This window comes from Gordonia namibiensis NBRC 108229 (assembly GCF_000298235.1).
In the GTDB taxonomy this organism is placed as follows: Bacteria; Actinomycetota; Actinomycetes; order Mycobacteriales; family Mycobacteriaceae; genus Gordonia; species Gordonia namibiensis.
In genome coordinates this window covers 57672-115342 of record NZ_BAHE01000006.1, presented here as the reverse complement: position 1 = coordinate 115342, position 57671 = coordinate 57672, and the positions used below count along the sequence as shown (strand labels likewise).

Sequence of the window (57671 nt, the reverse complement as noted above, 5' to 3'; positions counted from 1 at the left end):
CTCATCCGAGGAGATCTGCGGGTCACCGGGGTCGCGTTGTCGGCGCTCGAAGGGGCCGTCGAACAGGGAGCGGGAGTTCTGGATTCGGCGCTGCAACAGCGTCGGATCAGCGTCGAACGTCTTGAGGAGGCGTACCGGCGCCGGTACCGCTGTGTCGGAGCGGCGGAGATGGCTCCGATGATCGAGTTGCTGGAGTCGGGTGCACGGTCGGCGGCGGAGCGTCTCGCGGTGTCGATCCTCGACGACGCGGGGATCGGCGGCTGGGTCGCCAACCATCCCAGCTGCGGGTACGAGATCGATCTCGCGTTCATCGCGCAGATGGTGGCGGTGGAACTCGACGGCTTCGCCTTCCATCGGGACGCCGACACGTTCCAGCACGACCGCACCCGACGGAACGCACTGATCGCGGCCGGCTGGACGGTCCTCAACTTCACCTGGACCGACCTGACGGAACGGGCCGGCTACGTCGTATCGACGATCCGTCAGGCGATCAGCGCCGCGGCTTGAGACCAGATGTCGCGAAACGTAGTGCAGCCCGACACGATCCGCGACATCTACGAGAAGCGTCGACGCAGCTCGCGGCGATCGGGCTTACCCGGCCCACGCAGCGGCAGCTCTTCGATCTCGAGAACCTCACGTGGCGCCGCGTACCGGCCGAGACGTTCCGCGACGGATCCGCGAATCCGGTTGGCGTCGGGTGATTCTCCGCGTCGTGCGACGACGACCGCGACGACCTTTTCGCCGAGACGGTCGTCGGGAATTCCGACGACGACGCATTCGGCGACCGCCGGGTCCTCGACGATCACCGCCTCCACCACCTGCGGTACGACGGTGAGTCCGCCTGTGGAGATGGCCTCGTCGGCACGCCCGACGATCGACAGGACGCCGTCGTCGAGGCGGCCGAGGTCATCGGTGCGGAACCAACCGGCCTCGGCGAAGGCGGGATGGTCGGGAAGGTTGCGGTACCCGTGCGCCACCATCGGGCCGCCGAGGACGACGCGTCCCACACCGTCGGGCGACGGTTCGGCGATGTGGATGGAGACACCGTCGAGCGGGATGCCGTCGTAGACACAACCGCCCGCGGTCTCGCTCATCCCGTAGGTGCGGACGATGGGGAGCCCCTCGTCGACGGCCCGGCGCAGCAGGGGAGCGGGGGTCGCCGCACCGCCGACGAGTAGTCCGTCTGCGGCTCGCAATGCGGTGGTCGCGCGCGGTGAGTCGAGGACCTTGATCAGCTGCGTCGGTACGAGGGACGTGTAGCGCCGGGGCCCGTCCAGCCGGTCGAGCGCGTCGGCGAACTCGTCGGCGTCGAAGCCGGCGGCCAGATCGAGGACGGTGGGGGTGTGCCCGGACGCGAAGGCCCGCAACAGGACCTGAAGGCCGGCGATGTGATGCGGGGCGAGGGCCAGGAGCCAGTTACCGGGTCCGCCGAGGCGGTCCGCGGTGGCCTGCGCCGATACGGCCAGCGTCGTGGGGGTGTGCTGCGCCCCTTTGGGGACCCCGGTCGACCCCGACGTGGAGACCACGAGCGAGACATCGTCGGCGATCGGCTCACCCACCGACAGCGCGTCGCTCAGAAGCGCTGTCTCACGGGCGTCCTCGGGGGTGGGGACGATCGCGACCGAACCGTCGAGCACGGCGAGCAGCTCGTCGCGTCGGTCCACGACCTCCGGTCGAGCGGGAAGGGACAGGGCGCGCAGAGTTCTCAGGACTCGTCCCGATTCGCGTCGTTCGGGTCGGGGCCGTCGAACGGCCAGCCCGACGATTCCAGGTGACGACGCACGCGGGCGATGTCGTCCTCGTGCGGCAGCTCACGGGTGACCTTGGTGATGGCCACGGCCGCGTCGATCTGAGAGATCGGCTCGGGAGGCGGCGGCGACTGTCGGATCAGCCGCGACGACACCTCCTGCACCTCGTCCTCGCTGAGCTGACGGCGCAGGAGGGCGACGAGTGGGATGTAGTCGCCCTGCGGCACGCCGTCGGGATATCCGGTGCGCAGCCATTCGATGATGCGGTAGAGCAACTGTGGGCGGTCCACTCCTCACCCCCTTTCTTCGACGGGACGCAGGTGCGTCCGGCGTGGTGCGGACACGCTGATGCGTACCCACTCAGCGTGATTGTAGGTTTCGATGTGCTGCTGTCGGTCCTCGGTGTCGGCGCAGCGCTGTGTCAGGGGCGGCTGGGCAGCAGTGGCCAGCCGACCGCGGCGAGACGTCCGGCGACCTGGTTGACCTCCTCCGCCGTCGGGGGTGCGCTGGTGACCCGCTTGATGGCGTCGTGGATCTGCTGTTCGCTCACCGGTTCCCGGGGGCCGTACTCCTTGACCAGTTGCATCGCGACGGCGGTGACCTGCTCGTCGGTCAGCACGCGCGTGAGAAGCGCCATCAGGGGCGGGAAGTCGGTGCGCGAGACACCTCGGGGATAGCCCTTGCGAATCCAGTTGATCACGGATTCGAAGAGCGGGGTTTCACTGCTCATGGCTGATCGCGTCTCCGGCTCTTGCCTATCTGGGACAGCTGTGTACCCGGGTGGGGGTCACTTGTAACCAAACGGGAAGAGCTTGATGCCGGTGTGGAAGTAGAGGGTCTGCCGGGTGATCCACAGGATCGCGGTGATGATGACCAGTGCGACGACGGCGAAGATCGCGTAGCTCAGCACGCGCATCGCCGGGTTGCCCTTGACGACCGAACCCTCGACGACCTCGTCGGACCCCTGCTCGTGCACCCGGAGACCGACCGCGAAGAGTGCGGGAAGCCCGGCGCCGAAGATCAGGCCGACGACCAGCACCTTGGCGATCGCCTCGACGATGTCCATCTCAGCTGGATCCTCTCGTGGTCGTGTTGTGGTCGGCTCGTGACGATCAGACGGACCGTGCGGTGTCCGGGGTGGCCCCGGCATCGGTCGGCAGCACCGAGCCGGTGGTGTCGTCCCAGTCGGCGTTGACGTTGCCGGCGTCGATCTTGTTCTGCTGGGCGCGCCGGTACATGTAGGCAGACGCCGCGACGAGGAGGCCGAAGATCGCCACTGCGCCTGCGACGTTGCCGAGTAGGTGGGCGATGTAGAAGGACGCCGCGCCGACGAGTCCGGCGGCGGGAAGAGTGGTGAGCCACGCCACGGCCATCCGGCCGGCGACACCCCAGCGGACCTGTGCGCCGCGCCTGCCGACCCCGGAGCCGAGGATCGAACCGGTGGCGACCTGCGTGGTGGACAGTGCCATCCCGGCTGCGCTGGAGGTCAGGATGATCGCCGCGGACGAGGCCTCGGCGGCCATGCCCTGCGGGGAGCTGATCTCCACCAAGCCTTTTCCGAGGGTGCGGATGATGCGCCAGCCGCCCAGATAGGTGCCGACCGCGATCGCGGCGGCACAGCTCGCGACGATCCACAGGGGGAGTCCGTGGCTGACGGTCGAGGCGTCGAGATGTCCGGTGACGATCAGGGCCATCGCGATGACGCCCATGGTCTTCTGTGCGTCGCCGGTGCCGTGGGCGAGCGAGACCAGTGAGGCGCTGGCGATCTGGCCGTATCGGAAGCCCTGTTCCTTGCGGCTCTCGGCGAGGTGACGGGTGATCGTGAACACGAGCCAGGTTCCGCATGCGGCGACGACGCAGGCGATCACCGGGGCGAGGAGTGCCGGCACGATGATCTTGCCGAACACTCCGTGCCAGTTCACTCCGGAGAGTCCGATGGCGGCGATCCCGGAACCGATGAGCCCACCGAACAAGGCGTGTGAGGAACTCGACGGCAGGCCGAAGAGCCAGGTGAAGAGGTTCCAGAGGATGCCGCCGATGAGTCCGGCGAAGATGATCAGCAGCGCGGTCGTCGGGGTGATACCTGCGACGATCTCGCCGGCGTCGGCGCCGGAGGTCTGCTGGATGTTGAGGACTTCTTTGGTGATGGTGGCGGCGACCTCGACCGAGAGGAAGGCGCCTACGAGGTTGAGGATGGCGGAGAGCCCGACCGCAACTTTCGGTTTCAGAGCGCCGGTGGCGATCGACGTTGCCATGGCGTTGCCGGTGTCGTGGAAGCCGTTGGTGAAATCGAAGCCGAGGGCCGTGATCACCAACAGCACCAGGATCAGCATTTCGCCGCTCATGGTTTTCATGATGAGGGCTGGGCTTCGAATTTCCTAAACGTCTCGGCACGGTTTCGTGGGATTTGCTCGTCTGTTCGGCGTGTCGCACACGTTTTCGCAGTTCAGCGCCGGTGTGTCGTCCGTCGCTTTCTGGGGCGATCGAACGCTCGGCCGACCATGGTGAAACCGACGGTCGCTGTGGAAGAATCCGACGCCATGACATCGATGAAGCTGGGCATGCCGATCAACTACGCGGGCGACTTCCGCGAGACCATCAACAACCTCGCCGACTTCGAGGCTGCGGGTGTCGAGCGGATCGCGGTGCCGGAGGCCTACAGCTTCGACGCGGTCTCGCAGCTCGGCTTCATCGCCGCGAAGACCGAGAAGATGGAACTGCAGACCGCGATCCTGCCCATGTACTCGCGCACCCCCACCAACCTCGCGATGACCGCCGCCGGTCTGGACTACATCAGCGGCGGCCGTGCGGTGCTCGGCATCGGGGCTTCGGGACCGCAGGTCATCGAGGGCTTCCACGGCGTCAAGTACGACTACCCGCTGGGCCGCGCCCGTGAGCACGCGGAGATCTGCCGCATGGTCTGGCGCCGCGAGAAGCTGAACTACCAGGGCAAGCACTACACCCTCCCGCTCGACGAGGAGCACGGCGGTTCGGGACTCGGCAAGTCCCTGAAGATCATCAACCACCCGGTCCGCGACAACATCCCGCTACTGCTGGCCGCCATCGGCCCCAAGAACATCGAGCTCGCCGCGGAGATGTTCGACGAGCTGCAGCCGATCCTGTTCCACCCGGAGCAGATCGACGCCGCCTTCGGGGAGTCCCTGGCCGCCGGTAAGGCCAAGCGCGACCCGTCGCTGGGCGAGTTGGGCATCGTGGTGCAGGCCACCGCGCGGGTCTCCGACGACGCCGAGCAGATCAGCAACGCCAAGGAACTCGTCCGGCACCACGCCGCGCTCTACATCGGCGGCATGGGTGCCCGCGGCAAGAACTTCTACAACCAGCTCGCCATCCGGTACGGATACGTCGAGGAGGCGAAGCTCATCCAGGACCTCTACCTCGACGGCAAGAAGGTCGAGGCCGCCGCGGCGGTTCCCGAGGACCTCGTGAATGCCATGTCGCTGATCGGTTCCAAGTCGGAGGTCGCCGAGCGCGTCGCCGCGTTCCGTGCGGCGGGCGTCACCTGCATCTTGGCCTCGCCCACCGCGCCGACGCACTCCGAGCGGGTGGCCGAGGTCGAGGCGCTGCGCGACATCTTCAACGGCTGATCGCCTCTCCCGCGAGGGATCTCAGTCAACCCGGTACGGCGGCCTTTCCGAGGCCGCCGTTCCGGTATGGGTAGACCGCACCCCGGCGACAGGGGTGACGGGTGTGCGGGTATCCGCAGAGTCTCCTGTGGGTGTCTCCAATTCTGTTGCGCGCCGGGCTGATACGTCCACATCGTAGGCGCGGTCGTCACAAACCTTGCGTGTGAGCGCGGTTGGCGTCGCATATCGCGATCGGGTGCATCCGCAGATGGTGAATCAGTCGAACGAGCGAGCTTTTTCTGCTCGACGCCAACCTGGTGCGAAAAGAGGGTGCCCCTATTCTCGAGGCGAATGCGAATCGCCGGGGGCGGCGCATTCCGCACCGCGTGGTGGAATCGCTCTCGAGTCCGGTACCCGTTCCGGTCGACCATTGAGACGTCGAGTAGGTCGGTGTCCTCCGAGTGGATGACAGATTTTTGCCCGAATTTCGAATCAGTTCGCGACGAATCCGAGAAAGTGAATTCGGGGGAGCGGTGAATTCCCTTCCCGTTGCTCACCTGATTGCCGACCGGAGGATTCGCGGGCATTCACGGGGCGCCCATTCGATACCGGTGCCCCCGAGTTGTGGGGCTCCGACCCGTCCCATAGTCTCTTGGTATCCGCGCGGCGCTGAACGGTATTCGCGCAGCACACGTCGGTGTGACCGCCGTCATAGGGGCGGTCGTACGCTCGGACGATTCCACCGGTGGCAGTGATCGGCAACGATGTCCCGGGGTCAGCGGCTGCTGGAGAAAACGGTGCCGACGGAATCCGATGTGCCGCGTGGATGCGGCGGGTTCTGGCGTACAGGTGACAGCAGTCGGACGTGACGAGGACGGCGCATGGTGAGTGGTGAGGCAGGGCGTTGAATTCCACCGTGTTGAATTCCGGCACGTCTGATCCGCCGGCGCAGAATTCGGTGCGGGCAGGATTTCATCCCGGAGAATCCGTTCATGTCGCACCTTTCTCGCGACACGTATCCCGTTCCGGGAATTTGGGATCCGCTGATTCGTTGTCGCGGATTCGTGGGTGTGGAGATTCGGTGGCGGAGGCGCACCGACGGTCGGGGGGATCAGACGGTCGGCGTGCCCCATGAGCTCGTGGTCCCACGGACCGGGTGAGCGCCTGGCGGGTCGACCATGAGTCACCCGACCCCGCCCCCCGGGACTCCCGCTGCCGGAATCGCTCGACGATTCCGGCTCAACGCCGCGCAGCGCGCCCTGTGGTTCACCCAGCAGGCAGCGCCCGAGGTGCCGATCAACATCGCGCAATACGTCGAGATCGACGGGCCGATCGACGTCGAACTCTTCCTCCGGGTGACGAGCGAGGTGGTGCGTCGGGCCCAGTTCACGCAGATCCGTTTCGAGGACACCGACGACGGACTGGTCGGCGTCTACGATCCCTCGCTGCATTACTGGGCCGACGTAATCGATCTCCGGGATCGCCCTGACCCCCACGCGGCCGCCGAGGCGATCATGCGCGAGGACTGCGCCCGCCCACTGGATCCGCGCGTCGACCGCACCGCGCGCGGCTGCCTCTTCCGTCTCGGTGACGAGAAGTTCTACGTCTACAACCGCGGACATCACATGCTCTCCGACGGTGTCGGCGGCAAGGACCGCATGGTCGAGGCCCTCGCCGCGTACCACGCGGCGGTCACCGGCGGCGAGCTCCCGCCCGCCAAACCGGTGGACCTGGATCTGCCCGCACGCGCCGACGACGAATACCGCGCATCGCGACGATTCGAGACAGATCGGGCTCACTGGCGACAGGCCATGGCCGGGGTGGGGATTCCCGCGTCCCTCGCACACCGGCGCGGCGAACCGGAAGCCGTCTCGCGGCGGGTCGTCGCACCGGTCGACACCGGGACGATGGACCTTCTGCGGCGCGCGGCCGAGCAGCGTTCGACGATCCTGCCGAACGTCATCGTCGCCGCGTTCTCGGCCTACCTGGCCCGGGCCGCCGCAGACGGTGACGAGGTGATCTTCCAGTTCCCGGTCGCCGCCCGGACCACCGCAGCGCTTCGCTCGACCCCCATGCCGGTCGCGAATGTCGTTCCCCTGCGCACCGGCGTGGCGGGAGGGGCGTCGGTCACCGAGGCGCTGGCCACCACGCAGGCGGCGCTTCTCGGCGCGCTGCGACACCAGCGCTACCGCGGCGAGGACATCTGGGCCGACGTCGCCGCCGACGAGACCAGCGGGCGAGTGCGTCGGACGGCGGCACAGGAACGTTCGGGTCCGATGCTCAATCTGATGCTCTTCCAACGGGAATTCCCCTGCGGCGAGGCGCGCGGCACCTTCCACGTCGTGACGGTCGGTCCCGCCGAGGACCTGTCGGTCAACATCTTCCCGGTCGCCGGCGAGGAGCGGGACTCGGTGCTCATGGTCGGGGTCGAGGCCAACCCGAAACGATACGACGACGCCGAGGTCGCCGAGCATCATCGACAGTTCCTCGCGATGCTGCGAACGTTCGCCGACGCGCTGCTACACGCTCCGGACACCCGCATCGACGATCTCCCATTGGCGAATCCGGTTGCCGTGGTCAACGGCCCGGCCGTGACGTCCCGTCCGCAGACGGTCCCCGAGGCGCTCGCGTCCGCGGTTGCGCGCCATGCACATTCGCCGGTCATCGACGGGCCGCGTGTCCCTGAACTCTCGTTCGGGCAATTGCACCGGCGCGCCCTCGACCTCGCCGCGCGACTCCGTACCGCCGGTGCGGTTCCCGGCACGACGGTGGCCGTTTCGCTCCCACCGGGCGCAGACCTGCTCACCGCGTGGTGGACGGTCGCGGTGAGCGGGGCGGCCATCCTGCTGCTCGACCCGCACGCTCCGAGAGACGGCTTCTCGGAACTGATGCAGACCACGCGTCCCGTCCTCGTCATCACCGGGTCCGAGGGAGCGGTCGCGTCGATTCCCGGTCCGCGTGTTCTGACCCTCGCCGAACTGGACCACCTGGAGGCGTCCGCGGTGCCGGTGCCCCGTCCCGCACCGGGTGACATCGCCTGCCATCTCGCGATCACCGACAACGGCTCCGGCCCGGGCACACTCGCGGTGCCCCAGCGTGCGTTCGCCGCTCTGCTCACGAACGGCGTGTTCGACTCCGCGGCAACCGGTCTCGAGTACGGCCGGTTGTTCTTCGGTGCGCCCGCGGCATCCTCGGCGGCCCATCTGGAGATCATCGCCGCGGCCGCGCACGGCCTCCGACTCGTGGTGCCCGGCCCCGACACCGCAGCCGTCACGCATGTGATCGCCACACCGGGAGATGTACCCGGACTCGGAGCGCAGGGGCCGATGACCTCGCTGCTGGTCGTCGGCGGGGACATCGCACCGGCGGCGCTGGTCCGTCTCGCCTTCGGTCGCGAGGTGTCCGCGCCGTACTGTCCGCGCGGTGCGTTCGGCCCGGTGACGTCGAGCCGCCGGATCGGCCGCGACGCAGCCGTCGATCACCGACTGCCCAGTGGCGCTCCGCGTCCGGCCACCGGGATCGCGATCCTCGACCGGCTGCTACGGCCGGTCCCGGTGGGGGTCACGGGTGACGTCTACGTCAGCGGCCCGCAGGTGGCGACGTCCATCGCCGGCGACGCGGTCCGTACCGCATCGGCCTTCGTGGCGTGTCCCTGGGAGCCGGGCGTCACCATGCTCCACACCGGGGATCGCGGCCATTTCGACCCGGGCACGGGCATGTTGGTCGTCGACCACCACGCCGAGGATGTCGTCACTCTCGACGGTGTCCGCATCGATCTCGCGGCGCTCGACCGGGCGGCAGGGCAGGTTCCCGGGGTTGGGTACGCGGTGTCGGTGGTGGCCGAGAACGCCCTCGACATCGGCATCGTGTGCGACGCCGCCGATCCGGACCGCTCACGGGTTCGGGCCGCGGTCCGCCGGCGCGTCGACGAGGAGGTGCCGGCCTCGACCCGGCCCCGCCGCGTCGTGATCCTCGCCGAGCTGCCCACGGACCCGACCGGAAACCTCGACCGGCGGGCGGCGGCGCGGCTGATCGCCGCGACACCCGAGGCGGAGACCCGCCACCGGGCGGCGGCCACCCCCACCGAGGTGGCGGTTGCCGAAGCGGTGACCGAGATACTCGGGGTCGGGAATCCGTCGATGGACGACGAGCTCGTCCGATTGGGCGCCACCTCCCTGGGATTCATGCAACTCGCGACCCACCTCGGGAGCACTCTGCGCGTGGTCGTCGACATGCGCGAGCTGGCGACGGTGACGACGCTCGCCGAACTCGCGTCGGTCATCGAGGCCGCCTCCCCGAGACGGATGACGTCCACCGACGGTGCCATCTCCTATCGCCCGACCCGAGCCCAGCAGGAGATCTGGCTCCTGAACCGGGCTGCCCCACGCGCGACCGTCTATCACCTGCCGGTGCGGCTCACACTCGCCGAGGAGATCACCGCCGACGCGGCGCGGGCGGCGCTGATCGACGTGGCCATCCGGCACGAGGCCTTGCGGACCGTCTACCCAGAGGTCGACGGGGGACCCGTCGCGCAGGTACGCGGTACGGTCGAATCAGCTGCTGCCGCGCCAATCACCAGTGCCACCCTGGACACCGCGGGTGTCGATCTCGCGGTGTCCGCTCCGTTCGACCTGCGCACCGAGGTCCCGTGGCGGGCGGTGCTCGACGAGACGCGAGAGGCCGTCGAGCTGGTCCTCGTCGCCCACCACATCGCCGTCGACGAGTGGTCGTTGCACATCGTGCTGGAGGATTTCGCGCATGCGGTGCGCGCACGTGCAGCCGGCGCGGATCCCGTCTGGGAGACCGAGGCGGTCGCCTTCAGTGCGGTCCTGGACGCACGAACCGCCGGATCGTCGGCGACAACTGCTGCGGCGGAGGTCTTCTGGGCCCGGTACTTGAGGGACGCGCCCGAACGTCTCGCCCTGCCCGAACCCGCGGTGAGCGATACGGCGGGCCCTGGGCTCACGGCCGGGCCGGCGGTCCACGAGAGTCGACGGGTCGACCGGGCGATCACCGAAGCCGCGTCCGCGCAGGCTCGCGAGAACAGCACCACCGTCAATACGATTCTGTGCGTGGCACTCTCGGCGGTCCTGGCCGAGTTCACCGACTCCGACGACGTCGTGATGTCGATGCCGGTGTCGGGTCGCTTCACCAGCGAGGAACTCCGCCCGGTCGGAATGTTCGTCGAGACGGTACCGGTGCGCGTGACCGGTGTCCGCGAGGCGGCTGTCGCCCACGCGCTCACGGTCACCGGGCGCGACCTCGCTACCGCTGTCTCGCTGGCGGATTCCGGGCCGACCGGGTTGTCCGACGTCATCTTCGCCTTCCACGCATCCTCACCCGATCTCATCGCGTGGACGGTCTTCGCCGGCGGCGAGACCCTGCGGACCCCCGAGGCCCGAACCCCGCTGGAGTTCACCGTGATCGACGACGGGAACGGGTTGTCGGTCTCTCTGACGGTTGCCGAGCGGCGTGTGGACGTGGCAGCGGCTCGTCGAATCCTCGACAGGTTCGTCGAGGCCGTCGCAGCCTTGGCGGCCGCGGCCCCCGACCAGACCGTCGCCGACTGCTTGTCGCCGGGAACTGCCACCGACCCGGGTACTCGCCGGACCGCCTGCGTCGATCCCATACCGGCGCTCCTGCACCACGCCGACGCGCATCCCGAGGCGCGTGCGGTCATCGACGGCGACGTCACCCTCGACTACCGAACCCTCATCGACCGGGCACGCACACTCGCCACGCGTCTTCAGGCCTCCGGTCTGCGCCCCGGCGACCGCGTGGCCCTGCTCATGGACCGTCGCGCCGACACCGTGGTCGCGATCGTCGCGACCCTCCTGGCCGATGCGGTCTACGTCCCGATCGACCCGGACCTCCCGCAGGCGCGTGTCGACCTGATCCTGGCCGGGACCGCCCCGGCCGCGATCGTCGACAGCCGGCTCGAGGTGTCGGAGGGGCCCGGTCATCAACGCGCGCAGCCGATCCCGGGTGCCGCCTACATCATCCACACCTCCGGCTCCACCGGGTTGCCGAAGGCCGTGGTGGTGACCCGACAGAACGTGGCCGCGCTGATGGCGGCGGGACTCGACCTCATCGACGCCTCCCCGCGAGACGTCTGGGCCTGGGTGCACTCGTACGCCTTCGACTTCTCGGTGTGGGAGATCCTCGGTGCGTTGGCCTCCGGCGGCAGCGTCGTCGTGGTCGACCGGACGACGGTCCGGGACCCGCGGGCACTCGCCGAGACGATCGAGCGGCACGGGATCACGATCCTCTCGCAGACCCCGACCGCGTTCAGCGGGATCGTCGACCTCGCAACCACTCCCGTGCCACCGGCGCTCCCGTCCCTGCGGGCCGTCGTCTTCGGCGGTGAGACCCTCGCACCGAACACTGTGCGCGCATGGGCTGCCGACCACCCGAACACCCGGCTGCTCAACATGTACGGCATCACCGAGACGACCGTGGTGCTGACCGCGGCCGACGTCGACACCGACGACGAACGCAGCATCATCGGTGCTCCGTTCGACGGCGTCGGGTGGATGGTCCTGGACCGGCGCCTGCGACCGGTGCCGACCGGTGCGGCCGGCGAGCTGTACCTCGTCGGAGAACAGGTAGCACTCGGCTACCTCAACGCTCCCGGCCTCACCGCGACAAGGTTCGTCGCCGACCCGTCGGGGAGCGGCCGGCGGATGTACCGCACCGGCGACCGCGTCCGCGAGGTCGCACCCGGCCGCCTCGCCTACCTCGGTCGCAACGACGACCAGGTCCAGATCCGCGGTCACCGGGTCGAACTCGGCGAGGTCGTCTCGACCCTGCGTGCCGTTCCCGGTGTGGGCGACGCACGCGTCCTGGTACGACCGGGTCGCCGGGCGGGCGATGAACAACTGCTGGCTTTCGTGACCGAGGACGGCCTCGCCGACTTCGACGTCCTCGATGACCTCGACGAGGCGGCGATCCTGGCAGCCTGCGCTGCACGTCTGCCGGGGCACGCCGTGCCGGCCCGCGTCGCGATCGTCGACGGCTGGCCGATGACCCGGACCGGAAAGATCGACCGCGACAAACTCTTCGCGACCATCACCGACACCGCCCCGCCGGTCGGGCGGGTCCTCGGCCCGGTCGAGGAGACCGTGGCGTCGGCGATCCGTGCGGTCGTCGGTGAGGACGCCGGTCCTCTCGGCGCTGGCACGAACTTCTTCGCTGCCGGAGGCACCTCGCTCTCGGCGGCACGCCTGGCCGCCACCCTCGCCGGGATGGGCTACCGGGTGGAGGTGGCCGACGTCTTCGAGAATCCGACCGTCGCCGAACTGGCGGCGCGGATCGCCGCTCCGGGAACCTCGCCCGTTCCGTCGCGTGCGTCCCTCCTTGCCGATGATGTCGACATCCCTGCGGATCTGCCGCTCACACCGGAACAGATGGACGTGTGGTTGCGGTGGCGGACCGAGCCCGAGTTCACCGGCTACCTCCTGCCGGTGGCCTGGCCGATCGACGCGAGCCCCGTCGACGTGCGACGCGCGGTTGCCGCGATTGTGGCGCGACACGACGCCCTGTGCACCGTATTCCCTTTGCGAGAAGGGGTCCCGGTGCAACATCGATGGGACGACGCCAGGGTGCTCGACCATCTGGAACGGGAACTCGGACCCGACGCCCGCCCGAGGCCGGACGTGACTTCCGTTCTCGCCTCGATGGCCACGCCGATCGACCTCGCCACCTCGCTTCCGTGGCGCGTACGGATCGTCGAGATCGACGGCACCACCTGGCTTCTCGGGGTGATCCACCACATCGCCGCCGACGGAGAATCCTTCGCGATCCTGGCCGGTGAACTCGACACGGCCCTCGCCGGTGCGACGCTGCCCACGAGCGGAACCGACTATCGGCGGTACTCCATGTGGCGCGCCGAGACGCTCGACGCGAGGCGCGCGGAACTCACCGCGTTCTGGCGGGACGCGTTCAACCAACCGCTCGAACAGCTGCGCCTACCCGAGATGAACCTGCAGGCGGAATCCGTTGCCCCCGCGGGGGAGACGATCGTGCACCGTGTGCAGGGCCGCCTCGATTCGGCCGTCACCGCATCGCTCGACGCGCTGACCGTGGCACGGTCGACGACACCGTTCATCGCCACCCACACCGCGCTGGCCGCGGTCCTGTCGACACAGTCGGGTGTCGGGGTGGTCACCGTCGGCACCGCGCTGTCCGGCCGTCTCGACCCCGGCCTCGTCGGTGTGCCCGGTTTGTTCGCGCGTGCGGTGCCGCTCCACACGCCCATCGACCCGGAACTCTCCTTCGCCGATCTGCTGGCTCGAGTGACCTCGGTGGACCTGGGCGCCTTCGCCCACGCCGACCTGCCCCTCACCGAGATCGCCGACATCGCCGACCCCGGTCGTGCCGGTGCCGGAACCCCGTTGTTCGAGGTGTCCTTCGGCGCGGTGCCGGATGCGATCGTCGAATGGGCGGAAACCGAGTCCCCGCCCGGAGGCGCGGCGTCGGGCGTCCTGGGTATACCGCTCTTCGGCATCGACGTCTCGATGTACCGGCACGACGGTGCACTCCACGTGACGATGTCCTGCACCGACGCGGTCGCCACCGCGGACCGCCTGAATGCGCTGTGCGACCTCGTCGTCGACACCCTGCGACGCGGCGTGCTGGCCCCCGACGAGCCGGTTCTCACCCTGATGAGCCCGGCGGACGAAGAGGTGATCAGCCCGGAGTTCGAACCGGAGACCTTCGACGCGCTGTTCACCTCATACGTCGCCGCAACCTCGTCCGATGTTGCGGTCGTCGATTCCTGCCACCGCGTACCGGGGTTCGGCACCGAGATCTCCGGCCACGACGTCGACCGACTGTCGACCCATCTGGCGCGCGTACTCATCGCACGGGGTGTCGGTGCGGGCGACGTCGTCGTCGAACTGCTCCCGAGGTCGGTGTTCGGGGTGATCGCGACCGCCGCGATCGCCCGCGCGGGTGCGGCTTTCGTCAACATCGACCCCGCCGACCCGGCCGAACGACGGAACCTCGTCCTCGACCGATGCCGACCGGCGCTGGTGCTCTCTCTCGGTGACACCGGCCCGGCTGGCATCGGCACAGGGGGCATCGGCACCGGGGGAATCGATGTCGAGGTGCTCGCTCTCGACGAGGTGTTCGCCGAGCTGCCCGCGGTGGTGCCGCCCTTCGACGACGCGGAACGAGTACGGGCGGTGACGCCGGACGACGTCGCCTACATCACCTTCACCTCCGGGACGACCGGCGTGCCGAAGGGCGTCGCGGTCACTCACTGTGGTCTCGCCGGGTGGGCCCGCGACACCGCCCGACGGTTGGACCTGACCTCCGGCGACCGTGTACTGCACACGTACGCAACCGGTTTCGACGCCCACCTGATGGGTGTTCTGCCGCCGCGGATCGCCGGCGCGACGCTGATCATGTGCCCGCCGGATGTCATCGCGGCCGACGAACTCGCCGACCTCGTCGCAGACGCCGGGGTGACCGTTCTGCTCACCACCCCCTCGGTGCTGGCCACCCTGCGACCCGACGACCTGCCGCACGTCCGGCACGTCGCCGTGGGCGGCGAACCGCTCGGTGCGGGTCTCGTCCGCGAGTGGACCCGCACCGCGACGATCAGCAACGAATACGGTCCGACCGAGGCGACCGTCGCGGTCAGCAGTGCGCGCTACACCGGTCCCACGAGAGGCGCGGTGCACATCGGGCGCCCGCTCGACGGTGTGACCATGCACGTCCTCGACGCGAGGCTGCGTCCTGTTCCGGACCACACCGTGGGGGAGCTCTATCTCTCCGGGAACTGTCTGGCGCGTGGATATCTCGGCGACCCACGCACGACCGCGACCGCCTTCGTCGCCGGTCCGCACGGGGAGCGGATGTACCGCACCGGGGATCTGGTCCACCGGCGCGGCGACGGCACCTTCGTGATCCACGGCCGGACCGACGACCAGGTCAAGATCCGCGGTGTGCGCCTCGAACCCGGCGAGATCGATGCGGCGCTGTCCCGGCTGCCCGGCATCGCCGCCTCCGTCACCGCGGCGCGTGCCACCGCAGCAGGCGAGAAGGTGCTGGTCTCCTGGGTGATCGGCGAGCCCGGTGTCGAGATCCGCACCGACAACCTGGCACCGCAACTGGCACATGTGCTGCCGCGCACCATGATCCCCGGAGTATTCGTCGAGGTCGACGACCTGCCGATCGGACGCAACGGCAAGATCGACGTGACCTCCCTGCCCGCACCGGACTTCGGCGCGACCGGTGTCCGTGGTTCGGCGACGGCCGGCCGCGCCCCGGCGGGGGAGACGGAACTACTCATCGCGTCGGTGTGGGCGGAGGTCCTCGACCGCCCGATCGAGAGCTTCGACGCCGATTCGGACTTCTTCGCCGACGGCGGCACCTCCCTGTCGGCGACACAGGTCACCTCGAGGCTCTCCGCGTCCACCGGTGTCGACGTCGCGGCTCGTCTGCTGTTCGAGGCTCGGACGATGGCCGAACTCGCCCGCCGCGTCGACGACCTGGTCTCACCGACCTCCGGACCCGTCGCGGCCCCGCTGCCGGCGCCGGCGCGACTTCCCGTTCCCGACCCGTTACCACTGGCATATCCGCAGCGGCGCATGTGGATTCACCATCACGTCGACCCGACATCGACCGCATACCACGTTCCCGTGGTGATGCGGATCCGCGGTCGCGTCGACCTCGCCCGACTGCGCAAGGCCGTCGACGAGGTCGTGGGTGCGCACCCCGTGCTCCGCACGGTGTACCCGGATTCGCCGGCCGGACCGATCCAGCGACGGATCGAACACCGAAGCCCTGTGCTGGCACACCATCTCGTGGAGGTCGGCGACGAGGACGTCGAGGCCGTGGTCCGACGGCAGGTGACGGAGTACTTGCGCACACCGTTCGACCTCGAGAACGAGCCCGGATTCCGCGCGGCCGTCTTCGAGGTGGAGACGTCTGACGACGCCACCGACGACACCGACCTCTACCTCGCGGCGGTCCTCCACCACATCGCCATCGACGGTTGGTCCATCCGTGTGCTGCTCGCCGACCTGATGCGCGCCTACGACGGCGAGCGACTGGCGGTGGCCGCCGACGAGGCGTTCACCTACGCCGACTTCACCCAGTGGCAGATCGAACGCCTCGGAGACGCCGCCGATCACGACAGCCTCTTCGCGCACCAGATCCGTTACTGGACAGATACTCTCGCCGATGCGCCGGAACCGCTCCGGTTGCCCGGTCATCGCGACCCCGGCGCCGCGGGCGTCACCGGTCGTATCGGTGCCTCCGTGCCGTCCCCCGCGATCCATCAGACCGCGAAGGCGTTGTCGGCCACGGTCTTCCAGGTCGCGCACGCAGCTCTCTCGGCGACCCTCGGTCAGCTGACCGGACAGTGGGATGTCCTGGTCGGCGTGCCGGTGCACGGACGCTCCGCCCCCGAATGGGAGTCGGTCGTGGGCATGTTCGTCAACACCGTCGCGCTGCGCACCCGACTCCGCCCGGACACCCCGGTTCGCGAAGCGGTGGAACAGGTCCGCGACGTCGCACTCGCAGCGCTGGCGCACAGCGACATCCCCTACGAGGACGTCGTACAGGCGGTCCGGCCCGCGGCCCGGCACGGCGGCGATCCGCTGATCTCGGTGCTGCTCGTGAGCCAGGAGGTCGTCCCGCAGGCCTCCGGCGAGGTCCCTCTGGCAGGCGCAATGGCCTCGCTGGTCACCGAGGCGACATCGACGGTCGACGCGAAGTACGACATCGAGGTGGTCCTCGCCGAGAGCGACGACGAACTGCATGTCACCCTGGTGCACTCCGCGCAGGTCCCGGACGAGGTGGCCCGGCTGCTGCTCGACGACTACACCACCCTGCTGCTCGGTGTGGGCGACGTCGGGCAGCCGTTCCCGGTCGTGGCCTCGACCGTGGATGCCCCCGAGATCCCCACGCGCGATTCCGGCGAATCCGCCCGGTACGAGCGAGAACTCGCCGATCCGGAGCTCGTCGCGCAGGTTCGCGCGATCATGGCCGAGGTGCTCGAGGTCTCGGTGGACGCGATTGCGGAATCCGCCGACTTCTTCGCTCTCGGCGGCACCTCGCTGTCGGCCACCAGGGTGACCTCGGCCCTGGGCCGCCACCTCGGTGTCCGGGTGCCGACGCGGGTGCTGTTCGAGCACCCGACACCCGCCGGCCTCGCCGTCGCGGTTCCCACGCCGGCCGTCGACGCCGTGCAAGACCTTGCCGATTCTCGTGCGGTCGACGATCCGGACGACCGGGTCACGGAGATCCCACTCGCACCGACGCAGCGCCGCATGTGGGTGGGCGCGCAGATGTTGGGCCAGGTCCCGATCTACTCGGTTCCCGTCGCCGTCGGTGTGCCGCCCGGACTCACGACGGCCGAGGTGACCGCCGCACTGGACGCCCTCGTCGACCGGCACACCGCGCTGCGCACCCGCTACCTGGCCACGCCCGACGGTCCGCGGCAGCGGGTCGTCGACGGATGGCGGCCGCCGGTACGGCACCTCGACTCGACCGCGCTCACCGGCACGGCCATCGCCGATGAGTTCTCGACTCCCTTCGATCTCGCCGGGGAACCGCCCGTGCGGATCTGGCTGCTGACGGAGAACGGCGTCGACACCGCCCCGGTCGCGGTGGTCCTCGTCGCCCACCACATCGCGATGGACGGCGAATCCGCAGCCATCGTCGAACGGGAACTCGCCGGGCTCCTGGCCGGCGAGTCCCTGGACCGGGAACCGGTCGGCTTCGACGTCCTCGCGCGGCGGATGGTCGCCGAGGAGCAGAGCTCACGCGCCGAATTGCACGACTACTGGCGGCAGGCCCTCGATGGTTACCGCGGGGAACTCGACCTCGCCGACCACCGTCCGCCCGACCGCGATCTCCGTACCTCGGTGATCGAGTTCCCGATTGACGAGGCCGTCGCCCGGTCCATCTCGACGGCCGCCCGCCGCGCACAGGCCAGCGACTTCCATCTCCTGCACGCCGCGACCGCACTAGCCCTCGCGGCGCAGGCCGGCGTCGACGACATCGCCGTGGCGACCCCGGCCTCGATGCGCCGCGACGCGGACAGTGCGGGCACGGTCGGCATGCTGATCTCGACGGTGGTCCTTCGTACGCGACTGACCGCCGGGATGACGGTCGGCGGCCTCATCGAGACCGTCCGCGACACGGACCTCGCCGCTCTCGACCACGCGGCCATCGCCTTCGACGACGTCGTCGCACTCGTCGATCCGCCGCGCATCCCCGGACGTCACCCGCTCGTCCAGGTCGCCTTCTCGGTGGTCGACTCCACCGGCGTCGCGCCAGGCCCCGTCACCGCGGACGCACCGCATACCGCGATGGATTCGCACAGCGAGTTCGACGTGCACATCGTCGCGGTCCGGTCCGGGAGCAACTGGCGGCTGCAGCTCCATCACGCGCGGGATCTGTTCGACGAGAGCGTGATCCGCGGACTGGGTGAGCGTCTGGTGGCGGCCGTGGCCGCGGTGACCGGCGACCCCGCACGTCGGATCGCCGCCGTCGAACCCCTCACCGCGGCCGAACGCGAATTCCTCAGCGGCCGTGCGCATGCCGCCGCGCCGACCGGGACCGAACCACTGCTCGCCGACTTGTTCACCGGGACGGTGGCCACGCACGGCGATCGGCCGGCGATCACCGACGGCACGCGATCCCTCACCTACCGCGAACTCGACGCCTGGGTGTCGGAGACGGCACGCGCCCTTCGTGCGCGCGGCCTCGACGCGGGCGACGCGGTTGCGGTGGTCGTCCCGCGCTCCATCGAATCGGTGGTCGCCATCTGGGCGGTGAGCCGCATCGGCGGGGTGTGTGTCCCCGTCGACGTCACCTACCCGGCGGCGCGCATCGAGCACGTGGTCGCCGGAGCACGGGCGACGGCGATCGGTCCGGAGGACATCCCCACGCAACCGGTCGAACCCGTCGCCTCGGAGCCGGTTGCACGTGTCTCACCGGACTCCCTGGCGTATGTCATCACGACATCGGGCACCACGGGCACCCCCAACATCGTCGGCGTCACCCATCGCGGCGTGCATCGTGTCGCCGGGCTCGGCGACGTGGAATCCGGCGACCGGGTGGGGATGGCGATCAGCCCCGGATTCGACGCGACGTTCCACGACCTGCTGCTGCCGCTGGCCACGGGCGCGACGCTCGTCGTCGTCCCGCCGGAGATCGTCGGGGGACGGGACCTCGCCGGCTTCCTCGACCGCACCCGGGTCAGCGTGTTCACCGCGACCCCGTCGGTGATGCGGACCATGCAGCCGGAATCGATCTCCTCGTTGCGACTGGTCTACATCGGCGGCGAGGCGCTGCCGGCCGACCTCGCGTCGGCGTGGGCGGAGTGGGCGCAGGTCCGCAACATCTACGGTCCCACCGAGACGACGGTGACGGTGTCCACCAGCGCCTACCGTCCGGGCGAGCCCGTGCGGCTGGGGCATCCGCGGCCCGGGATCGGGGCCGAGGTCCTCGACACCCGACTGCGGCACGTACCGCCCGGCGTGGTGGGCGAACTCTACGTCAGCGGAACCGGCGTCGCCCGTGGATATCTCGGCGACCGGCCACTGACCGCCGCGACCTTCGTGGCCGGGAGTGACGGGCGTCGACGCTACCGGACGGGCGACCTCGTGCGATGGGATCGCGAAACCGGCGAGCTGATCTATGTGGGCCGCGCGGACCGTCAGATGAAGATCCGCGGACAACGCGTCGAACCCGCCGAGATCGACGCCGTTCTCCTGCGCGCCGGAGCCGATCGCTCGGTGACCGTGCTGCGGCCCGGGCCGGCCGGGCCGGCGCTCGTCTCCTATGTGGTCTCGCCGGTGTCCGTCGACCGCCTCGCCGACGTCTGCCGCGCCCTGCTGCCGCGGCACATGGTGCCCGCCCGGATCGTCGAACTGGCCGAACTGCCGCTGAGTGGCGCGGGCAAGATCGACCAGCGACGACTCCCCGAGCCGACCTGGTCGGAATCGACCCGCGAACCCGAGACCCGCACGGAGACAACCGTTCGCGACGCCTTCCGGACGGTCCTCGGCGAACACGGCGTCGGCATGGACGACGACTTCTTCGCCCTGGGCGGCAACTCCCTGGCCCTGGTACAGCTGCGCGACGAACTCTCCCGACGCACCTCCGTCACCGTGGACGTCGCAGACCTCTTCACCCACCGCACGCCGGCCGAGGTGGCCCGCGTCGTCGACGCCGCGTCCACGGGGGAGGGTACCGGCGTCGACCACCGCGTCGTGCCGCTGTCGCGCACGGATGGCACCGAATCGGGCGTTCCGGAGTCCGGGGCCCCGACGATCTGGTGCGTGCACACCGCCACCGGGATCGTCGAACCGTTCCGGGCCTTCGGCGCGTCACTGGATTCGACTGCCGCATATGGTCTCCAGCTGCCCGAACTCGTCGTCGCCGACCGTGACCTGCCCGCAAGCCTCCCCGAGATCGCGGCCCTGCACGTCGCGGCGGTTCGCAGCCGCCAGCCGTCCGGGCCCTACCGTCTCGTCGGCTGGTCGCTCGGTGGTGTCATCGCGCACGAGATGAGCCGGCAACTCATCGAGGCCGGCGAGCAGGTCGACGTGCTGATGGTGCTCGACTCCCGACCTCCCGGCGACCTGCACGAGGGGGCCGACGAGGAGCTGCTCGGCGAGGATCATCCGCTCCGAGCCGCGGCCGAGCGCCACGACCCGCAGGCACTACGGCGGTTCGAGGATCGCTCCCGGACCCTCGCCGCCGCGGTGCGGTCCTACGAACTTCGTCCGGTGCCCGTGGGTAAGGTCATCTACGTTGCCGCCGAGGACAATCCGGACACCGAGAGCTGGGCACGGGCCGTCCGGCCCGATGCCGGAACACAGACTCCGGCGGTGGAAGTGATCCCCGCCGGAGTGGCACACGCGCAATTGGGCGACCCCGACGTGATGCGTCGGCTGGCCAGGAGAATCGAGGAGGAATGGTGACCGGATCCGAGCGGGACGAGGCATCGACAGGACTGTCGATCCTGTTCGTCTGCACCGGCAACATCTGCCGCTCGCCGATCGGCGAACGCGTGCTGACCGGACTGGCCGACCGCATGCGGGCCGACGGGGCGGATCTCGCCGTCACGTCGAGCAGTGCCGGCACCGGCGCGCTCAACGGTCAGCCGATCCACCCGCACTCCGCCGCGGTTCTCGCCGAACACGGCTACGACGCATCGGGTTTCGAGTCCCGATACCTGCGTCCGCCCATGCTGACGCAGGCCGACCTCGTGCTGTGCATGAGCCGCGAGCACCGTGCGGCCGCCCAGCAAATGGCGCCCGCCCGCTGGAAGCGCGTGTTCACCCTCACCGAGTTCGCCTCCCTCGCGGAGACCGGGACCCCGGCGGAGAACGGCACCCTCGCCGCGATCATGGGCGGGCGGGGACGTATCGATCCCAACTCGCCGCTCCTCGACATCGTCGACCCGATGGGCCGTCCGCGTGAGGACTTCGACCGCGTGTTCGGCGAGATCGAGCCGAAGGTCGAGACCGTGGCGAAGTGGCTGGCGGCACAACACCTCACCGAGACGACAGGGGAGACCCGGTGATCCGCCGTATCGCCGGAAACCGGGCGGTCCAGGTTCTCGCCCTGATCGTGGTGCTCCTCGCCGCGGTCGTCGTCTGGCTCGCGTACTCGGCACTGAAGGTGAAGGGCGACCTCGAGTCGGTCCGATCCGACGCCTCGCAGGCCCGGACCCTGATGCTCGACGGCGATCAGGCCGGCGCCTCGCAGGCCGCCGCTGCGGCCGCCGACAGCGCTCGGGCCGCCTCCGACCGGTCCCACGGCATCGTGTGGTCGGCGGTGGCCGCGATCCCGGGGATCGGATCGCCGTTGAAGTCGGTGCAGCAGATGAGCGACGCCGTCGAGGCGCTGTCCGCCGACGTGCTCCTCCCGGCCGCGGACCTCGCCGGCGTACTGAACCCGGATCAGCTCCGGACCGGGAACACGGTGAATCTCAAGCTGTTACGTGAGGCGCAGCCCGACCTCGCCAAGGTCGCCGAACGCTCGACCGAGGTGGCCGACGAGGTCGCGTCGATCAACCCGAGCTGGCTCGGCGTCGTCGCCGATGCGAGAACCCAACTCGCCGAGCAGGTGGACGCGGCCGAGTCCACCCTGGTCGCCACCGACATCGCCGCCCAGCTGATCCCGCCGATGCTGGGCTCCTCGGGGCCGCGCAACTACTTCATGGCCTTCCAGACACCGTCGGAGTCCCGCGGAACCGGCGGGCTCGTCGGCGGTTTCGGGCTGCTCAACGCGACCGGCGGACGGGTGACGGTTCCCGAACTGGGTGCCAACTCGGAGTTCCGCGACCCGGCGACGCCGAAGATCAACCTGGGCCCCGAGTACGACGCGGTCTACTCGTATTACAAGCCCTACACCGACTTCCGGAACGGGAACCTCAGCGCTCATTTCCCCGATGCGGCGAAGATCTGGCTGGCCAACTGGCGGGCCCAGACCGGCCAGAAGCTCGACGGTGCCATCGCCCTCGACCCGATCGCGCTGAAGTACATCCTCGAGGTCGTCGGACCGGTGACGTTGCCCGGCGGGGAGAAGATCACCGCCGACAACGTCGTATCCATCACGCTGTCGACCTCGTACCAGCGGTTCGCCGACGACAACGAGGCCCGAAAGGCGTACCTGCAGTCCATCTCCCAGGCTGTGGTGAAGAAATTGATCAGCTCGGGCGGGAGCACCCGGGACCTGCTCGAGGCGCTCGGACGCGGCGTCCACGAGCGCCGGATCATGGTCTACAGCACCACGCCCGCCGAACAGGAGATCCTCGAGACCACCAAGCTCGGGCATCAGATCTCCGACACCGACTCGCCGTATCTGCAGGTGGCGATCGGCAATGCGTCGGGCAGCAAGCTCGACTACTACCTCCGTCGCGAGATCGACTACACCTCAGGCGATTGCAGCGGCGACACCCGGCAGAGCACGATCACGGTCACGCTGACCAACACCCTCGACGAGACCGCCGGACTCACCGACTACGTCGCCGGTGGCCTCGGCACCGAACTGGCCGTGGACAAGGGCACGAACCTCGCCAACGTGGAGTTCCTCGCCACCAAGGGTGCGGTGCTCAAGGAGATGACCCTCGGCGACGCCGGTGCCTTCTACGTCGAACAGACCCTGCACGGGCGGCCCTACTACTCGACCCGGGTCGGTATCGCCCCGGGACAGAGCACCACGATCACGTTGAAGATCGACGAGCCGACCGCGGCGACGGGCGAAGCCGAGGTCCCGGTGCAGCCGCTGGTCGACGACCCCACCGTCACGGTCGACGTGCCCGCGTGCGGGCCGCGGGAGTGACCGTGCCCGCGTGCGGGCCGCGTCAGTAGTAGTACGGGAAGTCGTCCCAGCGCGGATCGCGCTTCTCCAGGAACGCATCCCGGCCCTCGACGGCCTCGTCGGTCATGTAGGCCAGGCGGGTCGCCTCACCGGCGAACACCTGCTGACCCATGAGGCCGTCGTCGGTGAGGTTGAAGGCGAACTTCAGCATGCGCTGTGCGGTGGGTGATTTGCCGTTGATCTTGCGGGCCCACTCGATGGCGGTGTTCTCCAGCTCGGCGTGCGGGGCGACGCGATTGACCGCGCCCATGCGGTGCATGGTCTCCGCGTCGTAGGCCTCGCCGAGGAAGAAGATCTCGCGGGCGAACTTCTGTCCGACCTGCTTGGCGAGGTAGGCGCTGCCGTAGCCGGCGTCGAAGGAGCCCACATCGGCGTCGGTCTGCTTGAACCGGGCGTGCTCGGCGGAGGCCAGGGTCAGGTCGCACACCACGTGCAGTGAGTGGCCGCCGCCGGCCGCCCATCCGTTGACCACCGCGATGACCACCTTGGGCATGGTGCGGATGAGTCGCTGGACCTCGAGGATGTGGAGTCGTCCGCCCTCGGCCTTGACCCGGGCCTCGTCGACGGAGTCGGCGCCCGCGGCCACGACGTCGGTGTCGTGACTGGTCGCGTACTGGTACCCGGAACGGCCGCGGATTCGCTGGTCGCCGCCGCTGCAGAAGGCCCACCCGCCGTCCTTGGGGCTCGGGCCGTTGCCGGTCAGGAGGATCGTGCCGACATCGGGGGAGCGGCGGGCGTGGTCGAGCACCCGGTAGAGCTCGTCGACGGTGTGCGGGCGGAAGGCGTTGCGGACCTCCGGTCGGTCGAAGGCCACCCGCACGATGCCGTTCTCGCGACCCTCACCTGCATGCCGGTGGTAGGTGATGTCGGTGAGGTCGGTGAACCCGGGCACCGGGGTCCACTGGGCCGGATCGAACGGCTGGTCGGCGGTCTTGGTGTCGTCGGTCGCGCTCATGCGCTCAGAGTAGTGATCACAGACGGCCGGGCTCACGGCGGTCCGCCGGGTGCGCGGGCGTCCGAAGTGGATCAAAGGTCCTGATGAGTTCGGTTTCCGCGCGAACCGTATACGATGCGGGGTTTTCAGCTAATTCCCAGTTCGCAGTGCTTACATGTACCCATGGACACCTGGGGGTGGATTGTCGTCGGAGTGGCCGGCTGGTGCGTACTCGCCGCGGTGGTCGCGGTGATCGTGGGGCGGGCGGTACGGCTTCGAGACGAGAAGGAGCGCGGGCCGCGCGGAGTCCCCGACTTCGTCCCCGGTACGTCACAGGGGTTCGTGCGCCACGGTGTGTGCGTCGACCTCGATTCGCACCGTCGTTCCGACCGGCACCGTCCGGGTGGCCAGGGGGAGCACCAGTCCGGCTCGTGAATCGGTCTTCTTATACGGTTGACCGGTGAGTGAAGCGAACGACCGTGCTGTAGAGATCGTCGAGGAAGACCCGCACGAGGGTGGTTTCCGGCCCCATGCGGCCATCACCACCGAGCGCGGCGGCCCGCGGTACGGCGAGTTCAGCGAACAGGTCCGTCTGCTGATGGACAACGCGCGCTACGCCTGCCCCGACGACGAGCTCGTCGACGAACTCATCGAGCACCTCAGCGCGGTCAACGAGCGCCTGGCCAAGGTTCGCATCGACGAATGGCATTCGCCTGCCGGTACCCGCGTCGACCTGCCGTCCCGCGGCAACATCACCCTTCCGCCCTACGAGGTCGTCGAGGCCTCCGAAGACGGAGTCGTCGCCGAACTGGTCTTCCGCGACTTCCATCTCGGCGGCAACGCCGCTGCACACGGCGGACATGTCGCCGTCGCCTTCGACGACCTCGGTGGTTACGCCTCGGCCGTGGCGATCCAGCACGTCAGCCGCACCGCCTACCTGAACGTGCAGTACCGCTCGATCACCCCGCTGAACACCCCGCTGCGGGTGCGCGCCTGGGCGGACAGGATCGAGGGCCGCAAGGTCTTCATCAAGGGCACCATGCACGACGGTGACCGGTTGTGCGCCGAGATGGACGCCCTGTTCATCAAGCTCAAGCCCGGCCAGGCCTAGCCGGGCTGTCGAACCCGGTTCGGTCAGCCGGGGAGCCGACGGCTGCGCACCGTCGGCGACGCCGACCTCGACACCCGGAGCACGATGGTGACGGCCTCGTCGTCGGCGACCGGACACAGCTCGTCCATCTCACGACGTAGACCGGCGAGAACGTCGCCGTGGTTGCTCGACAGAGAGCGAGCCGTCGCGTCGTCGAGGGCATAGAGGAACGCAGGGGTCACGGGGTGTACGGCGTAGCCGAGTTGTTCGGCGGCCGCCCACAGTTGTTCGACGACGAGGCCGGCCCGCAGGTAGTCCGCCGGTGTCCGTCCACGCTGGACCAGGAGCAGGATTCCCGACGCCGAGGTGACCCGTGCCGCCGCGTCGGCACCCAGTGCGGCACCACCGCCCCACTCGTCGAGCAGGGACATCACATCGGCGCGGCGGAGCACGTCGAGCATCCCGGCCATGGCCGGCGGCAGGTCGAGGGAGGCGATGTCGATCCCCGCGCCGTCCGCGGGGTCGGCGGTGAGTTCGGCGAACATCTCGCGGTGCAGTTCCGGAGTCAGGAAGCGCACCCGGTCGGAGCGGTCGGCGATCGAGGCGAAGGTCGTGATCCGCATGCGGTCGGTGAGCGGTACGAGCCGGGTGATCTCGGTGTCGGCCACGTCGGCGAGACGGATCAGATCGTCGTCGTCCAGCGGTGATCCGTTTCCCGGTCCACGCCGAGTGCCCCGCGCCAGCAGGGTGCGGAGTTCGCGCTCGTACTCGGGTGCGTGCACGCCCGCACCGAGACCCTTGAGCCGCACCCGTCCGAGGACCGTCCGATCGTCCGCGACTACCTCGAGGTCGTCGAGTACGCCGCGACTCGCCGCGGCCACGCGGGCGTTGTGCAGGGCGGCACCCACCGCGACCGCGGAGGCCCGATGCTCGATGTCGAGCGTCGACGTGCGGGAGCGGTCCAGCACGATGGTCACGGAGTCGTCGTCGGCGATGATCTGCCACGGCTGCTGATTGCCCGCCGACGGGGCACGGCTCGCCGCGTACGTGATCAGCTCGAGGTCGGACATCTCCTCGACCGGAAGCTGGTCTGTCGATTCGTCGGCCGTGCCGGCGTTGTCGTGTGCACGGTCGAGGGGATCGGTGAGGCCGTCGAGCCAGGCGTCGCGATCGAAGCGCACGCGTCCCGACGGCAGCGGCCTGCCCTGGACGAGGCGACGGACCGCGGCGGCGACCGTCGCCCCACCGAGGAGGACGTCGCCGGCCAGCTGAGGCCAGGCGGTGACCGAGTGACCGAGCTCGATCGCCGACGCGGCCATCGGCGCGGTGACCCGAGCCGGCTCGAGCACCTTGACGGCCAGCGGCGTCAGATGCGCGCGGTCGAGCCCCACGAGGTCCTCGATGCGGAGGTCGCCCGCGAGGCCGTGGAACAACGGGCGATCCGGCTCGAGGTCGAAGCGCTCCACGTCGAGGGTCCCGCCGTCGCTCGTCTCCATCAGCACCGGGATGCCCAGCTCGCGGCAACGGTGCCGTACCAGCACCTTCACGTCGAAGGAATCGCATTCCTCGACGACGAGATCGAGTCCATCGAGGAATTCGTCGATGTTCTCCGCGGTGATGCCGTCGGAGAACACCGAAGTCGTCAGATAGGGATCGATTTCAGAAAGCCGACGAGAAGCGACCACGGCTTTGTTCGTCTCAATATCCAGCAATGTCGCCGGAATTCGATTCATATTGGTCAGCTCGAGGTCATCGAAATCGGCCAGGCGTAATTCGCCGGCCAATCCCTCGAGCGTCAGGGTGAGGGCGATGGCGTGACCCACGCTCAATCCGACGACACCGATGCGCAGTTTCGCCGCGGCATCGAGATCCGCGGCGGTCAGCTTATGCCGGTTGCGGTCCAGGCGAAGACGACGAAATGACAGTGGACCGGGGATTTTCACCAGGGATTTTCGCCACGGGAAGTATGCGAAACGGGGTTTTTCGGTCAGGAGTGCCGGGTCGACCGGTGGGAGGATCTCGGCGAGTGCGCGGGTGGTCTGCGCCGTCAGGTCGGTCACGTCGAGCGAGCCGTCGTCGAACAGGGAATCGGGGACTTCGGACTCGGAGTACAGGACGGCGGTGGTGGCCGGCACGGAGGGCATACCTCATCGTGGCCTACTCGACCGAGCGTCGCCAACCGGGTCGACAGGTGCCGAATCCGGGAGGAAACGGCGCTCGTGAGCCTGCATAAAAACGCTCTTGTGGCAACATTACACGCGGGGTCAGGGGAGATCTTGCAACCAATTCCTCCATTTCGGAAGGCGCAATCCTGCGATGAAAACGATGAGAACCGCCGGTGAGGTGGTGCGAACGGGGGTTCTGCGTGGCACCGCCGAGGAAGCAGGGTCGGAGTACACGGTCGTCGCGGCCGCACCCGGCCGTGAGAGCGCATTGTGGGATCGGTATCTGAACGGGGCCGCCGCCGCTTACGAACGGCACGGCTGTGCGGCCGCTCTCGACTACGACGAGGTCGTCTCGGGTGCGGGAACGGCGCTGTTCTTCGCGGTCCTCGACGACACCGACCAGGTCCGGGGTGGCCTACGTGTCCAGCCGAGGTTCGGTGCGGCGGCCCAGTCGCATGCGCTGGTCGAGTGGGCCGGCCAGCCCGGTCAGGTGCAGCTGGTGAACGCCATCGAGTCGCGCCTCGCCGGTGGGATCGTCGAGGTCAAGACCGCCTGGGTGGATGAGCGTTCCCCGATCGCGAGGTCGGTGGCCGGGCAGCTCTCGCGGTTGGGTCTGGTGATCATGGAGATGTCGGGGACCGACCACATGATGGCGACCGCGGCCGATCACGTTCTGCGGCGCTGGCAGTCGGGCGGCGGGCGCGTCGACGAATCCGTGCCGCCGACCCCGTTCCCCGACGAGCGGTACCGCACGCGCCTCATGTGGTGGGATCGTGCCCGCATCCGCGAACACACCACTCTCGAGACGTGGCGACGGATGCGAATGGAAGCCGACATCCTGCAGGCCGCGGGCGCGGCTCAGCTCCTACCCCGCGTCTCCATCTCGACGAAGTCCGGGGGACGCTGGTAGAAGACCTCGTACAGGCTCGCCGACGGAGGCGATGCCGGCGGGTCCTCCGCGGCGTGGGCGCTCAGCGTGCCGTCGTTCCACACGATCGGGTCGATCGTGTCGATGACCGTGGTGTCGCGGCCGCTCTCCTTGGCCCGGTAGACGCACTCGTCGGCGCGGCCGAGTAGGTTGCCGATGACGTCATCGGTCGAGTGGGCGCTGCCGTCCCGCGAGGACACCAGCGGTGCGCAGACACCTCCCACACTGATCGTCACCGGTGCGGTCGCGGCGACGGCGGCACGCAGACGTTCGGCGCTGCGCCAGAGCTCTTCCTTGTCACGGACGACGTGGAAGAGGAGGAACTCCTCGCCGCCGTAACGACAGACCTCGGAACCGACCGGTGCTTGTTCGCGGATGGCTGCCGCGGCGGAGAGCAGCACGCCGTCGCCGGCAAGGTGCCCGTACTCGTCGTTGATCCGCTTGAAGTGGTCGACGTCGAGCAGCAGGATGCCGATCCATCCGGTCGAGGATCGCGCGGCCGACAGCAACTGGGATGCCCGGATGAGGAAACCGCGACGGTTGAGCAGGCCGGTCAGCGGGTCGATCCCGCAGAGGCGGGTCTGCTGGTCGAGAACGGCCTCCATCGATTTCCGGAGAGCCACCACGAGGAAGACCGGCACGACGATGATGCCGAACATCGCGCCGAAACTGATCAGGAAGGTGGGCACGGAGTCCGCGAGGATCGCGAGGACCAGCGCTGCGCAGGCGCTGGCGACCGCCAGGTGGGAGAGGATGAGCCGCGGCGAGGCGGAGATCGCGCCGATCGCCGGGATGACGGCCACGATGGCCAGCACCAGAGCTGCGGTGAGGGGATCGGCGAGGATCAACGATGTGCCGCCGATGCCCGCGATGCCGAATCCGCCGAGGGCAGCGAACTCCGGGTCGGTCAACCGGCGACGCAGGGCGGTGAAGGCGAAGATCAGGGCGATGAACGACCAGATGGCCATCAGGACGATGATCTTGCCCGGCTTGATGGTGTGGGGCGCGAGTAGAGCGATGAGAGGCAGCGGCAGAACGCCACCGGTGCTGATCAGCGTTGCCATGGAGCGCGCGTCGTAGCGTCGCATCACATTCCTGATCAAGGCCATACGCCGGGACCGCTTTCCGTCGCTATGACCGCGCACGCGGTCACGGATACTCCGAACATGGGTTTTACGAATACAAAATCGTAACCGGAACGAACGAATCCTGAGTGGCGTCGCACCCAGGACTTGCAGCCACCTTAGCAGTGGTTTTGTAGCCTTTCTAATTGTTTGCCGAGATCTCGAAAAAAGGGAGGAGTGCCGGCGAACAGCGCCGGCGGATGCCGAGACCCGGAATTCTACGGCCGGGCTGTCGCGCGTGCTCGCCGGCGTGATTGTCGACACCATTCGACGCGGACGAAATCCTCCGACCGAATCCGCGGTTCTTCGAGCGTGATTCGGCGCGCGGGTCGTCGCTCGAACCGAGCGGTCTGCGAGTAGAGTCTCGCCCACGGCGGGACGTGGCGATCATGCCGCGGCCGGGGGGATCGGACGAGATAGATGATGGAGCGTTGAACCGCGACGCAACGGTGATCGCGGTGTCGGTCGACCCCTATCATCGCGCAGTCGTCGCCTACGGGCACCGGTCCGCCGTATCGATCGCCGAGTTGTTCGTCGAGCAGGTCCTGATGCCGATCAGTCCGCGTGCCCGGTTCGAACGCCGGTCGGACCTGCAGTGGCTGATCTCCCTCTCCGCGGACGACGGCGGCCACGATGCGCTCATCGACGCGGCCCGGCGCAAGCTCGGTGCGCACACGGTCAGCGACGGTGACCGCAGCGCCTTCCTCGACGTCTGCATGGGCGTCGCCGTGAGTGCGGATCTCCGCGCCGTCTCCGACGAGACCGACCTGGTACGGCACGCCGACGCCGCTCTGTGCGTCGCCCTCACCCGGCGGGTGCACGTCGAGTTCGCGCACCCCGGCATGGTGCGGCAGATCAGCGCGGAGGTCGACCTCGCGGCCTGGCTCACCCGTTCGGTGGAGCGCGACTTCTCGGTCTTCTACCAGCCGATCGTCGCGATGGCGGACCGTCGGGTGGTCGGCTACGAGTCGCTGCTGCGGTGGCACACCGAATCCGGGGTTCTCGCTCCCGATGCATTCCTCGCAGTCGCCGAGGGTATTTCACTGCTCGCGCCGATCGGACGGCATGCCATCGGGGAGGCCATCCGGGATCTGGCCGGCGACATCTCCGAGATGGCGGGGGAGGAGGCCTTCGTCTCGCTCAACCTCTCGGGACAGCAGCTCTCCGACGAGGGCCTCGTCCGCTACATCGACGGTCTGATCCGTGACCACCACGTCGAGCCGTCTCGGGTGTGGATCGAGGTCCGCGAGGATCAGGTGATCCGGCTCGAGACGTCGGCGGCCCGCACCGTCAACGGCCTGCACGACCTCGGGTGCACGATCTGCGTCGACGACCTCGGCGCCGGTTTCTCGGCCCTTCGTTACGTCCGTGATCTGCCCGTCGATGTCCTGAAGGTCGATCGCACCCTGATCGCCCAGCTGGTTCACAGTCATTCCGATCGTGCTGTGGTGCGGGCGATCTCGGAGATGGCAGCGGCCACCGGGCTGCGGATGGTGGCCGAGGGAATCGAGAGCGACGATGTGCTGGAAGTGCTCACGGAGTTCGGGTTCGACTATGCGCAGGGATTCTTCTTCGGCCGGCCCGAACCGCTGGCCTCCTGGACGGGACAGTAGTCCGTCGAGGCGATGGCACCGTAAGGCCGAGGACGACTCAGGGCCCGGGACGCCGACGGGCCGGCGCGCCGTCGCCGGCGCACCGGCCCGTCGGTGTCGTTCCCGATGATGTTCGGGGAGAGGGTTTCTCGGACTACGAGGCAGTCCCGGTCTCGATCGCCTGCTGGTGTTTGATGCTTTCCACCTCGATACGGCGCGGCTTGGCCTTCTCGGCCACCGGGATGGTCACGGTGAGCACGCCGTTGTCGTAGCGGGCGGAGATGCCGGCACTGTCGATGGAGTCACCGAGGGTGAGCTGGCGTCGATAGGTTCCGGAGAACCGTTCGCTGGCCAGCCACTCGACGCCCTCGTCGGACGGGGCAGATCGCTGGGCGGACAACGTGAGAACGCCGTTGTCGACGCTCACGTCGATCGAGCCCGGGTCGGCGCCCGGTAGGTCGGCGACGAGCATGTAGTGGTCGTCGACCTTGTAGAGGTCCAAGGGCATGAACTTGGGAGTACGCGCGGTTCCGGCAACCGAACCGGTCAGCATGCCCCGGGCCCAGGCATCCATGTCGGAAAACGGATCGAAACGCAGCACAGCAGTTCACCTCCTGTCTAACAAGGCTGCCCGCCACTCGTCCGGCGAGCAGCTCAACGCTGTACTGACACCGAAGATAGCACCGGATTCCGCACTCGTCTAGCACTCTCGGGCAGAGAGTGCTAACGAATTTCCGGGCGGTGTCCGCCGCCTCGGCTCAACCGAGTTCGGTTGCGTCGATGGTGAATCCGGCGTCGCGGAGGCGATCGATGAGGGCGTCGCCCATGGCCGCGGCGGTCGTCAGGACGCCCGTGCGGGCCGGCAGACGGTCGCGGTCGAGCGCGAGTGCCAGGGCGCTCTCGGCAAGCATCACCGCGGTCGCCTTGTATCCGGGGTCGCCCTGCGCGCGCATCTGTGAGCGATAGCGTCGGCCGGTGGTCGTCCGGGTGAACGTCTCGACCACGAAATACCCACTGTTGCGGGACTTCTCGCTGGGGCCGTCGCCCGGTTTCGGAAGGACGCGGTCGAGGAGGCGGCGGGTGGGGCCGAAGCTCATGGCGCCCATGAACGCACCGGTGCCCACGGCCACCGCGCCGGCGGCGAGGGTCGACAAGGCCGGGACCCCGCCCACGTTCATCGTCTCCGCGTAGTGGAAATTCGACCCGTAGGCGTTGTCCAGCAGCGCATTCGACCGCCGGACGATCCGGGTGTTGTGTGCGGCCATGAAGAACGGGGCGAGCGTGCCGCTCAGCGACGGGTCGACCTTCTTGGCGTTGATGATCGACAGGTCGCTCGGTTCGTCGGACAGGCTGACCCGGGGGACCTCACCGGGGCCGCCCGAGAGGGCCTGCGGGTTGAGCATCAGGCGCCGGGCCTGAGAGTTCTTGGCCTCGTCGGCGATGACCCGCATCGAGTCGATGGTGCCGCCGGAGAGGCCGCCGCGCATCGACTTCACCACGAGCGTGGTGTCGGTCATCTCGCCGGCACCGTCCTCGGCGACCTTCTTGTAGAGCGCGTAGGTGGTGATGTCGGAGGGGACGGAGTCGAAGCCGCAGGAGTGGACGATGCGCGAGCCCGAGGCGACCGCGGTGTCGTGTGCCTTGTCGATGGAGTAGCGGACGAAGGGGACCTCGCCGGTGAGGTCGACGTAGTCGGTCCCGGCGGTGGCCGCGGCGACGACGAGCGCCTCGCCGTACTTGAGGTAGGGGCCGACCGTCGTGCAGACGACCTGGGTGCGGGCGACCATCGCGTCGAGCGCAGCGGGCGAGTTGGAGTCGGCCACGATCAGCGGCCAGTCCCGGGCGCGGAGCGGTAGTCGTTCGCGGACCTGGGTCAGCTTGGACTCGTTGCGGCCGGCGAGCGCCACCTTGGTGCCGATCGGGGCGTGGTCGGCGAGGTACCGCGCAGTGATCTCGCCGACGAAGCCGGTGGCGCCGTAGACGACGACGTCGAACTCGCGGCCGTGCGACCCGGCTGCGGACTGGTTGTCGTTGGAGTTTGTCTCGGTGTTCGATTCCCCGCTCATCTCTCCGACTTTACGTGGGACGCGGGTCACATGTGACCGGAGAGTCAGTTACCTCGCGCGGCCACTGCGCCGGGAGGCGGCACGCGCGGCGAACGGTGCCACGAACAGCATGAGGAGCACCCGCAGGATCTGCGCCGCGACGACGTAGGCCACATTGCCGCCCGCGCCGGTGGCCGCCGCGAGGACGGCGTAGATGCCGCCCGGGGTGGTCGCGAGGTAGCAGTCGAACATCGACTCGCCGGTCCAGGCCGACAGCGCGACACCGAGCAGCGCGCACCCGAGGCCGATGGCCAGGATCAGGGCCAGCGCATGCGGCAGGACGCGGCCGATCGCTCGCAGACGCTCCATGGTGAACCCGAGTCCGGCCTGCCACCCGATCAGCGCATAGGCGACGGTGAGCAGGATCGGGGACACCGCGGCGTCGCCGGCGACACCGGTGAGTTCGGCCGCCGTCGAGATCGCGAGGGGGCCGAGCAACCCGGCGGCGGGGAGGCGTAGCAAACGTCCCACGGGGATGCCGACACCCAGGCACACGACGAGCAGTAACAGGCCCCACGCCTGGTCGGTCCACGACGCCGGGACCACCTCGACCGCGCTCTCGCCGGCCCCGAAGACGAGGGAGGCGACGAGCGGGATCGTGACGGTGACGAGAGCGACGCGCAGGTACTGGATGACCGCGACCATCCGTTCGTCCCCGCCGAACTCACGGGTGAGGGCGACCAGCCCGGAGGCGCCGCCGGCCACGAGGGCCAGCGAACCGGTCAGCGGGTCGACGTCACGATGCAATCCGAGGAGGGCGCCGCAGACGACGGAGATCGCGAGGGTCGCGATCCCGATCACCAGCACCGGGAACCACGACGATCCCAGGCCGCTGATCGTCTCCGGGTCGGCCATCGTCCCGATGAAGACGCCGAGCACGCCCTGGGACGAGACGAACGCCCAGCGCGGCACGATGGGGGCGTCGGGGTCGTCGTGGGAGTTGCGTTGCCGGGGTGCACGACCGGCGATCGCGAGCAGGCCGGCGACGACGAGACCGGCGAACAGGGCTGCCGCGTCGACGTCGAAGAGTTCGAGGATCAGCGTCGCGGCCGCGGTCAGGAGGGCCAGCAATGTCCAGCGACGCATTGTGCCCACAGTAGGGCAGCACCTCGCCGGGTGCCGAGGGCGGGCGAGGCCGACGGCCGGGGATCAGGCGGGCTGCGCCGTGCCCAGGCTCAGTGCCCCATGGGGTTTCGGGACGCCCGGTTGATAGAACGAGTCGACGGTGCCGAGGGCGAACCCGGCCGTGGTCAGTTCGGCACGGACGTCCCGGGTGAGGTGGCACCCGCCGGCGATGCGTTTCTGGATCGGCTCGAGCCGACGCTGCCACGTGCGCACCTTCTCGTCGGGGGCGAGTCCGTGTTCGAGGAAGGCCAGGGTGCCGCCCGGCCGGAGCACGCGGCGGATCTCGGCGAGGGCCGCGCCCAGGTCGGGGATGGTGCACAGGGTGAACGTCGACAGTGCGGCGTCGAAGGAATCGTCGTCGAACGGCAGTTCCTGGCCGTCGAGTCCGGAGCGTTCGATCGGTACCGCGGACCCCGCGACCCGGTCGGCGGCCATCCGCCAGCCAACATCGGAGGGTTCGACCGCGGCGACCTCGGTGACCGTGTCGGGATACAGCCCGACGTTGAGGCCCGAGCCGAAACCGACCTCGAGCATCCGCCCGCTCAGCGGGGCGCAGGTGCGCTCTCGCAGTGGTGTCAGGGCCGACATCCCGCACGCGACGTGGACCAGGTGCGGGACGACGCGGTCGTCATAAAATCCCACGTGACCAGCGTAACGCCGCTCCCCGGCGCACCGCGAGAGTTCGAGTCCCTACGCTTGAGGAATGAATCGACCGGTTCCGAATCCCTCGACGCTGCAGGCGCGGGTCATCGTCGACGAGATGATCCGGGGCGGCGTGCGGGAAGCCGTACTGTGCCCGGGGTCCCGGAACGCGCCGCTGGCCTTCGCCCTGCACGCCGCCGACGCGGCGGGCCGGCTGCGGCTGCACGTCCGCATCGACGAGCGGTCCGCGGGTTACCTGGCGCTGGGTCTCGCGGTGTCGTCGAAGGAACCGGTGCCGATCGTCATGACCAGCGGCACGGCCGTGGCCAACATGGGTCCGGCTGTCTTCGAGGCCAACTACGCCCGCGTCCCGCTGGTGGTGATCAGCGCCAACCGGCCGTATGAGCTGCTCGGTTCGGGCGCCAACCAGACCGTCGAACAGTTCGGTCTCTTCGGCACCCAGGTGCGCGCCGCGATCAGCCTCGGCCTCGCCGAGCGCGACCTCGACACCAACAGCCAGTGGCGGTCGGCCGTCGGTCGTGTGCTCGCCGCCGCGCGCGGTGCCCGCACCGGCAACGCCGGCCCGGTCCAGTTCGACATCCCGCTGCGGGAACCGCTCGTGCCCGACCCGGACGAGGTCGGGGACGACGACCTGGGGTCGTTCTCCGGACGTCCCGGCGGACTGCCGTGGACGCAGGCACCGGTCGGCAAACTCGACGTCCCGCTGCCCATCGACCTGTCGCTGGACACTGTCGTGGTGTCCGGACACGGCTCGGGTGAGCATCCCGCCCTCGCCGACGTGCCGACGGTCGCCGAACCGACCGCGCCCCATCCGGCGACCCCGCTGCACCCGCTCGCACTCGACTCGGTACGTCCCAAGCAGGCGATCATCTGCGGCCGTCCGACGCTGCATCGCGGGGTCTCGCGGCTGCTCGCCGACCCCGAGGTGCGGGTCTACGCGCTGACCACCGGTCCGCGCTGGCCCGACGTCTCGGGCAACGTCTTCGCGACCGGTACGCGCATCGAGGTCGTCGGCGAACCGCGCGAGGACTGGATCAAGGAGTGCGCCGCCGTCCAGGAGCGGGTGGCCGGGGCAGTCGAGGCCGAGCTCGACGAACCCGGTCCGACCACCGGACTGCACGTCGCGCGAGCTGTCAGCGCTGCGATGGCGCCGGGCGACCAGCTCGTCGTCGGGGCGTCGAACCCGATCCGCGACATCGCACTCGCCGGACGGGTCGCCGAAGGCGTGCGCGTCCTGTCCAACCGTGGCGTCGCCGGCATCGACGGGACCAACTCGACGGCCATCGGTGCCGCGCTGGCCCTCGACCACGAACGTCCCGGCGCCCGCACGATCGCGCTGATGGGTGACCTGACCTTCATCCACGACGCCACCGGCCTGGTCATCGGGCCCGGGGAGCCGAGGCCCGATTCGCTGCGGATCGTCGTGGCCAACGACGACGGCGGCGGGATCTTCGGACTGCTCGAACAGGGCGACCCGCGCTACAACGCCGGGCAGTACGCCGGCGCCTACGAGCGCGTCTTCGGAACCCCGCACCGCACCGACATCGCGTCGATGTGCGCGGGCTTCCACATCCCGCACCGGCGCGTCGGCGTCGACGAACTGCGCACCGTCCTCGCCGAGGAACCGGCGGCCGGCGGCATCGAGGTGATCGAGGTCGCCACCGATCGGGATCGGTTGCGATCGGTGCACGCGGCGATCGCGGCGCGCCTGAAAGCGTCGGCGGACTAGACCGCGCGACGGCGGTCCCGTACCCGGCCGGTTACCCTGAACGCCATGAATCCGGTGATCCAGCGACGCGTTCAGCTCGGGCTGCTCGTCGTCGGGATCACCATCACCGCGATGGCGTTCTCGCTCGTCGCCGGTTGCTTCAAGAACGACTCCGCGATCGAGGCGAGCAAGGCCACCGTGATGGCCGAGGTGGTCTCGGTGGATGCGCTGCACGCCGCGGTCGACTTCCAGACGCCCGACGGCTCGTTCCACAGTCCGCGCTTCGGTCTGCTCTATCCCACCGAGCTCAGCGAGGGACAGCGGATCAGCGTCGAATATGCCGCCTACAACCCGGATCTCGCGCGCCCGACCGGGCGCACCGCGATGCTCTCGATCATCCCGGGCCTGTCCGTCGCCGTCGTCGGCTGGGTGGTCGTCGGCCTGCTGATGGTCGGTGTCGCGGAGTTCAGCCGACGCCGTAACCGTCGGACCGCGGAGACCGCCGATTCCTCCGAACCGGGCTCTTCCGACGCAGACGCGCCCGACACTCCGGCGACCGCCGATCACCCGGGCGAGGCTACCGACGAGGAATCCGTCAGCCCGCGATGACCGTCGTGGTCCCACCGGAGATCACGAGTGCCTCGTCGTCGCGCAGGAAATGCAGCGGACGGTCGGCGAACTCCTGCCGCGTCCGATCGATCCGGCCGCGTCCGCCGACGGTTCCCTCGGCATGCGGGACGACCGTGACGTCGATGAGTTCGAGGCCGACGGTCGAGGTCAGGGGTGCCGCCTCGCTCGGGTCGTCGAGTAGCGCGAGCGGCGCGATGTCGGGACCGGTGACGCACGCCCCGGCACTGACCCCGATGTAGGGCAATCCGCGCCGGACCGCGTCGACGAGAGGACGGTCGGCGCCCGCGTGGCGGAGCGCGCCGAGCAGGTGGAAGACGTTGCCGCCGGATACGAACACCGCGTCGATCTCGCTCAGCGCGCGGGTGAAGGTGGCCGCCGAGACGAGTTCCGGATCGACGTCGACGACCTCGAATCCCTGATCGCGCAGGCTGCTGCGGTCGAGGTCGAGCCAGGTCTGGTCGGGGTAGATCGACGACGCCGTCGGTATGAAGCCGATGCGGGCACCGGCGCCGACCCGGGGGACGAGGAAGTCGTGTACCGGCGTGAGCCAGCGGCTCAGCAGCAGTAGGTCGATGTCGAGCACACGTCCACTGTGCACCGGCGGCACGGATCCCCGGGAATTCATCAGGCGTTGCGCGTCGTGTCACGCGCTGCGCCGCTGCCGGTCAGATCCGACGCCCAGGGTCGGGGTATGCGCGTTGCGATCGTCACCGAGAGCTTCCTCCCGCAGATGAACGGGGTCGTCAACTCCGTCCTGCGGGTCGTCGACCATCTGGAGTCCACCGGCCACGAGGTGGTCGTCGTCGCCCCGGACACTCCGCGGGGATGTGCTTCGGCGCCACGGACTGTCGGTCGGCGTACCCCGGTGCATCTGGTGCCGGCCGTACGGGTTCCGCGGGTGACGTCCCTACCGGTCGGGGTGCCGATGCCGCTGCTGTACCGGGTGCTGCGCGACTTCGCGCCCGACGTGGTGCACCTGGCCTCACCCTTCGTGGTGGGGGCTGCGGGTGCCGCGGCGGCGCGGGCGCTGGGTGTGCCGACGGTCGCGGTGTTCCAGACCGACGTCGCCGGGTTCGCCTCCGCCTACCGGCTGGGCGCGGTCGAGAAGGCGGCCTGGCGCTACACCCGGAAGCTGCACGAGATATGCGATCTGACCCTGGTCCCGTCGACCGAGACGATGAACGCTCTCACCGCGCGCGGGGTGCCGCGGTTGCGGCGATGGGGCCGGGGCGTCGACCTCGACCTGTTTTCACCCGATCGGCGTAGCGGTGCGCTGCGCGCCGAGTGGTTGCGCGGGCGCGAGGATGCGCTGGTGTGCGGGTTCGTAGGTCGGCTGGCGCCGGAGAAACATGTCGAGCGGCTGGCGGGACTGTCGGGGAATCCGCGGGTGCGGCTGGTGGTCGTCGGCGACGGTCCCGAACGTGCCCGACTCGAACGGGCGCTGCCGGACGCGGTGTTCACCGGCGAACTCCGGGGAGCGGCGCTGGCGCGTGCGTACGCCTCCTTCGACGTCTTTGCGCATCCCGGCGAACACGAGACGTTCTGTCAGACGATCCAGGAGGCGATGTCCAGCGGCCTGCCGGTCATCGCGCCCGACTCCGGTGGGCCACGCGACCTGGTGACACCGTTCCGCACCGGCTACCTGCTCGAGGTCGCGCGCTTCGACAAGACCCTGCCCGCGATCGTCGACTCGCTGCACGACGACGCGGTGCGGGCCGCCTTCGCCCGGGCGGCCGTCCAGGCGGTGCGAACACGGACGTGGCCTGCGGTGTGTGCCGAACTCGTCGGGCACTACCGGTCGGTGACGGGCTCCGGTGTCGCGGCCGCGTTCGACCGGCCGGCCTGAGCCCGAGAATCGCTGGTTGCGCACCAGGCGGTAGGTTGACTCCCATGGCATCGACGGGCGCGAACCCACCTCAGCGAGCAAGTCTGGAGAAGGATCCGGCCGAGGTCGCGGCCATGTTCGACGGCGTCGCCCGCCGCTACGACATCACCAACACCGTGCTGTCCTTCGGGCAGGATCGTGGGTGGCGCAAGAAGACCCGCAAGGCGCTCGATCTGCGACCCGGTGACATCGTCCTCGACCTCGCCGCGGGAACCGCGGTGTCGACCGTCGAGCTCGCCTCGTCGGGCGCGCACTGTGTCGCCGCCGACTTCTCACTCGGCATGCTGAAGGCCGGCGCACACCGCCACGTACCCAAGGTCGCGGCCGACGCGCTGTCGCTCCCGTTCGCCGACAACTCCTTCGACGCGGCCACCATCTCCTTCGGGTTGCGCAACGTCAACGACGTCCCCAAGGCCCTTGCCGAACTGCGTCGGGTCCTGAAACCCGGTGGGCGCCTGGTGATCTGCGAATTCTCCACGCCGACCCTCAAGCCGTTCCGCACCGTGTACATGGAGTACCTGATGAAGGCGCTGCCCGCGGTCGCGACCAAGGTCTCCAGCAGCCCGGCCGCGTATGTCTATCTCGCGGAATCGATCCGGGCCTGGCCCGACCAGTTCGCCCTCGGTGACCTCATCCGCGACGCCGGCTTCGACCACGTGCGCTGGCAGAACATGACCGGAGGGATCGCCGCGATCCACTCCGCCCGCGCCTGACCGGCCGACGTCGCAGCGGCGGAATGAACTCGCGCGCAACTTCGGAGTCAGGAACCGGTGACCTGCTGGGCATCCTCGGTGAGGAGCTCGTGCGGCACCGGACAACCGGCGGCGCTTGCCTTCTCGACCTTGGGTGCCGGGCAGCCCGGGCCGAAGGTGCCGAGCTCCTCGAGGCGGTAACCGTTGGGGTAACTGCGGACCTGCTTGGTCTGGCGGCCGAACAGGGGCTCGGTCCGCGGTGGGAAGAACAACCGGATCGCGAGGCCACGGGCCTTCAGACCGCCGCGCACCAGGATGCGCTCGACGAGGGTCGGCTTCGGGTACCTGAACGCGGTGAGGAGGCGATCGTCCATGAGCGCGAACGACATCCGGCGCACCACTGCGCGGGGGAGCAGCTTGTAGGGCATGAAGGTGCCCAGCAGGTCGAGCGTCGAGTCCGCGACGGCCAGGGCGTCGGGGCTGAAGGCGAAGTTGGCCGTCTCGTAATCCTCGTAGAACTGCTTGAACCCCTCGTAGGTCTCCGGGATGTCCTTGATTCCCATGAGCTGCCCGACGCGGCGGTAGTAGTTGGTGAGGCCGCGGATCTCGTGGTTGGTGAGCTTGCGCCACTCGTAGGCGTTGACCCACTCGACCGGGCACACCACGAAGGTCGAGAGCACGTAGAGGAAGTCACTGTTGGGGATGTCGTACATACCGTGCATCTGGTTGATGCGGCGGATGCCGGCGCGGCCCAGGGGGCTGTCGACGCCGTGCTCGATCGGGGCGTCGAGCAGGAGGACCGTGTCGTCGTAGCGCTTCTGCGTCGACTCGGTGAACTGGCTCGTCTTGTACAGCAGATCGCCGATCGACGGCACCGCGTATGTACGGAACAGTGCGAAACTCAGGGCCTGGGTGATGCCCCAGGGGAACTCCTGGGTGGCGAGCGCCCGGGAGATGGCGGTGGGGTCGTTGTCGGCGTCCACGCGATCGATGTCGCCCCGCAGGTGATAGCGCTGCGCCACCCGATTCTGGACGGCGTGCTTGGCTCGGGTGGCGAGAGTGGATGCAGTGGACATGTTCCATCTCCAGGGTCGGCGGTGGTCTCGATTGTTGCACGGGTGTGGTGGGCGCCACACTGTTGGAACAGTACCGCCCCGATGTCTCATCGGGCACCCAGGGTTGGGACACGTCGCAGATTTGCCGCGTGCGTGTTTCCCTCGCGCTCGTCAGGTAGGGCCAGCGGGAAGGAATCGGATACGCGGGAGCACTGCGTCAGGCGAACGGCGGCCGCGGATCGACACGGCTGGAGATGCGGCCGACGGTCCGCCAGGCGCGCGCCACGAGGTCGGCGTCCTCGTCGGTGATCAGGTTGCCCATGACCCGGACGACCATCGACATCAGCTGCGGGGACCGGATGCCGGGGCGGCCGAGCGTCGGCACGGTCTGCGGCATCGTCAGGAGTCCGGCGAGGCGTCGGGCGGCGGAGAACGCGAGCCCGTAGTGGCCGACGAGGATGTCGCGCCAGCGGTCGGTGTAGTCGTCGGCGCCGAGGAGTTCGACGGCGAGCCGGGCGGTCTCCATCGCGTAGTCGATGCCCTCGCCGTTGAGCGGGTTGACACAGGCGGCGGCGTCGCCGATGAGTACCCAGTTACGGCCGGCGACCCCGGTCACCGCACCGCCCATCGGCAGCAGCGCCGACGCAATGCGGACCGGCGGTCCGCCGAGTGCCCATTCGTCGTGAACCATTGCGGCGTAGTGCTCGAGGATCGGGCGAAGTGCCATGTGTGCCGGTCGTTTCGCGGTCGCGAGCGCGCCCACGCCGACGTTCACGAGTCCGCCACCTGCCCCGCCGTCGGCGCCGCCGAGCGGGAACACCCAGCCGTAACCGGGTAGGAGTTCGCCGTCGGGGCCACGCAACTCCAGATGTGAACCCATCCAATGAGAGTCGGCGCGGGCCGAGGGCGCATAGGCGCGCGCCGCGACGCCGTAGGCGGTGTCCCGATGCCACTCGCGCCCAAGGGCTTTGCCGAGTCCCGAGCGAACCCCGTCGGCGACGATCAGGTCGCCGACGCGCACGGTGTGGGTGGTGCCGCCGGCAGCGAACGTCACCGCGCCGACCCGGTCGCCATCCATCGCCACGTCGATAGCCTTGGCGCCCTGCACCATTCGGACGCCCTTGCTCACCGCGTGCGCCCGGATCGCGTCGTCGAACTCGGTCCGTGCAACCGCGCTGCCGTAGGCGGGGAAGCGGCCCGACGGCCACCGGACCTGCTGCCGCGCGCCCCACCCGTTGAGGAGCAGGCCGTCGATGCGGGGCCGGTCGGCCACCAGCGAACCGAGGCCGAGCGCGTCGAGTTCGGCGATGGCGCGCGGGGTGAGGCCGTCGCCGCACGTCTTGTCGCGCGGGAACACCGCGGCGTCGACCAGGACGACGTCTCGACCGGCCGTCGCGGCATGTGCTGCGGCCGCCGACCCGCCCGGTCCCGCGCCGACCACCAAGACGTCGGCGTGATCGGGGAAGGCATCCCGGGGCGTCGAATTCTCAGGGCTCACCCGAACAGTATGTCCGTACCCCGGACCGGATAGGCTCGGCAGGCAGGTGGGGTCACGAGGACACTCGGGCCTCCGCCGACACACATTAGCCGGATCAGACGAGATGGGGCGGCGTAGCTGTGAAGTCCACATTCGCCGGGTTGGACCTGGTATCGGATGAGTTCGCCGAAACGGTGCGCTCCTCCTTGCAGAAGGTCGAGGACCTGCTGCTGGGTGAGCTCTCGTCCGGGGACGAGGTCATGACCGAGGCCGCGACCCACCTGGCCAAGGCCGGCGGCAAGCGGTTCCGGCCGATGTTCGCGATCCTCGCCTCGCAGTTCGGGCCGCGTCCCGACTCGGAGGACGTGATCACCTCGGCTACCGTCGTCGAGATGATCCACCTCGCGACGCTCTACCACGACGACGTCATGGACGAGGCCTCCATGCGGCGCGGCGCCCCGAGCGCCAACGCCCGCTGGACGAACTCCATCGCGATCCTCTCCGGTGACTTCCTGTTCGCCCGCGCCTCGCGGCTGGTGTCGACGCTGGGTCCGGAGGCGGTGCGCATCATCGCCGAGACCTTCGCCGAACTCGTCACCGGCCAGATGCGGGAGACCGTCGGCGTGAAGCCCGGCGCGGACCCCATCGACCACTACCTGCAGGTGGTGTGGGAGAAGACCGGTTCGCTGATCGCGGCCGCCGCACGCTTCGGAGCGATGGCCTCCGGCGCGACCACCGACGACATCGAACGACTCTCCAAGATCGGCGACATCGTGGGCGTCGCCTTCCAGGTGTCCGACGACATCATCGACATCAGCTCGGTGTCGGTCGACTCGGGCAAGACCCCGGGGACCGACCTCCGCGAGGGCGTCCACACCCTGCCGGTGCTGTACGCACTCACCGGAGACGACGCCACGTCGGCGCGGCTGCGGGAACTCCTCGTCGCTCCGGACGGCGGTTCACGGCCGCTCACCGACGACGCCGAGGTCGCCGAGGCCCTCGAGCTACTCGAATCGTCGGCCGGCATGGCCGCGGCACGTGCGAAGCTGCAGAGCTTCGCCGACGAGGCCCATGCGATGCTCGCCGAGTTGCCGGAGACCCCGGCGCACAAGGCGCTCTCGTCGCTGGTGGACTACACCATCGACCGCGTCGGATAGGTTTCGACACGGCTCTTCGCTGCGCTCGTCGCCTGCTCAACCAGCGGAGGGCGACGCGGCTCCTCGCTGCGCTCGTCGCCTGCTCAACCAGCGGAGGTCGACACGGCACCTCGCTGCGCTCGTTGCCTGCTCAACCAGCGGAGGGCCGTTCTGTCGGCCGAGTAGCGCCGACCGAGCGAAGCGAGGACGCCGCGTATCGAGGTCAGCGCCCGTTGCGGGCCATCTCCTGAAGCCGCCGGATGCGTTCGGCGGTCGGCGGGTGGGTGGAGAACATCTTCGCCATGCGATCGCCGGCGCGGAACGGGCTCTCGATCATCATGTGCGACTGCGCGGCGATGTCGGGCTGCGGCGGCAGCGGTGCGGCCTGGACGCCGCCGGAGATCTTCGCCAGGGCGGAGGCGAGGGCCAGGGGATCACCGGTCAGCTCGGCGCCCGACTCGTCGGCCTGGAATTCGCGTGACCTCGACACCGCCATCTTCACCAGCGTTGCCGAGATGGGTCCGAGGAACGCGACGAGGATCATCGCGAGCGGATTGGGTCCGTTCCCGCGGCCACCGAAGGCGCCCATGAACATCGCGAAGTTGGCCAGGCCGCTGATGACCGCGGCCATCGCGCCGGCGATAGAGCTGATCAGGATGTCGCGGTTGTAGACGTGGGACAGCTCGTGGCCGAGGACCGCGCGCAACTCCCGCTCGTCGAGCAGCTGCAGGATGCCGGTCGTGCAGCACACGGCGGCGTTCTTCGGGTTGCGGCCCGTCGCGAAGGCATTGGGGGACTCGGTGGGGGAGATGTAGAGCGCCGGCATCGGCTGGTGGGCGGCCGTGGCGAGTTCGCGCACGATCCGGTAGATGACGGGTGCCTGCAGCTCGGTGACGGGCTGGGCGTGCATCGCCTTCAGCGACATCTTGGCGCTGTTGAAGTACACGTAGGCGTTCATACCCACGGCGACGATCACCGACCCCCAGAGGATCAGGGGGCTCTGGAACAGCGCACCGATTCCGACGATGATCGCCGACATCACACCCAGCAGGGCTGCGGTCTTCAATCCGTTGAGATGCATCGGGGGTCCTCGTCTGTCGTGCGCCGAACCGGGGATGAAGGCGCCTCATTCAGTCAAACGACGCAATGTCCGTTTCGGTTTCCGACGGTCCGTGGTGCGACCTTGCACATCCATGGTCCTCAGGCGTCGTGCTCGATGGGGGTGAAGAGCTCTCATCCCCGCCCGGCTGGGATCGCGGGCGGGGATGAGAGTCGTGGAGGTCAGCGGTAGTTGACGAACTGTAGGGCGATTCCGAAGTCCTCGCCCTTGAGCAGGGAGATCACGGCCTGGAGGTCGTCGCGCTTCTTGCTCGAGACACGCAGCTCGTCGCCCTGGATCTGCGCCTTGACGCCCTTCGGGCCCTCGTCGCGGATCTTCTTCGAGATCTTCTTCGCGTGCTCGGAGTCGATGCCCTGGACCAGCTTGCCGCTGATCTTGAAGGTCTTGCCGGACCCGACGACCTCGCCGGCGTCGAATGCCTTCAGCGAGATGTCGCGGCGGATCAGCTTCTCCTTGAACACCTCGAGACCGGCCTGTGCGCGCTCCTCGGCATCGGAGGTGATCACGATCGTCTCCTCGCCGGACCACTCGATACCGGTGTTGGTGCCGCGGAAGTCGTAGCGCTGCGACAGCTCCTTGGCAGCCTGGTTGAGGGCGTTGTCGACCTCCTGGCGGTCGACCTTGCTCACCACGTCGAACGATGAATCAGCCATGTCCGACAGGTTATGTCATCGCCTCAGGTGGACCGGGGTGTGGCGGGGTTTCGACGTGGCTCAACCGACAGAAGGGCGTGGCTCAACCGACAGAAGGGCGTGGCTCAACCGACAGAAGGGCGTGGCTCAACCGACAGAAGGGCGTGGCTCAACCGACAGAAGGGCGTGGCTCAACCGACAGAAGGGCGTGGCTCAACCGACAGAAGGGCGTGGCTCAACCGATGGCGGTGCGTCGGGGCCGGTCGGGAGCCGCCAAAACTGCCCCGCTGACCAGCCGGTTTGCATGCGGACGTATGGTTCGTTGTATTCTTCACCGCGTTGTTCGAACGACCGTCACGGCGGCCGTGGGAGCAGCACGGCAGGTTGCCCGAGCGGCCAAAGGGAGCGGATTGTAAATCCGTCGCGCAAGCTACATAGGTTCGAATCCTATACCTGCCACGAACGTGGTGAACGTTCATGAAAACTGCCTGACAGAGGGTCTCTGACCTGCGATTTGTCTAGCACGGACATGAGTGTGTAACCTCGTTAAGGCTCTCGAGCAGAAATGCCCGGGGCACGCCCCCTTAGCTCAGTCGGCAGAGCGTTTCCATGGTAAGGAAAAGGTCGACGGTTCGATTCCGTCAGGGGGCTCGCTGGACGACAAGTCCGCGGGGCGGTGTAGCTCAGCTGGTTAGAGCGCACGACTCATAATCGTGAGGTCGAGGGATCGAGTCCCTCCACCGCTACACATCGGGTCCGACCGGAACCGAGCGCAAGGGTCGCAAGCCCTGAGGGAACTGCCGAACCCGACCACGTACCACTCGAAAGAAGGCAATCAAGTGGCCTCCTCAACAGATGTTCGCCCCAAGATCACCTTGGCATGCGAGGTGTGCAAGCACCGTAACTACATCACCAAGAAGAACCGCCGCAACGATCCCGATCGCCTCGAGATCAAGAAGTTCTGCCCGAACTGCGGCAAGCATCAGGCGCACAAGGAATCGCGCTAAACGACGTCAGTCGGCGATTCCGGTACAAGAACCAGCACACGGGCTGCCTCTGAGAAGAGGCAGCTCGTTTTGCTTGTACCGGGCCAGGGGGTCGCCCGGCGCAGGATGTTTCGCACAACTCAATAAACTCAATCGAGACAACACGCGCAGCGCGGCGCGGGTGGGTCGTCGACTTTCGGCCCACGTAGTCCGGTCCGGGCCCCTCCCGGTCGGTCATGCGAAGGGAGCAGTAGTCAGATGTCAGACGCGAGTGGAACAGACCTCCAGGAGCGGATCGCCGAGTCGAAGAACGGCGGCGCCAAGCTCACCCCCGAGGAGATCGCCGCGCACACGCAGTCGCTTGTCGGCTTCCACTACACCGTCGACGATTACTACGAGATCGGCCGCGAAGAGGTCCGCAAGCACGCGATGGCCGTGCAGGACGCGCACCCCACCCACTGGAGTGAGAAGGGCGCCCGCGAGTACGGCCACGAGACCCTGATCGCCGCACCCACCTACGTCTCCGTGCTCGGCATCATCGCCCAGCGCAAGCTCTTCGAAGACGTCATCACCGGCTACGACATGTGGCAGATCATGCAGACCGACCAGCGGCTCGTCTACCACCAGCCGATGAAGGTCGGGGACCGCCTGATCTGCGACGTCTCGCTCGAATCGTTCCGCCACGTCAGCAGCCCCGAGATGATCGACCTCATGGTCACCAAGAACGTCATCTGGAACCAGCACGACGAGCCCGTCATGACCACCTGGACCTCGCTGGCCGCACGCCCCGGCATGGACGTCGACCCCGAGCTCGAGGCCTCCCTCGATCACGTGATGATCAAGATCGACGCCATCGGCGATCCCGGGCACACCGTCGAGGCCAAGTCCGGTCGCTACGACCTGCCCGATCCGACCCAGAGTCCCGGCGCGTACGCCGCGGTGAACTTCGACACCCTGTCCGTCGGGCAGGAACTGTCGCCGAAGCGGTATTTCCTCACGCGCGGCAACCTGTCGAACTATGCCGGCGTCGCCGGCGACCCGAACCCGATCCACTTCTCCGACCACGTGATCAACGCGGCCGGGATGGACAACGTGGTCGCCCACGGCATGCAGACGATGGGCCTCGGCGCGAGCTTCGTGTCGGAGTTCATCGGCGACCCGGCCGCTTTCTGCGAGTACAGCGTCCGCTTCACCAGCCCCGTGTACGTCCCGGCCGACGACAGCGCCGCCGTCGACTTCACCGGCAAGGTCAAGTCGCTCGACCCGGAGACCCGCCGCGGCACCATCGCGATCACCGCGAAGCAGGGCGACCGCCGGATCTTCGGCCGCGCGACCGTGGTCGTCCAGTTCAACTGACGCACCGAACAGACAACGACGGCGACGACCATTGTGGTCGTCGCCGTCGTCGTTCCATCTGTTCCCTCACCGCAGGGGAGTGATCCCCTGCGCACCCCTCGGGAACGTGGCCAGGGTCGCCTCGTCGATGTTGAGGTGCTGCGCCAGCAGCTTCGGCGGGACGTGGCTCAGCCACTGGGCCAGTGACACCTCCTCGTACTTCTCGGCGCGGAACACCTCGAGGAACTGCAGCACCTCGTCCCCGGTGTTCTCGACATAGTGGCCGTAGTTGCGTCGGACGACGCCGACGTCGCCGGCCCGGAAGTCGGTGGTGTTGGCGTGCGGGCCGGTGTTGAACACCGTCATCCGGCCCTGGCCCCGCAGGTAGTACTGCCACTCGTCGGCATTCGGATGCCAGTGCAGTTCGCGCATGGACCCTGGTTCGATGCTCACCAGTGCGGCCGCGACCGTGTTCGACACCGGGAAGTTGGTGCTGTCGGCGATCTGGATGCTGCCGCCGCTGTTCTCGACGACCGGCTCGGTCCGCGACAACCGGAAGATGACCGGTTCGCTCGCGCCCCACTCGACTCCGGCGGCGTCCTGGTCGGCCGCGAGATCGCCGGGTTCGTCGCCGGGGAAGATCCACAGGTTGTGCAGCGGGATGTCGTCGAAGACTTCTTGCGCGACACCGAAGTTCTTGGCCAGCACCTCCGGCGGGGTGTGCGCGAACCAGTCGGTGAGCAGCAGCGTGTTGCTCTCCGACTGCTCGCCGTCGTCGAAGGCCAGGACGAACTCGCCGCCGTCGGGCCCGAGGCCCTGCAGTGAATGCGGCGTGCCGGCGGGGAAGAACCAGAGGTCGCCTTCCTCGACGTCCTCGACGCTGGGCTTGCCGGACCTGCCGAGGGTCGTGACACGGACCTTGCCGCGGGTCATGACGGCCCACTCGGCGGTCTGGTGCCAGTGCAGTTCGCGGATGCCGCCCGGCTCGAGATACATGTTGACCCCGGCGATCTCGTCGGAGATCGCGAAGTCCTGCTGGGTGAGTTCGCGAGCCCAGCCGCCGGCCTGGATGCGCCGCGACGAGATGTTGAACGACGACCAGAAGAAGGGCTGCGTGCTGACATCCGTCGCGGGCGGGTCCATCTGGTCGGGGAACTGGCTGTCGATCGCCGAATTCCGGGGACCGCGCATCTCGGTGCTGCGCGGGTGGTCGACGGTGTTGATGCTGCCCTCCGGTGGCAGGTCCGGATTGCCGACGGTGGGGGTCTCGTGGCCGATGCTCGCGGTGGTGTTGTTCGGCGAATGCATTGATCTGCTCCCGGGGTGGCTGCGGCGGGCTCAGCCGGCGATGAACTTGAGGATGTCGGAGTCGAGCTCGTGCTGATAGTCGCCGTAGATGCCGTGAGGCGCACCGGGGTACACCTTCAGGGTGCCGTCGGCGACCAGCTTGATCGCCTTCTCGGCGGCGGCCGCGATCGGCACGATCTGGTCGTCGTCACCCTGGGCGATGAAGATCGGCACGTCGAGCGCCTTCAGGTCCTCGGTCTGGTCGGTCTCGGAGAACGCCTTGACGCAGTCGTAGACGGCGGAGAGGTTGGCCATCATGCCCTGCCGCCAGAAGTCGTCCTTCGCGCCCTGGGACACGTTGGCGCCCTCGCGGTTCGCGCCGTAGAACGGCTCGGCGAGTTCCTTCCAGAACTGGGACCGGTCGGCCAGCACACCGGCGCGGATCTCGTCGAAGGCCTCGATGGGAGTTCCCTCCGGGTTGTCCGGGGTCTGGAGCATCAGCGGCGGGATGGCGCCTGCGGTGATGACCTTGACGACGCGACCCCTGCCGTACTTCGCCGCGTACCGCACCACTTCGCCTCCGCCGGTGGAGTGGCCGACCACCACGAGGTCACGGAGATCGAGCGCCTCGACGAGTTCGGAGAGGTCGCGGGCGTAGGTGTCGATGTCGTGGCCGACAGCGGTCTTCGTCGACCGGCCGTGTCCGCGACGGTCGTGGGCGATCGCCCGGTACCCCGCGTCGGAGAGCAGCTTGAGCTCGACCTGCCAGGCGTCGGACGACAGCGGCCAGCCATGGCTGAGCAGCACGGGCTGCCCGCTGCCCTGCTCCGTGTAGTAGATCTCGGTTCCGTCGGTGGTGGTGATGTACGGCATCGGATTCCTCCTGGGTGAGTGCTTGTTTCGGTGATCCCAAGACTCGTCCGATGCGACGCCGATGTCGTCGATGCTGGCGGCCAACCCGACCGGAGGCTGGCGGGAGGCCCCTCTACCGGCTAGCCGGTAGTCGAGGTCTCGGTGAGCGGGATGCGCGCCCGCACCGTGGTGCCCTCACCCGGCGGGCTGTCGATGACGAGTTCGCCCTCGACCGCCTCCACACGGTCGCGGAGACCGAGGAGCCCGGAACCCTTGTCCGGTAGGGCGCCGCCGATGCCGTCGTCGGTCACCAACAGTGTCAGGGTGTCCTCGGCGACGTGTGCCGAGACGACCACCTCGGACGCCTCGGCATACTTCGCGGTGTTCGTGAGCGATTCGGCCACAACGTAATACGCTGTCACCTCGACCGTCTTCGACATCCGGCCGAGGTCGGTTGCCTGAAGTACCACCGGCACCGACGACCGCCTGGCCAAGGTCTTCAATGCCGGCCCGAGTCCGCCGCGGGAGAGGATCGCGGGATGGATTCCCCGGGACAACTCCTGAAGGTCCCGGTGGATGTGTGCAAGGGAGTCGACGACGGTGTCGAGACGCTCCCGCACCTCGGTCTGGTCGTCGGGAACCGTCGCCTGCAGGGCCCGGATGTCGAGTCCGAGGGACACGATGCGTTGTTGCGCACCGTCGTGCAGGTCGCGCTCGATCGTGCGTCGGGCCTGATCGGCGGCGGCGATGACGCGGGCGCGTGAACGGGTCAGCGCCGCCCGCGCCTCACTGTTGTAGATCGCCGTCGCCACCAGGTCGGCGAAATCGACGAGTCGTAAACGCAACTCCGACGGCACGGACCGATGTGCGGTACCGACGATGACTGCGCCCCAGGGGCGTTCGTCGACGGTTATCGGAGCGCCCACCCCGGTACGGAGGCCGCGGGGCTCGAGTCGGTCGGCGATGGGGCCGCTGGCCGTCGAATAGTCGAGGACCGACATCTGTCCGGTATCGGCGACGAGGGTGGAGACGTTGGTGCCGCCGAGGGACAGTCGTTCGCCGACGGCGAGGGTCAGATCCGACGAATCATCGCGCGTGGCAAGGACTTCGCACTGTGCGTCGTCGACGTATCGAATGACCGTGACGTGTTCGACGCCCAGCTCGTCGGCGAGTTCGGCGGCGACGATCCGGCAGACCTCACCGGGTTCGGCGCGTGAGGCGACCGCGGTGGCGACCCGCCGCAGGGCCACCTGCTGGCGGGCGAGTGTGACGGTCCGGTCGTTGAGCGCCTGGCGGTCGAGAGCGGCGGCGAGGAGTGCTTCGAGGCTGGGCACCATGCGCGTGACGCGTCGCCGGTCGGCGGGGTCGAGGTCGGCCGGCACCAGCAGGGAACCGACCGATCGTCCTCGGTCCAGCAGTGCGATGTGCTGCAGGACCGGGCCCGGCGTCGCGCCGGGGTCGGCGAGAACTGCTCCCGGAGCCGGCAGGTCGAGCACCTCGGTGAGACGAATGCTCGCCGCGGTCAACGCCTCCGGCAGGTCCGCGGCTCTCAGCACGGTGCGGGCGAGGTCTGCGGACAGATCCGCCTCGCGACGACGCTGGTCGGATTCGAGTGCGTGCAGGCGTGCCTGGCCGACAAGAGCGTTCGTGAGCAGCGCGAGCACGAGGAAGACGACGACCGCGGGGGCGGCACTGTCGGTGCTCTGGCTGGCGTGGAACCACGCGTAGGCCGCGGCACTGGCCACCGAGGTGCCCACCGCCAGGGGAAAGCCCCAACGGGCGGACACCACCAGCACGCCGAACAGGAAGACGGCGCCGAACGCGTTCTCCGGGAAGATCTCCCTGAGGAGCTGCACCACGACGACCTCGACGGCGATCAGCACGAGCGCGGTCGCCACGCCCCACTGCCAGGGCGGCGACGTCGGCCGGAGCACCACTGCGACGACCCGGTCCCTCAGCGGACCGCGGTCGTTCTTCCAGCTAGCGGGAATGCCTCGCCCTGCTGCCTCTGACACGCTAGTCAGTATGGAACCCACCCGCCTGCGCTGCCTGATAGTCGACGACAGTGCCGACTTCCGGGCTTCGCTGCGCGGAACGCTCGAAGCCGGTGGGATCACGGTGGTCGGGACGGCCTCGTCGCTCGACGACGCCGTCCGCGAATCGCGAGCGACCCGGCCTGACGTCGCCCTCGTCGACATCGACCTGGGGGAGGAGAACGGTTTCACCGTCGTCGAGGCACTTCACGATTCGGGGCTCGATCCGGCGCCCGCGGTGGTGCTGGTGTCCACCCACGACGAGGAGGAGTTCGCCGACCTGATCGACCTCAGCGCTGCCGTCGGCTTCGTCCCGAAGTTCGGGTTGTCCGCGGACCGGGTGCGTGAGGTGCTGGGCGCAACTGCTCCCTGAACAGTCAGTCAGGTTGTGGCGTCGAGGAACAGGATCACCGCGCGGACCCGGCGGTGATCGTCGGCGGTCTCGGCGAGGTCGAGTTTGGTCAGGATCGATCGGACGTGTTTCTCGACCGTGCCCTCGGTGATCCACAACCGACGTCCGATGCCCGCGTTGGACAACCCCTCGGCCATCAGCGTCAGCACCTCGCGTTCGCGTGCGCTGAGCTGTTCGAGCGGGTCGTTGCGACGCCGCGCGGCGACGAGTTCCTGCACCAGCGCGGGGTCCATCACCGACGCGCCGGCGGCGATCCGCCGCACGGTCTCGACGAACTCGGCGACGTCGGTGACGCGGCTTTTCAGCAGGTAGCCCACGCCGCGGCCGCCATCGAGCAGTTCGAGCGCATGGTCGACGTCGACGTGCGCGGAGAGCAGCAGGATCGCGACGTCGGGGTACTCGCGGCGTATGCGCAGGGCGGCGTCGAGGCCCTCGGCGGTGTGGGTCGGGGGCATCCGGATGTCGACGACCGCGATGTCGGGGCGGTGCTCGGCCACCAGCGCGAGCAACCCGTCGGCGTCGCCCGCCTGCCCGACCACGTCGATGCCTGCGGACGTGAGCAGACTCGCGAGGCCTTCACGGAGCAGGACGTCGTCGTCGGCGATCGTCAGGCGCAGGGGCATGTCGGCACCATGCTTCCGTCTGTGGGGTCGGACGTGAGCCACTCGTGTCGTGCCGATCCGGACACGACAAGGGAACTCTACCGTGACATCCGCGATGTTTTCGCAGGTCGGAGCATGAAGTCGTCCGCTCGGTAGGTGAGCGCCGACCGCGGGGAACGCCATCGCGGGCTGTCGTCGGACGCGCAGCGTGTACGGTCGTCGAGGGAGCACGTGGAGCGCGTTTTGGGTCCACAGCCCCGGTGATCTACACTGAAGTGTCTGATTGATTCAGACTTGCGCGCTACCCATAGGGTGGCGCGTTGGTTTTGTCGGCGGTGAAACGCCGGCGCCGGTCGTGAGGCCGGGATTCGATGAGATGGCAGCGGAACCACTCCGGTGGGGAAGTCGCAAAGGGGCGTAGCTCAATTGGCAGAGCAGCGGTCTCCAAAACCGCAGGTTGCAGGTTCAAGTCCTGTCGCCCCTGCCCTGGTGAAGGGCACACGTTGACGAGAGGACCGCGAAGTTGAGCAAGCGAGACCGGGCTGCCCGCGCCAAAGAAGCCGCTGAGGGTTCTGCGGCCGATTCGGCTGCGGCTGAGCTCGACGGTCGCGACGAGGCCACCGGCGGTTCGGACGACGAGACGTCGACCGGCGCCGCCAAGGAACTTCGTCCGTCCGGCAAGCGCTCGGCTCGTGGACGTCGCTCGTCAACCGGTGCAACCGGAACCGACGGAGACACCGACTCCGCCACGGGGTCGGCAGTAGCCGTCAAGGAACGCAAGAAGAAGAAAAAGGCCTCTGCTGAGGAGAGCCGGAATCCGTTCGTTCGGATCTGGGTGTTCCTCACGCAGGTCGTCGCCGAGCTGAAGAAGGTCATCTGGCCGACGCGGCGCGAGATGATCACGTACACGATCGTCGTGCTCGTGTTCGTCATCGTGATGACCGCGTTCATCTCCGGCCTCGACCTGGCCTTTGCCAAGGGCGTCCTCTGGTTGTTCGGCTGACCCACGCGGTGGGTGGCCGGGCGAGCGGGAGCCGACCGGAGATGAACCATAAGGAGCGTGGGCTGCAGTGAGCACCCCGGAGAACGAACTCGCATCGACCGACGCCGTCGACGTGGCTGATGCCGACGTCGACGCGGCCGTGACCGACGAGGTCGACGAGGCTGCAGTCGACGAGGCCGGTGACACCGACGTCGAGGTGGCCGCCGAGGGCGACGAAGCTCCCGCGACCGACGTCGACTCCGAGGACGCCGACGCGACCCCCGCCGAAGAGGCCCCTGAAGAAGAGGTCGACCCGGTCGAGGAGCTGCGCAAGCAGCTGCGTCGCGCACCCGGCGACTGGTACGTGATCCACAGCTACGCCGGCTACGAGAACAAGGTCAAGGCCAATCTCGAGACCCGTGTGCAGAACCTCGATGTCGGCGACTACATCTTCCAGGTCGAGGTTCCGACCGAAGAGGTCACCGAGATCAAGAACGGCCAGCCCAAGAAGGTCAACCGCAAGGTCCTGCCGGGCTACATCCTGGTTCGCATGGAGCTCAACGACGAGTCGTGGGGCGCCGTGCGCAACACCCCGGGTGTCACCGGGTTCGTCGGGATGACCAGCAAGCCGTCGCCGCTGTCGCTCAACGAGGTGCTGCAGTTCCTGATGCCGCGCGCCGAGGCGAAGAAGACCCCCGCCAAGGGTGGTTCGGCCGCCGAGGGGGTCGAGGCCGCAGCTGCCGCCGCGTCGAACGTCATCGAGGTCGACTTCGAGGTCGGCGAATCGGTCACCGTCATGGACGGTCCGTTCGCGACGCTGCCCGCGTCGATCAGCGAGGTCAACGCCGAGCAGCGCAAGGTCAAGGTGCTCGTGTCGATCTTCGGTCGCGAGACGCCGGTCGAGCTCGGGTTCAATCAGGTCGAGAAGATATGACCGACGCGAAGCGGCGCTCGTATCTTCCCCGACCTCTGAACGTCACGGTCGAGAAGATCTGACCGCGACCGCTCGAGTAGCGGTTGCAGATCAGATAAACACAGACTTTCACGTCTCCAGCGGGCGTGAATTCGCAAGGAAACAAGCAAGGACAAAAAGATGCCTCCCAAGAAGAAGAAGCTCGCCGGGATCATCAAGCTCCAGATCCAGGCAGGCGCGGCCAACCCGGCCCCGCCCGTGGGTCCGGCGCTCGGTCAGCACGGCGTGAACATCATGGAGTTCTGCAAGGCGTACAACGCGGCGACCGAGTCGCAGCGCGGCAACGTCATCCCGGTGGAGATCTTCGTGTACGAAGATCGTTCCTTCGACTTCAAGTTGAAGACCCCGCCGGCTGCGAAGCTCCTGCTCAAGGCCGCAGGCCTGCAGAAGGGCTCCGGCGAGCCCCACACCAAGAAGGTCGGCAAGGTGAGCATGGACCAGGTCCGTGAGATCGCCAAGACCAAGGCCGAAGACCTGAACGCCAACGACATCGACCAGGCCGCGAAGATCATCGCCGGTACTGCTCGGTCCATGGGCATCACGGTCGAGGGCTAGACCCAACCAGTCATCTCGTGGGAGGGCCGGCTCGGCCCGCACCACACACCCCGCCGATTCAGTGCGGAGAAGGAACAGAGCAATGAGCAAGAAGAGCAAGGCCTACGCGGCCGCGGCCGAGAAGGTCGACAAGTCCAAGCTGTACAGCCCGCTGGAGGCTGTGGAGCTGGCGAAGGAAACCTCGTCGAAGAACACCGACGCGACCGTTGAGGTTGCGATCCGGCTGGGCGTCGACCCCCGTAAGGCAGACCAGATGGTTCGAGGCACCGTCAACCTGCCGCACGGCACGGGTAAGACTGCCCGCGTGATCGTGTTCGCCGCCGGCGACAAGGCCGCCGAGGCCACCGCCGCCGGTGCCGACGAGGTCGGCGCCGAGGACCTGATCGAGCGCATCCAGGGCGGTTGGCTGGACTTCGACGCCGCGATCGCCACCCCGGATCAGATGGCCAAGGTCGGCCGCATCGCGCGTGTCCTCGGACCGCGTGGCCTGATGCCGAACCCGAAGACGGGCACCGTGACCACCGATGTCACCAAGGCCGTCAACGACATCAAGGGCGGCAAGATCAACTTCCGCGTCGACAAGGCAGCCAACCTGCACTTCGTCATCGGCAAGGCTTCGTTCGACCCGGCCAAGCTGGCCGAGAACTACGGCGCCGCGTACGACGAGATCATGCGTGCGAAGCCGTCGGCAGCCAAGGGCCGCTACATCAAGAAGGTCACCGTCTCGACCACCACGGGCCCGGGCATCCCGGTCGACCCGCAGGTCAGCCGCAACTTCGCCGAAGCTCCCCAGGCCTGATCCTGGCGCTCGCGCGTAACTAGAGACACCCACGAGGGGCCTGGCAGTCGATGCCGGGCCCCTCGTGCTCTGTCTACCCAGTTCTTCCATCGGAGGTCAGTGGCTCGTGGTGAGAATCCGTCTCGGAACCCGTGGTCGTGGTGCAGCGGTCGCCGCCGCCGTGCTGTCGATGCTGCTGGTGGTCGCCGGCTGTGGCGCGGGTGGCAGTCGCGACGATGACGCGAGCCCCTCGGGCACCCCCTCGACGATCGTCTCGATCAGCCCCACGACCACCGAGATGCTCTTCGCCGTCGGCGCGGGTGAACAGGTGGTCGCCGTCGACGACCAGTCCGACTTCCCGGCCGAGGCACCGCGGACCACCTTGTCGGGTTACACCCCGAACCTCGAGGCGATCCTCGCCTACGACCCCGACCTCGTCGTCCTCACCGACGACAACAACGACATCATCGCCGGTCTCGACCGGGTGGGCGTCGAGGTGCTGCAGATCCCGGCCGCGAAGAACCTCGACGAGACCTATGCCCAGATCCAGCAGGTCGGCGGTGCCACCGGCCACGCTCGAGAGGCCGACGAACTCGTCACCTCGATGCGCGCCGAGATCGAGCAGATCGTCCGCACCGTTCCGCTGCGCGAGGTGCCGCTGACCTACTTCCACGAGCTCGACGACACGTATTACACGGTCACCGACGACACCTACCTCGGCCAGATCTACGGCCTGCTGGGTCTGCGATCGATCGCGACGGGCCAGAACGGTTATCCGCAGCTCTCGCCGGAGTACATCCTCGAGCGCGACCCCGAGGTGATCTTCCTCGCCGATTCCCAGTGTTGCGGGGTCACGCCGGAGAAGGTCGCCGCACGTGCCGGCTGGGGTGACCTGCGTGCCGTCAAGGACCGGCAGATCCATGTCCTCGACGAGGACGTCGCGAGCCGTTGGGGCCCACGCGTCGTCGACCTGGTCCGCAACGTCGCGCAGATCGTCTCCGGCGTCGACGGACAGCCCACGAACTGAGATGTCGAGCCGTCACGTCGGGGCCATCTGCGGGGCCGTCGCAGTTCTGCTGGGCGCATGCCTGCTCGCAGTCCTCGTCGGCCCGGCCGGACTGACCCCGGA

The 57671-nt window shown here is 68.5% G+C and carries 44 protein-coding genes and 4 tRNA genes (2 of these 48 cut by a window edge); 27 read left to right on the top strand and 21 right to left on the bottom strand.

The features are described 5' to 3' along the window. Window positions 1-507, top strand: partial view of a DUF559 domain-containing protein gene (locus tag GONAM_RS02800; protein ID WP_006865258.1) — the 3' portion only. Its footprint begins 273 nt before the window's first position; the window shows 507 of its 780 coding nt (coding positions 274-780); the start codon falls outside the window, past its left edge; it ends in the stop codon at window positions 505-507. A gap of 47 nt (window positions 508-554) precedes the next feature. On the opposite strand, the gene menE is transcribed toward GONAM_RS02800, so the two are convergent. From menE to GONAM_RS02775, 5 genes are all read right to left on the bottom strand, one after another. After that, window positions 555-1664, bottom strand: coding sequence for an o-succinylbenzoate--CoA ligase (menE, locus tag GONAM_RS02795; RefSeq protein ID WP_006865257.1), 1110 nt, complete (start codon window positions 1662-1664; stop codon window positions 555-557). Between the two features lie 41 nt (window positions 1665-1705). Then, complete coding sequence (locus tag GONAM_RS02790; protein ID WP_006865256.1) at window positions 1706-2038, bottom strand: DUF3349 domain-containing protein; 333 nt, start codon at window positions 2036-2038, stop codon at window positions 1706-1708. A gap of 131 nt (window positions 2039-2169) precedes the next feature. Then, window positions 2170-2478: a DUF3349 domain-containing protein gene (locus GONAM_RS02785; protein WP_006865255.1), complete on the bottom strand. Its 309-nt coding sequence runs from the start codon at window positions 2476-2478 to the stop codon at window positions 2170-2172. Between the two features lie 57 nt (window positions 2479-2535). Then, a complete protein-coding gene (locus GONAM_RS02780; RefSeq protein WP_006865254.1) occupies window positions 2536-2814 on the bottom strand; it encodes a hypothetical protein in 279 nt (92 codons plus the stop codon). A gap of 46 nt (window positions 2815-2860) precedes the next feature. Then, window positions 2861-4093, bottom strand: coding sequence for an inorganic phosphate transporter (locus GONAM_RS02775; RefSeq protein ID WP_006865253.1), 1233 nt, complete (start codon window positions 4091-4093; stop codon window positions 2861-2863). A gap of 195 nt (window positions 4094-4288) precedes the next feature. Between GONAM_RS02775 and GONAM_RS02770 the strand changes: the two genes are divergently transcribed. The 4 genes from GONAM_RS02770 (at window position 4289) to GONAM_RS02755 (ending at window position 23647) form a co-directional block, all read left to right on the top strand. Then, window positions 4289-5353 carry an LLM class F420-dependent oxidoreductase gene (locus tag GONAM_RS02770; protein ID WP_006865252.1) on the top strand — a complete coding sequence of 355 codons (1065 nt, stop codon included), beginning with the start codon at window positions 4289-4291 and terminating at the stop codon, window positions 5351-5353. A 1157-nt stretch (window positions 5354-6510) separates the two neighbouring features. After that, window positions 6511-21279: a non-ribosomal peptide synthetase gene (locus tag GONAM_RS02765; RefSeq protein ID WP_006865250.1), complete on the top strand. Its 14769-nt coding sequence runs from the start codon at window positions 6511-6513 to the stop codon at window positions 21277-21279. Next, a complete protein-coding gene (locus tag GONAM_RS02760; RefSeq protein WP_006865249.1) occupies window positions 21273-21884 on the top strand; it encodes a low molecular weight protein-tyrosine-phosphatase in 612 nt (203 codons plus the stop codon). Before GONAM_RS02765 ends, GONAM_RS02760 begins: the two co-directional genes overlap by 7 nt. Then, window positions 21881-23647 carry a DUF4012 domain-containing protein gene (locus GONAM_RS02755; RefSeq protein ID WP_006865248.1) on the top strand — a complete coding sequence of 589 codons (1767 nt, stop codon included), beginning with the start codon at window positions 21881-21883 and terminating at the stop codon, window positions 23645-23647. The genes GONAM_RS02760 and GONAM_RS02755 overlap by 4 nt, the downstream gene beginning before the upstream one ends. Before the next feature lie 22 nt (window positions 23648-23669). Here the strand turns inward: GONAM_RS02755 and GONAM_RS02750 are convergent, their stop codons facing one another. After that, the gene (locus tag GONAM_RS02750; RefSeq protein WP_040535167.1) at window positions 23670-24641 is read right to left on the bottom strand and encodes a 1,4-dihydroxy-2-naphthoyl-CoA synthase; all 972 of its coding nucleotides are present in this window, start codon (window positions 24639-24641) and stop codon (window positions 23670-23672) included. A 162-nt stretch (window positions 24642-24803) separates the two neighbouring features. Here GONAM_RS02750 and GONAM_RS22320 point away from each other — a divergent pair, with 162 nt between their 5' ends. Next, window positions 24804-25055: a hypothetical protein gene (locus tag GONAM_RS22320; protein WP_006865246.1), complete on the top strand. Its 252-nt coding sequence runs from the start codon at window positions 24804-24806 to the stop codon at window positions 25053-25055. Window positions 25056-25080: 25 nt separating this feature from the next. Next, window positions 25081-25731: a PaaI family thioesterase gene (locus GONAM_RS02745; protein WP_006865245.1), complete on the top strand. Its 651-nt coding sequence runs from the start codon at window positions 25081-25083 to the stop codon at window positions 25729-25731. Window positions 25732-25754: 23 nt separating this feature from the next. On the opposite strand, the gene GONAM_RS02740 is transcribed toward GONAM_RS02745, so the two are convergent. After that, a complete protein-coding gene (locus tag GONAM_RS02740; protein ID WP_006865244.1) occupies window positions 25755-27854 on the bottom strand; it encodes an Rv1355c family protein in 2100 nt (699 codons plus the stop codon). Between the two features lie 172 nt (window positions 27855-28026). On the opposite strand from GONAM_RS02740, the gene GONAM_RS02735 reads away from it, so the two are divergent. Beyond that, complete coding sequence (locus tag GONAM_RS02735) at window positions 28027-28785, top strand: hypothetical protein (protein ID WP_040535165.1); 759 nt, start codon at window positions 28027-28029, stop codon at window positions 28783-28785. Here the strand turns inward: GONAM_RS02735 and GONAM_RS02730 are convergent. Continuing rightward, complete coding sequence (locus GONAM_RS02730) at window positions 28734-29891, bottom strand: GGDEF domain-containing protein (RefSeq protein WP_006865242.1); 1158 nt, start codon at window positions 29889-29891, stop codon at window positions 28734-28736. The genes GONAM_RS02735 and GONAM_RS02730 overlap by 52 nt on opposite strands. 467 nt (window positions 29892-30358) lie before the next feature. Here GONAM_RS02730 and GONAM_RS02725 point away from each other — a divergent pair, with 467 nt between their 5' ends. After that, window positions 30359-31540: an EAL domain-containing protein gene (locus GONAM_RS02725; protein WP_006865241.1), complete on the top strand. Its 1182-nt coding sequence runs from the start codon at window positions 30359-30361 to the stop codon at window positions 31538-31540. Between the two features lie 133 nt (window positions 31541-31673). On the opposite strand, the gene GONAM_RS02720 is transcribed toward GONAM_RS02725, so the two are convergent. From GONAM_RS02720 to GONAM_RS02705, 4 genes are all read right to left on the bottom strand, one after another. After that, window positions 31674-32120, bottom strand: a complete 447-nt coding sequence (locus tag GONAM_RS02720) for an Hsp20/alpha crystallin family protein (RefSeq protein ID WP_006865240.1) — start codon at window positions 32118-32120, stop codon at window positions 31674-31676. Window positions 32121-32277: 157 nt separating this feature from the next. Continuing rightward, window positions 32278-33585, bottom strand: coding sequence for a saccharopine dehydrogenase family protein (locus tag GONAM_RS02715; RefSeq protein ID WP_006865239.1), 1308 nt, complete (start codon window positions 33583-33585; stop codon window positions 32278-32280). Between the two features lie 48 nt (window positions 33586-33633). Further along, on the bottom strand, window positions 33634-34710 hold the full coding sequence (locus GONAM_RS02710) for an AbrB family transcriptional regulator (RefSeq protein ID WP_040535162.1): 1077 nt from the start codon (window positions 34708-34710) through the stop codon (window positions 33634-33636). A 63-nt stretch (window positions 34711-34773) separates the two neighbouring features. Beyond that, window positions 34774-35391 (bottom strand): class I SAM-dependent methyltransferase, encoded by a 618-nt coding sequence (locus GONAM_RS02705; RefSeq protein WP_006865237.1) that lies wholly within the window; start codon window positions 35389-35391, stop codon window positions 34774-34776. Window positions 35392-35452: 61 nt separating this feature from the next. Here GONAM_RS02705 and menD point away from each other — a divergent pair, with 61 nt between their 5' ends. Together menD and GONAM_RS02695 are read left to right on the top strand one after the other, a co-directional pair. After that, the gene (gene menD, locus GONAM_RS02700) at window positions 35453-37141 is read left to right on the top strand and encodes a 2-succinyl-5-enolpyruvyl-6-hydroxy-3-cyclohexene-1-carboxylic-acid synthase (RefSeq protein WP_006865236.1); all 1689 of its coding nucleotides are present in this window, start codon (window positions 35453-35455) and stop codon (window positions 37139-37141) included. Between the two features lie 45 nt (window positions 37142-37186). Beyond that, window positions 37187-37729 carry a hypothetical protein gene (locus tag GONAM_RS02695; protein WP_006865235.1) on the top strand — a complete coding sequence of 181 codons (543 nt, stop codon included), beginning with the start codon at window positions 37187-37189 and terminating at the stop codon, window positions 37727-37729. Here GONAM_RS02695 and GONAM_RS02690 read toward each other — a convergent pair. Beyond that, the gene (locus tag GONAM_RS02690) at window positions 37716-38333 is read right to left on the bottom strand and encodes a Type 1 glutamine amidotransferase-like domain-containing protein (RefSeq protein WP_006865234.1); all 618 of its coding nucleotides are present in this window, start codon (window positions 38331-38333) and stop codon (window positions 37716-37718) included. The genes GONAM_RS02695 and GONAM_RS02690 overlap by 14 nt on opposite strands. A gap of 108 nt (window positions 38334-38441) precedes the next feature. Between GONAM_RS02690 and GONAM_RS02685 the strand changes: the two genes are divergently transcribed. Both GONAM_RS02685 and GONAM_RS02680 read left to right on the top strand, forming a co-directional pair. Next, complete coding sequence (locus GONAM_RS02685; RefSeq protein ID WP_006865233.1) at window positions 38442-39596, top strand: glycosyltransferase family 4 protein; 1155 nt, start codon at window positions 38442-38444, stop codon at window positions 39594-39596. A gap of 44 nt (window positions 39597-39640) precedes the next feature. Beyond that, window positions 39641-40348 carry a demethylmenaquinone methyltransferase gene (locus tag GONAM_RS02680; RefSeq protein WP_006865232.1) on the top strand — a complete coding sequence of 236 codons (708 nt, stop codon included), beginning with the start codon at window positions 39641-39643 and terminating at the stop codon, window positions 40346-40348. Window positions 40349-40395: 47 nt separating this feature from the next. On the opposite strand, the gene GONAM_RS02675 is transcribed toward GONAM_RS02680, so the two are convergent. Both GONAM_RS02675 and GONAM_RS02670 read right to left on the bottom strand, forming a co-directional pair. Next, window positions 40396-41403 carry an oxygenase MpaB family protein gene (locus tag GONAM_RS02675; protein ID WP_006865231.1) on the bottom strand — a complete coding sequence of 336 codons (1008 nt, stop codon included), beginning with the start codon at window positions 41401-41403 and terminating at the stop codon, window positions 40396-40398. A gap of 196 nt (window positions 41404-41599) precedes the next feature. Beyond that, a complete protein-coding gene (locus GONAM_RS02670) occupies window positions 41600-42880 on the bottom strand; it encodes a geranylgeranyl reductase family protein (RefSeq protein WP_006865230.1) in 1281 nt (426 codons plus the stop codon). 119 nt (window positions 42881-42999) lie between these two features. On the opposite strand from GONAM_RS02670, the gene GONAM_RS02665 reads away from it, so the two are divergent. After that, window positions 43000-44016, top strand: a complete 1017-nt coding sequence (locus tag GONAM_RS02665; protein WP_040535158.1) for a polyprenyl synthetase family protein — start codon at window positions 43000-43002, stop codon at window positions 44014-44016. Window positions 44017-44218: 202 nt separating this feature from the next. Here GONAM_RS02665 and htpX read toward each other — a convergent pair whose 3' ends face one another. Further along, window positions 44219-45076, bottom strand: a complete 858-nt coding sequence (htpX, locus tag GONAM_RS02660) for a zinc metalloprotease HtpX (protein WP_006865228.1) — start codon at window positions 45074-45076, stop codon at window positions 44219-44221. 200 nt (window positions 45077-45276) lie between these two features. Beyond that, window positions 45277-45768 carry a YajQ family cyclic di-GMP-binding protein gene (locus GONAM_RS02655; RefSeq protein ID WP_005199629.1) on the bottom strand — a complete coding sequence of 164 codons (492 nt, stop codon included), beginning with the start codon at window positions 45766-45768 and terminating at the stop codon, window positions 45277-45279. Window positions 45769-46125: 357 nt separating this feature from the next. Here GONAM_RS02655 and GONAM_RS02650 point away from each other — a divergent pair. The 5 genes from GONAM_RS02650 (at window position 46126) to GONAM_RS02630 (ending at window position 48089) form a co-directional block, all read left to right on the top strand. After that, window positions 46126-46206, top strand: a tRNA-Tyr gene (locus GONAM_RS02650). A gap of 119 nt (window positions 46207-46325) precedes the next feature. Continuing rightward, a tRNA-Thr gene (locus GONAM_RS02645) sits at window positions 46326-46398 on the top strand. A gap of 21 nt (window positions 46399-46419) precedes the next feature. Then, window positions 46420-46493: transfer RNA gene (locus GONAM_RS02640), tRNA-Met, on the top strand. Between the two features lie 93 nt (window positions 46494-46586). Next, on the top strand, window positions 46587-46754 hold the full coding sequence (gene rpmG / locus GONAM_RS02635) for a 50S ribosomal protein L33 (protein WP_003929651.1): 168 nt from the start codon (window positions 46587-46589) through the stop codon (window positions 46752-46754). 237 nt (window positions 46755-46991) lie between these two features. Then, window positions 46992-48089, top strand: a complete 1098-nt coding sequence (locus tag GONAM_RS02630; protein WP_006865227.1) for a fused (3R)-hydroxyacyl-ACP dehydratase subunits HadA/HadB — start codon at window positions 46992-46994, stop codon at window positions 48087-48089. A gap of 66 nt (window positions 48090-48155) precedes the next feature. On the opposite strand, the gene GONAM_RS02625 is transcribed toward GONAM_RS02630, so the two are convergent. From GONAM_RS02625 to GONAM_RS02615, 3 genes are all read right to left on the bottom strand, one after another. After that, window positions 48156-49376: a cupin domain-containing protein gene (locus GONAM_RS02625; protein ID WP_006865226.1), complete on the bottom strand. Its 1221-nt coding sequence runs from the start codon at window positions 49374-49376 to the stop codon at window positions 48156-48158. Between the two features lie 30 nt (window positions 49377-49406). Beyond that, complete coding sequence (locus GONAM_RS02620) at window positions 49407-50228, bottom strand: alpha/beta fold hydrolase (RefSeq protein WP_006865225.1); 822 nt, start codon at window positions 50226-50228, stop codon at window positions 49407-49409. A gap of 119 nt (window positions 50229-50347) precedes the next feature. Beyond that, complete coding sequence (locus GONAM_RS02615) at window positions 50348-52003, bottom strand: sensor histidine kinase (RefSeq protein WP_174310819.1); 1656 nt, start codon at window positions 52001-52003, stop codon at window positions 50348-50350. A 229-nt stretch (window positions 52004-52232) separates the two neighbouring features. Between GONAM_RS02615 and GONAM_RS02610 the strand changes: the two genes are divergently transcribed. Continuing rightward, on the top strand, window positions 52233-52613 hold the full coding sequence (locus GONAM_RS02610; protein ID WP_006865223.1) for a response regulator transcription factor: 381 nt from the start codon (window positions 52233-52235) through the stop codon (window positions 52611-52613). An 8-nt stretch (window positions 52614-52621) separates the two neighbouring features. On the opposite strand, the gene GONAM_RS02605 is transcribed toward GONAM_RS02610, so the two are convergent. Beyond that, window positions 52622-53275: a response regulator gene (locus GONAM_RS02605; RefSeq protein ID WP_006865222.1), complete on the bottom strand. Its 654-nt coding sequence runs from the start codon at window positions 53273-53275 to the stop codon at window positions 52622-52624. 390 nt (window positions 53276-53665) lie between these two features. Between GONAM_RS02605 and GONAM_RS02600 the strand changes: the two genes are divergently transcribed. The 7 genes from GONAM_RS02600 to GONAM_RS02570 form a co-directional block, all read left to right on the top strand. Next, window positions 53666-53738, top strand: a tRNA-Trp gene (locus GONAM_RS02600). A gap of 39 nt (window positions 53739-53777) precedes the next feature. Beyond that, complete coding sequence (secE, locus tag GONAM_RS02595; protein ID WP_006865221.1) at window positions 53778-54257, top strand: preprotein translocase subunit SecE; 480 nt, start codon at window positions 53778-53780, stop codon at window positions 54255-54257. A 67-nt stretch (window positions 54258-54324) separates the two neighbouring features. Continuing rightward, window positions 54325-55170, top strand: a complete 846-nt coding sequence (gene nusG, locus GONAM_RS02590; protein ID WP_006865220.1) for a transcription termination/antitermination protein NusG — start codon at window positions 54325-54327, stop codon at window positions 55168-55170. A 159-nt stretch (window positions 55171-55329) separates the two neighbouring features. Further along, window positions 55330-55764, top strand: a complete 435-nt coding sequence (gene rplK, locus GONAM_RS02585) for a 50S ribosomal protein L11 (protein ID WP_005199637.1) — start codon at window positions 55330-55332, stop codon at window positions 55762-55764. A gap of 82 nt (window positions 55765-55846) precedes the next feature. Next, window positions 55847-56563 carry a 50S ribosomal protein L1 gene (gene rplA, locus GONAM_RS02580; protein WP_006358216.1) on the top strand — a complete coding sequence of 239 codons (717 nt, stop codon included), beginning with the start codon at window positions 55847-55849 and terminating at the stop codon, window positions 56561-56563. A 106-nt stretch (window positions 56564-56669) separates the two neighbouring features. Next, the gene (locus GONAM_RS02575; protein WP_006865219.1) at window positions 56670-57569 is read left to right on the top strand and encodes an ABC transporter substrate-binding protein; all 900 of its coding nucleotides are present in this window, start codon (window positions 56670-56672) and stop codon (window positions 57567-57569) included. 1 nt (window position 57570) lies between these two features. Continuing rightward, window positions 57571-57671, top strand: partial view of a FecCD family ABC transporter permease gene (locus GONAM_RS02570; RefSeq protein WP_006865218.1) — the beginning only. It continues 922 nt past the right edge of the window; the window shows 101 of its 1023 coding nt (coding positions 1-101); its start codon is at window positions 57571-57573; its stop codon lies off the right edge, out of view.

Excerpts from the sequence above, each read along its gene's own strand:
- GONAM_RS02785 (WP_006865255.1), bottom strand. The coding sequence starts at position 2,478 with ATGAGCAGTGAAACCCCGCTCTTCGAATCCGTGATCAACTGGATTCGC.
- GONAM_RS02780 (WP_006865254.1), bottom strand. The coding sequence starts at position 2,814 with ATGGACATCGTCGAGGCGATCGCCAAGGTGCTGGTCGTCGGCCTGATC.
- GONAM_RS02775 (WP_006865253.1), bottom strand. The coding sequence starts at position 4,093 with ATGAGCGGCGAAATGCTGATCCTGGTGCTGTTGGTGATCACGGCCCTC.
- GONAM_RS02770 (WP_006865252.1), top strand. The coding sequence starts at position 4,289 with ATGACATCGATGAAGCTGGGCATGCCGATCAACTACGCGGGCGACTTC.
- GONAM_RS02765 (WP_006865250.1), top strand. The coding sequence starts at position 6,511 with ATGAGTCACCCGACCCCGCCCCCCGGGACTCCCGCTGCCGGAATCGCT.
- GONAM_RS02760 (WP_006865249.1), top strand. The coding sequence starts at position 21,273 with ATGGTGACCGGATCCGAGCGGGACGAGGCATCGACAGGACTGTCGATC.
- GONAM_RS02750 (WP_040535167.1), bottom strand. The coding sequence starts at position 24,641 with ATGAGCGCGACCGACGACACCAAGACCGCCGACCAGCCGTTCGATCCG.
- GONAM_RS22320 (WP_006865246.1), top strand. The coding sequence starts at position 24,804 with ATGGACACCTGGGGGTGGATTGTCGTCGGAGTGGCCGGCTGGTGCGTA.
- GONAM_RS02740 (WP_006865244.1), bottom strand. The coding sequence starts at position 27,854 with ATGCCCTCCGTGCCGGCCACCACCGCCGTCCTGTACTCCGAGTCCGAA.
- GONAM_RS02735 (WP_040535165.1), top strand. The coding sequence starts at position 28,027 with ATGAAAACGATGAGAACCGCCGGTGAGGTGGTGCGAACGGGGGTTCTG.
- GONAM_RS02730 (WP_006865242.1), bottom strand. The coding sequence starts at position 29,891 with ATGCGACGCTACGACGCGCGCTCCATGGCAACGCTGATCAGCACCGGT.
- GONAM_RS02715 (WP_006865239.1), bottom strand. The coding sequence starts at position 33,585 with ATGAGCGGGGAATCGAACACCGAGACAAACTCCAACGACAACCAGTCC.
- GONAM_RS02710 (WP_040535162.1), bottom strand. The coding sequence starts at position 34,710 with ATGCGTCGCTGGACATTGCTGGCCCTCCTGACCGCGGCCGCGACGCTG.
- menD (WP_006865236.1), top strand. The coding sequence starts at position 35,453 with ATGAATCGACCGGTTCCGAATCCCTCGACGCTGCAGGCGCGGGTCATC.
- GONAM_RS02695 (WP_006865235.1), top strand. The coding sequence starts at position 37,187 with ATGAATCCGGTGATCCAGCGACGCGTTCAGCTCGGGCTGCTCGTCGTC.
- GONAM_RS02685 (WP_006865233.1), top strand. The coding sequence starts at position 38,442 with ATGCGCGTTGCGATCGTCACCGAGAGCTTCCTCCCGCAGATGAACGGG.
- GONAM_RS02680 (WP_006865232.1), top strand. The coding sequence starts at position 39,641 with ATGGCATCGACGGGCGCGAACCCACCTCAGCGAGCAAGTCTGGAGAAG.
- GONAM_RS02675 (WP_006865231.1), bottom strand. The coding sequence starts at position 41,403 with ATGTCCACTGCATCCACTCTCGCCACCCGAGCCAAGCACGCCGTCCAG.
- htpX (WP_006865228.1), bottom strand. The coding sequence starts at position 45,076 with ATGCATCTCAACGGATTGAAGACCGCAGCCCTGCTGGGTGTGATGTCG.
- GONAM_RS02655 (WP_005199629.1), bottom strand. The coding sequence starts at position 45,768 with ATGGCTGATTCATCGTTCGACGTGGTGAGCAAGGTCGACCGCCAGGAG.
- GONAM_RS02630 (WP_006865227.1), top strand. The coding sequence starts at position 46,992 with ATGTCAGACGCGAGTGGAACAGACCTCCAGGAGCGGATCGCCGAGTCG.
- GONAM_RS02625 (WP_006865226.1), bottom strand. The coding sequence starts at position 49,376 with ATGCATTCGCCGAACAACACCACCGCGAGCATCGGCCACGAGACCCCC.
- GONAM_RS02620 (WP_006865225.1), bottom strand. The coding sequence starts at position 50,228 with ATGCCGTACATCACCACCACCGACGGAACCGAGATCTACTACACGGAG.
- GONAM_RS02610 (WP_006865223.1), top strand. The coding sequence starts at position 52,233 with ATGGAACCCACCCGCCTGCGCTGCCTGATAGTCGACGACAGTGCCGAC.
- GONAM_RS02605 (WP_006865222.1), bottom strand. The coding sequence starts at position 53,275 with ATGCCCCTGCGCCTGACGATCGCCGACGACGACGTCCTGCTCCGTGAA.
- rplK (WP_005199637.1), top strand. The coding sequence starts at position 55,330 with ATGCCTCCCAAGAAGAAGAAGCTCGCCGGGATCATCAAGCTCCAGATC.
- rplA (WP_006358216.1), top strand. The coding sequence starts at position 55,847 with ATGAGCAAGAAGAGCAAGGCCTACGCGGCCGCGGCCGAGAAGGTCGAC.